The organism is Paraburkholderia phytofirmans, assembly GCF_046028095.1.
In the GTDB taxonomy this organism is placed as follows: domain Bacteria; phylum Pseudomonadota; class Gammaproteobacteria; order Burkholderiales; family Burkholderiaceae; genus Paraburkholderia; species Paraburkholderia phytofirmans_A.
This window is the reverse complement of record NZ_JAQQDJ010000010.1, coordinates 285892-343106: the sequence shown is the minus strand read 5'-3', so window position 1 is coordinate 343106 and position 57215 is coordinate 285892. Positions and strand designations below refer to the sequence as shown.

51 protein-coding genes (2 of these 51 only partly in view) are annotated in these 57215 nt (G+C 62.4%); 29 read left to right on the top strand and 22 right to left on the bottom strand.

The window, feature by feature from the left end; translation table 11 throughout:
* On the bottom strand, positions 1 to 300 hold the 5' portion of the coding sequence (locus PQR54_RS26955) for a hypothetical protein (RefSeq protein ID WP_408250986.1). 1989 nt of this gene lie to the left of the window's left edge; the window shows 300 of its 2289 coding nt (coding positions 1-300); the start codon lies at positions 298 to 300; the stop codon falls past the left edge of the window.
* Positions 301 to 1103: 803 nt separating this feature from the next.
* Between PQR54_RS26955 and PQR54_RS26950 the strand changes: the two genes are divergently transcribed.
* The 9 genes from PQR54_RS26950 to PQR54_RS26910 all read left to right on the top strand — a co-directional run bounded on the left by PQR54_RS26950 (position 1104) and on the right by PQR54_RS26910 (position 13505).
* Entirely contained in the window at positions 1104 to 2087 is a 984-nt protein-coding gene (locus tag PQR54_RS26950; RefSeq protein WP_408251046.1) for a helix-turn-helix domain-containing protein, read from the top strand.
* Positions 2088 to 2174: 87 nt separating this feature from the next.
* Positions 2175 to 3722 carry a mannose-1-phosphate guanylyltransferase/mannose-6-phosphate isomerase gene (locus tag PQR54_RS26945; protein WP_408250984.1) on the top strand — a complete coding sequence of 516 codons (1548 nt, stop codon included), beginning with the start codon at positions 2175 to 2177 and terminating at the stop codon, positions 3720 to 3722.
* 53 nt (positions 3723 to 3775) lie between these two features.
* Positions 3776 to 5161 carry an undecaprenyl-phosphate glucose phosphotransferase gene (locus tag PQR54_RS26940; protein WP_408250982.1) on the top strand — a complete coding sequence of 462 codons (1386 nt, stop codon included), beginning with the start codon at positions 3776 to 3778 and terminating at the stop codon, positions 5159 to 5161.
* A 65-nt stretch (positions 5162 to 5226) separates the two neighbouring features.
* Positions 5227 to 6366, top strand: a complete 1140-nt coding sequence (locus PQR54_RS26935; protein ID WP_408250980.1) for a polysaccharide biosynthesis/export family protein — start codon at positions 5227 to 5229, stop codon at positions 6364 to 6366.
* 49 nt (positions 6367 to 6415) lie between these two features.
* Positions 6416 to 8650, top strand: a complete 2235-nt coding sequence (locus tag PQR54_RS26930) for a polysaccharide biosynthesis tyrosine autokinase (protein ID WP_408250978.1) — start codon at positions 6416 to 6418, stop codon at positions 8648 to 8650.
* Positions 8651 to 8767: 117 nt separating this feature from the next.
* Entirely contained in the window at positions 8768 to 9886 is a 1119-nt protein-coding gene (gene gmd, locus PQR54_RS26925; protein WP_408250976.1) for a GDP-mannose 4,6-dehydratase, read from the top strand.
* Positions 9887 to 9891: 5 nt separating this feature from the next.
* Entirely contained in the window at positions 9892 to 10851 is a 960-nt protein-coding gene (gene fcl, locus PQR54_RS26920) for a GDP-L-fucose synthase (RefSeq protein ID WP_408250974.1), read from the top strand.
* Between the two features lie 112 nt (positions 10852 to 10963).
* Positions 10964 to 12106 (top strand): glycosyltransferase family 4 protein, encoded by a 1143-nt coding sequence (locus tag PQR54_RS26915; RefSeq protein WP_134457034.1) that lies wholly within the window; start codon positions 10964 to 10966, stop codon positions 12104 to 12106.
* A 55-nt stretch (positions 12107 to 12161) separates the two neighbouring features.
* Positions 12162 to 13505, top strand: a complete 1344-nt coding sequence (locus PQR54_RS26910) for a glycosyltransferase WbuB (protein ID WP_408250972.1) — start codon at positions 12162 to 12164, stop codon at positions 13503 to 13505.
* 29 nt (positions 13506 to 13534) lie between these two features.
* Here PQR54_RS26910 and PQR54_RS26905 read toward each other — a convergent pair whose 3' ends face one another.
* Positions 13535 to 14020 (bottom strand): hypothetical protein, encoded by a 486-nt coding sequence (locus PQR54_RS26905; RefSeq protein WP_408250970.1) that lies wholly within the window; start codon positions 14018 to 14020, stop codon positions 13535 to 13537.
* Positions 14021 to 14205: 185 nt separating this feature from the next.
* On the opposite strand from PQR54_RS26905, the gene PQR54_RS26900 reads away from it, so the two are divergent.
* On the top strand, positions 14206 to 14826 hold the full coding sequence (locus PQR54_RS26900) for a DapH/DapD/GlmU-related protein (RefSeq protein ID WP_408250969.1): 621 nt from the start codon (positions 14206 to 14208) through the stop codon (positions 14824 to 14826).
* Positions 14827 to 15047: 221 nt separating this feature from the next.
* The gene (locus PQR54_RS26895; protein ID WP_408250967.1) at positions 15048 to 16787 is read left to right on the top strand and encodes an FAD-dependent oxidoreductase; all 1740 of its coding nucleotides are present in this window, start codon (positions 15048 to 15050) and stop codon (positions 16785 to 16787) included.
* 96 nt (positions 16788 to 16883) lie between these two features.
* Here the strand turns inward: PQR54_RS26895 and PQR54_RS26890 are convergent, their stop codons facing one another.
* Positions 16884 to 18104 carry a glycosyltransferase gene (locus PQR54_RS26890; protein WP_408250965.1) on the bottom strand — a complete coding sequence of 407 codons (1221 nt, stop codon included), beginning with the start codon at positions 18102 to 18104 and terminating at the stop codon, positions 16884 to 16886.
* Between the two features lie 14 nt (positions 18105 to 18118).
* A complete protein-coding gene (locus tag PQR54_RS26885) occupies positions 18119 to 19594 on the bottom strand; it encodes a hypothetical protein (RefSeq protein WP_408250963.1) in 1476 nt (491 codons plus the stop codon).
* A gap of 385 nt (positions 19595 to 19979) precedes the next feature.
* On the opposite strand from PQR54_RS26885, the gene PQR54_RS26880 reads away from it, so the two are divergent.
* Complete coding sequence (locus tag PQR54_RS26880; protein ID WP_408250961.1) at positions 19980 to 21134, top strand: acyltransferase family protein; 1155 nt, start codon at positions 19980 to 19982, stop codon at positions 21132 to 21134.
* Between the two features lie 117 nt (positions 21135 to 21251).
* On the opposite strand, the gene PQR54_RS26875 is transcribed toward PQR54_RS26880, so the two are convergent.
* Positions 21252 to 22457, bottom strand: a complete 1206-nt coding sequence (locus PQR54_RS26875; protein WP_408250959.1) for a glycosyltransferase — start codon at positions 22455 to 22457, stop codon at positions 21252 to 21254.
* A 330-nt stretch (positions 22458 to 22787) separates the two neighbouring features.
* Between PQR54_RS26875 and PQR54_RS26870 the strand changes: the two genes are divergently transcribed.
* Together PQR54_RS26870 and PQR54_RS26865 are read left to right on the top strand one after the other, a co-directional pair.
* Positions 22788 to 24041 (top strand): oligosaccharide flippase family protein, encoded by a 1254-nt coding sequence (locus PQR54_RS26870; RefSeq protein ID WP_408250957.1) that lies wholly within the window; start codon positions 22788 to 22790, stop codon positions 24039 to 24041.
* On the top strand, positions 24041 to 25114 hold the full coding sequence (locus PQR54_RS26865; RefSeq protein ID WP_408250955.1) for a glycosyltransferase: 1074 nt from the start codon (positions 24041 to 24043) through the stop codon (positions 25112 to 25114). The genes PQR54_RS26870 and PQR54_RS26865 overlap by 1 nt, the downstream gene beginning before the upstream one ends.
* 54 nt (positions 25115 to 25168) lie before the next feature.
* On the opposite strand, the gene PQR54_RS26860 is transcribed toward PQR54_RS26865, so the two are convergent.
* The 8 genes from PQR54_RS26860 to poxB form a co-directional block, all read right to left on the bottom strand.
* Positions 25169 to 26257, bottom strand: coding sequence for a hypothetical protein (locus PQR54_RS26860; protein ID WP_408250953.1), 1089 nt, complete (start codon positions 26255 to 26257; stop codon positions 25169 to 25171).
* A gap of 251 nt (positions 26258 to 26508) precedes the next feature.
* Positions 26509 to 27093: a hypothetical protein gene (locus PQR54_RS26855; protein ID WP_408250951.1), complete on the bottom strand. Its 585-nt coding sequence runs from the start codon at positions 27091 to 27093 to the stop codon at positions 26509 to 26511.
* Between the two features lie 607 nt (positions 27094 to 27700).
* On the bottom strand, positions 27701 to 29491 hold the full coding sequence (locus PQR54_RS26850; protein WP_408250949.1) for a chloride channel protein: 1791 nt from the start codon (positions 29489 to 29491) through the stop codon (positions 27701 to 27703).
* A 6-nt stretch (positions 29492 to 29497) separates the two neighbouring features.
* Entirely contained in the window at positions 29498 to 29911 is a 414-nt protein-coding gene (locus PQR54_RS26845) for a MarR family winged helix-turn-helix transcriptional regulator (RefSeq protein WP_012431895.1), read from the bottom strand.
* Positions 29912 to 30000: 89 nt separating this feature from the next.
* Positions 30001 to 31173 carry an HPP family protein gene (locus PQR54_RS26840; protein WP_408251044.1) on the bottom strand — a complete coding sequence of 391 codons (1173 nt, stop codon included), beginning with the start codon at positions 31171 to 31173 and terminating at the stop codon, positions 30001 to 30003.
* 339 nt (positions 31174 to 31512) lie between these two features.
* The gene (locus PQR54_RS26835) at positions 31513 to 31863 is read right to left on the bottom strand and encodes a winged helix-turn-helix domain-containing protein (protein ID WP_408250947.1); all 351 of its coding nucleotides are present in this window, start codon (positions 31861 to 31863) and stop codon (positions 31513 to 31515) included.
* Positions 31864 to 31949: 86 nt separating this feature from the next.
* Entirely contained in the window at positions 31950 to 33224 is a 1275-nt protein-coding gene (locus PQR54_RS26830; protein ID WP_408250945.1) for an MFS transporter, read from the bottom strand.
* Between the two features lie 32 nt (positions 33225 to 33256).
* Positions 33257 to 34978: a ubiquinone-dependent pyruvate dehydrogenase gene (gene poxB / locus PQR54_RS26825; RefSeq protein ID WP_408250943.1), complete on the bottom strand. Its 1722-nt coding sequence runs from the start codon at positions 34976 to 34978 to the stop codon at positions 33257 to 33259.
* Positions 34979 to 35052: 74 nt separating this feature from the next.
* On the opposite strand from poxB, the gene PQR54_RS26820 reads away from it, so the two are divergent.
* Positions 35053 to 35244, top strand: coding sequence for a hypothetical protein (locus PQR54_RS26820; RefSeq protein WP_408250941.1), 192 nt, complete (start codon positions 35053 to 35055; stop codon positions 35242 to 35244).
* 57 nt (positions 35245 to 35301) lie between these two features.
* Here the strand turns inward: PQR54_RS26820 and PQR54_RS26815 are convergent, their stop codons facing one another.
* On the bottom strand, positions 35302 to 35694 hold the full coding sequence (locus tag PQR54_RS26815) for a DUF3331 domain-containing protein (protein ID WP_408250939.1): 393 nt from the start codon (positions 35692 to 35694) through the stop codon (positions 35302 to 35304).
* Positions 35695 to 36172: 478 nt separating this feature from the next.
* Here PQR54_RS26815 and PQR54_RS26810 point away from each other — a divergent pair, with 478 nt between their 5' ends.
* From PQR54_RS26810 to PQR54_RS26795, 4 genes are read left to right on the top strand one after another with little or no spacing between them, the layout of a single operon-like run.
* Positions 36173 to 36466 (top strand): YtcA family lipoprotein, encoded by a 294-nt coding sequence (locus tag PQR54_RS26810; protein ID WP_408250937.1) that lies wholly within the window; start codon positions 36173 to 36175, stop codon positions 36464 to 36466.
* Positions 36467 to 36485: 19 nt separating this feature from the next.
* Positions 36486 to 37544: a multidrug transporter subunit MdtN gene (mdtN, locus tag PQR54_RS26805; protein ID WP_408250935.1), complete on the top strand. Its 1059-nt coding sequence runs from the start codon at positions 36486 to 36488 to the stop codon at positions 37542 to 37544.
* Between the two features lie 7 nt (positions 37545 to 37551).
* Positions 37552 to 39660, top strand: coding sequence for an FUSC family protein (locus PQR54_RS26800; RefSeq protein ID WP_408250934.1), 2109 nt, complete (start codon positions 37552 to 37554; stop codon positions 39658 to 39660).
* Entirely contained in the window at positions 39657 to 41141 is a 1485-nt protein-coding gene (locus tag PQR54_RS26795; RefSeq protein WP_408250932.1) for an MdtP family multidrug efflux transporter outer membrane subunit, read from the top strand. Before PQR54_RS26800 ends, PQR54_RS26795 begins: the two co-directional genes overlap by 4 nt.
* Positions 41142 to 41159: 18 nt before the next feature.
* Here the strand turns inward: PQR54_RS26795 and PQR54_RS26790 are convergent, their stop codons facing one another.
* Together PQR54_RS26790 and PQR54_RS26785 are read right to left on the bottom strand one after the other, a co-directional pair.
* Entirely contained in the window at positions 41160 to 41609 is a 450-nt protein-coding gene (locus tag PQR54_RS26790; protein ID WP_408250930.1) for a hypothetical protein, read from the bottom strand.
* Between the two features lie 155 nt (positions 41610 to 41764).
* On the bottom strand, positions 41765 to 42583 hold the full coding sequence (locus PQR54_RS26785; protein WP_408250928.1) for a class I SAM-dependent methyltransferase: 819 nt from the start codon (positions 42581 to 42583) through the stop codon (positions 41765 to 41767).
* A 267-nt stretch (positions 42584 to 42850) separates the two neighbouring features.
* Between PQR54_RS26785 and PQR54_RS26780 the strand changes: the two genes are divergently transcribed.
* Positions 42851 to 43381 (top strand): helix-turn-helix domain-containing protein, encoded by a 531-nt coding sequence (locus PQR54_RS26780; protein ID WP_408251042.1) that lies wholly within the window; start codon positions 42851 to 42853, stop codon positions 43379 to 43381.
* Positions 43378 to 43794 (top strand): VOC family protein, encoded by a 417-nt coding sequence (locus PQR54_RS26775; RefSeq protein ID WP_408250926.1) that lies wholly within the window; start codon positions 43378 to 43380, stop codon positions 43792 to 43794. The genes PQR54_RS26780 and PQR54_RS26775 overlap by 4 nt, the downstream gene beginning before the upstream one ends.
* Before the next feature lie 410 nt (positions 43795 to 44204).
* On the opposite strand, the gene PQR54_RS26770 is transcribed toward PQR54_RS26775, so the two are convergent.
* From PQR54_RS26770 to PQR54_RS26750, 5 genes are all read right to left on the bottom strand, one after another.
* The gene (locus PQR54_RS26770) at positions 44205 to 44609 is read right to left on the bottom strand and encodes a DUF2471 domain-containing protein (RefSeq protein ID WP_408250924.1); all 405 of its coding nucleotides are present in this window, start codon (positions 44607 to 44609) and stop codon (positions 44205 to 44207) included.
* Between the two features lie 38 nt (positions 44610 to 44647).
* Positions 44648 to 44929 carry a CppA family protein gene (locus PQR54_RS26765; protein WP_408250922.1) on the bottom strand — a complete coding sequence of 94 codons (282 nt, stop codon included), beginning with the start codon at positions 44927 to 44929 and terminating at the stop codon, positions 44648 to 44650.
* A 311-nt stretch (positions 44930 to 45240) separates the two neighbouring features.
* The gene (locus tag PQR54_RS26760) at positions 45241 to 45957 is read right to left on the bottom strand and encodes a transposase (protein WP_408250920.1); all 717 of its coding nucleotides are present in this window, start codon (positions 45955 to 45957) and stop codon (positions 45241 to 45243) included.
* Positions 45958 to 46390: 433 nt separating this feature from the next.
* Positions 46391 to 47638, bottom strand: coding sequence for an ABC transporter substrate-binding protein (locus PQR54_RS26755; protein ID WP_408250918.1), 1248 nt, complete (start codon positions 47636 to 47638; stop codon positions 46391 to 46393).
* A gap of 73 nt (positions 47639 to 47711) precedes the next feature.
* Positions 47712 to 48956, bottom strand: a complete 1245-nt coding sequence (locus PQR54_RS26750; RefSeq protein ID WP_408250916.1) for a DUF1479 domain-containing protein — start codon at positions 48954 to 48956, stop codon at positions 47712 to 47714.
* Positions 48957 to 49051: 95 nt separating this feature from the next.
* On the opposite strand from PQR54_RS26750, the gene PQR54_RS26745 reads away from it, so the two are divergent.
* The 3 genes from PQR54_RS26745 to groL all read left to right on the top strand — a co-directional run bounded on the left by PQR54_RS26745 (position 49052) and on the right by groL (position 52410).
* On the top strand, positions 49052 to 50008 hold the full coding sequence (locus PQR54_RS26745; RefSeq protein WP_408250914.1) for a helix-turn-helix domain-containing protein: 957 nt from the start codon (positions 49052 to 49054) through the stop codon (positions 50006 to 50008).
* 416 nt (positions 50009 to 50424) lie between these two features.
* Positions 50425 to 50715: a co-chaperone GroES gene (gene groES / locus PQR54_RS26740; RefSeq protein WP_007178996.1), complete on the top strand. Its 291-nt coding sequence runs from the start codon at positions 50425 to 50427 to the stop codon at positions 50713 to 50715.
* Positions 50716 to 50769: 54 nt separating this feature from the next.
* On the top strand, positions 50770 to 52410 hold the full coding sequence (gene groL / locus PQR54_RS26735; RefSeq protein ID WP_106286119.1) for a chaperonin GroEL: 1641 nt from the start codon (positions 50770 to 50772) through the stop codon (positions 52408 to 52410).
* Between the two features lie 167 nt (positions 52411 to 52577).
* Here the strand turns inward: groL and PQR54_RS26730 are convergent, their stop codons facing one another.
* Entirely contained in the window at positions 52578 to 53438 is an 861-nt protein-coding gene (locus PQR54_RS26730; RefSeq protein WP_106286118.1) for a hydroxymethylpyrimidine/phosphomethylpyrimidine kinase, read from the bottom strand.
* A 290-nt stretch (positions 53439 to 53728) separates the two neighbouring features.
* On the opposite strand from PQR54_RS26730, the gene PQR54_RS26725 reads away from it, so the two are divergent.
* The 5 genes from PQR54_RS26725 to pyrR all read left to right on the top strand — a co-directional run.
* Positions 53729 to 53899 (top strand): rubredoxin, encoded by a 171-nt coding sequence (locus PQR54_RS26725; protein WP_006047743.1) that lies wholly within the window; start codon positions 53729 to 53731, stop codon positions 53897 to 53899.
* A 268-nt stretch (positions 53900 to 54167) separates the two neighbouring features.
* Positions 54168 to 55580: a FimL-related protein gene (locus tag PQR54_RS26720; RefSeq protein WP_408250911.1), complete on the top strand. Its 1413-nt coding sequence runs from the start codon at positions 54168 to 54170 to the stop codon at positions 55578 to 55580.
* A 253-nt stretch (positions 55581 to 55833) separates the two neighbouring features.
* Positions 55834 to 56412 (top strand): YqgE/AlgH family protein, encoded by a 579-nt coding sequence (locus tag PQR54_RS26715; RefSeq protein WP_007178990.1) that lies wholly within the window; start codon positions 55834 to 55836, stop codon positions 56410 to 56412.
* Positions 56409 to 56849 carry a Holliday junction resolvase RuvX gene (gene ruvX, locus PQR54_RS26710; RefSeq protein WP_408250909.1) on the top strand — a complete coding sequence of 147 codons (441 nt, stop codon included), beginning with the start codon at positions 56409 to 56411 and terminating at the stop codon, positions 56847 to 56849. Before PQR54_RS26715 ends, ruvX begins: the two co-directional genes overlap by 4 nt.
* On the top strand, positions 56836 to 57215 hold the 5' portion of the coding sequence (pyrR, locus tag PQR54_RS26705) for a bifunctional pyr operon transcriptional regulator/uracil phosphoribosyltransferase PyrR (protein WP_408250907.1). The gene runs 160 nt beyond the window's last position; 380 of the gene's 540 nt are visible here — the first part of the coding sequence; it begins with the start codon at positions 56836 to 56838; the stop codon falls past the right edge of the window. Before ruvX ends, pyrR begins: the two co-directional genes overlap by 14 nt.

The following is a 57215-nucleotide window of genomic DNA, read 5'->3' as shown; positions in this document are numbered from 1 at the left end:
GAATGATTTGACGACGTGTTGCTGCGGCGTGCCGTACAGCACGTCGCGCGCACCGTTGAAACGGCAGGTGCCGTATTCCACCGCACACGGCGTCCACTTCCTGCCGTCCGCGTTGAACTCGCCATTGCTCACACCATTCGCTTGCGGCGCAGCATCCGCGGCCGCGCATCGGCCGGCCGCGAAGCCAAGCAGAATGACGGTCAGCGCCGGGATAGCGATGACGATTCTGAGCCTTCCCCCGCCGCCCGAAAAGGCGCGGTCGCGCTTTCGCGGCGCGCGCTGATCGCGTACATTCGACATGTGCTCCCCGTGTGGTTCGCTATCCGTCCGAAGGTTACAGACGCGTCGCCCAACTACTAGTTCACCAGGTCAGAGCCGCCTCGCGTGACCTCTTCAAGCAATGTGTTGCGGAAACCGCATAGTGTATTTCCGCAAACCGGTGGCGGAAATAGCTCGGTGTCCCCTCGACACATTCCGCCACTGGCCCGTCTATTGCCGTGCCGCCTAAAGTTGTCTTATTCCTGTGTTTCACGTTTGAAACATTAATCGTCGCGTTTATATTCGTGAGATCCAATAACAACCAAGTAAATAATTTTGTCGAACTCTCAAGTGTTTATATTGGTTGTTCGTTTTACTTATTGCCAGCGCCGCGCATATATCGTCAGAAGAAACCCAGGTGGGCAAGGGGCGCGGCGGATGCCGGGATTGCAAAGCCGGTTGCACTCATTCTGACGTCCAGTCGGGAAAAAGTCACTTTAAATCGGCACCGCGATGGATGGATCAAATTGTAACTGCGCGGTTTTCGAGTAGTCGTGGTGTGTGCGGTGGCGTACGAAATGGCGTTTTTATTTGCATTAACATTCGCAGAATGCAAATTCATTCCTATGCGGAATCGGCAATTAATTCGTTGAAAAGACGGCGGTAGCGGGGTTGTTCCGAAAATCCCTGGTTGGTCACCCTGTCCATACGCCAACATGTCTGCGCTTTCGGTCATGGCGGCAAAGTGCTTGAGTGGCGGTGACTATGATGCGCTGCACAGAGGATGGCCTCTCTGTGGCCGTCCAAGGTGAAAAGCAGATCCGTTTTCTGGTGAGAGGATGACTATGACCTGCGCGAGTCTCGAGTCCGCAATGCTGCGCTGGGTGCACGCTCCGAGTAAGGGTATGCGTCGCATCGCGATACTGATGTTCAACGACTGCTCGCTGCAGGGAGCAGGTGTTGTTGCCGAGGTGTTCCAGGCAGCGAACGAAATGGCCTCGTCCGGCTCGGGCGGCTGGTTATACGACGTTTCGTTCCTGTCGGCCGACGGCGGCATGGTGACGTCGTCGTCCGCGCTGCGGGTCTGGACAGACGGACTCGACGCGCGGCATTACGGCGGTTTCGACGCGTTGTATGTCGCGGGCGGCAAAGGCGCATCGGCTGCCGCGAACGATGAACGCCTGATTGCGTGGCTGCGCCGTGTGCGCCGCAACACCGGCATGATCCGGCCGATCGCGGAAGGTCGCGCATTGCTCGAGGCAGCCTATGTGCCCGACAGCCAGGAGGTCGGCGATGCGCACGCGCAGTCGGCACCGGCGCGCCAGCCCGAGCAGACAGCCGACGCGGGCGATCGTCTCGAATCGATGCGAAGCGCGCTCGCCATGATCAAGCGCGATCTCGGCGGCGCCACGGCGCGTACCGTTGCCGAGCGCCTGCTGGCGGACTCGTGCTCGAATCTCGCGCCGCTGCTCGGCGAAGACGGCGGCCTGAGTCCCGGCGACAAGGTGCGCGCGGCAGCTCGCTGGCTGCAAGAGAATTGCCAGCAGGCGATTTCGATTGCCGACGCGGCGCAATTCGCCGCGATGAGCGAGCGCAACTTTCTGCGCCGTTTCAAGATGGAAATGGGCATTACGCCTTCGAGTTTTCTGTTGCACGAGCGGCTTGCGGTGACTTGCAGCCTGTTGACCGAATCGGAATTGCCGGTCGACAAGATTGCCCGGCGCACCGGCATGGGCAACGGTGATCGACTCGCGAAAGTGTTTCGCAAGCGGATGAGGATTTCTCCAACCGAATTTCGGATTCAAAGTCGCCGACTAGTCGGCGAATAGCGCGACGGGGCCAGCCGGATGCCGTGTGACAACACGGCATCCGGTCCGTACTTCTGTCGAACTTTGGGAATTATAAGGAATGCGAATATGTTGACTCAGGGAGCTGTAGGCGCCGCATCGGTCGACACGAACGGTGCGGATGCCGCGACGGCGGGCACGCGTTGCACGCGCATCGTCCCGGTCATTCTGGCGGGCGGCTCGGGCACGCGGCTGTGGCCGGTGTCGCGGGAGAACTATCCGAAGCAACTGATCGACGTCGTCGGTTCCGACTCGCTGCTGCAAGCTACCGCGCGGCGCATGGACGGCTTTCCGGCCGGCTGGAGCGTGGACCTCTCGCCGATCATCGTATGCGGCGAAGAACATCGCTTCGTGATCGCAGAACAACTTCATGAAAATGGCGTCGACGCTCGTCTTATCGTCGAGCCGGCGCGTCGCGATACGGCGCCCGCGTTGACGCTGGCGGCGTCGCTCGCGTGCGCGGACGGCGGCGACGCGATTCTCGTCGTCATGCCCGCGGATCACTCGATCGCCGACGTGCCCGCCTTGCAGGCCGCGCTGGAACTTGCCGCGCGCTATGCCGGGCAGGGTTCGATCGCGACGCTGGGCGTGCCGCCCACGCGCCCCGACACGGGCTTTGGTTATATCCGCGTCGGTGCAGAGCTGGCGGGCGGCGGCCACGCGATCGACGGTTTCGTCGAAAAGCCCGCGGAAGAACTCGCGGCGAAGTACGTCGCGGCAGGCATGTATTGGTGGAACAGCGGCATCTTCATCGTGCGCGCCAGCGTGTGGCTCGATACGTTGAAGCGCCTGCAACCGGACATGCACTCGGCCTGCGAACGCGCATTCACCGGCGGCCGCCTGGACGGTGCGTATTTCCGGCCGCTGGTCGATGCGTTCCTCAGTGCGCCCGCGAATTCGATCGACTACGCGGTGATGGAGCGCCTGACCGAGACGGCCGGCCCCGAAACGCCGGATAGCGCGCCGGCAACGCCGGCAGGCGTCGTGGTCGGCCTGAATGCCGGCTGGTCGGACCTGGGTTCCTGGGACGCCGTCTGGGCCGCGATGGACAAAGACGCAAACGGCAACGCAGGGCGCGGCCGGGTGACATTCGAAGGGGCGGTCTCGAGCTACGCCCATTCCGAAGGCCGGCTGGTTGCCTGTGTCGGCACCACCAATGTCGTGGTGGTCGAAACGGCAGACGCGGTGCTGGTGGTCGACCGCTCGCATGTGCAGGACGTAAAGGGGCTGGTGTCGCGCATCAAGGCGCAGCACGCGCCGGAGGCCGACGCGCATCGCAAGGTGCGCCGTCCCTGGGGTTTCTACGATTCGATCGACCATGGCGAGCGTTTCCAGGTCAAGCGCATCGTGGTGACGCCGGGCGCGCAACTGTCGTTGCAATTGCATCACCACCGCGCGGAACACTGGGTCGTCGTGCGCGGCACGGCGCTCGTCACGCGCGGCGAAGAGCAGTTTCTGTTGAGTGAAAACGAATCGACTTACATCCCGCTCGGCATCAAGCACCGGCTCGAAAACCCGGGCAAGGTGCCGCTCGAAATCATTGAAATCCAGTCAGGCGCCTATCTCGGCGAAGACGACATTGTGAGGTTCAACGACAACTACGGCCGCTGCTCCTAAACAGCACGCCGGACTCAACTGCGGACAAGAACGGCAAGAACGAGGTGACCAGAATGCGCAAGTTTCAGGATTTGCTCGCGCGAATTTTTGATGTTGCATTGGTATTGGTGGGTGCGGCGGTGGCGTCGCAAATCCGCTTTGATTACCTCGCTCAGTCCGGATTCTATTGGGCGCTCGTGATGTTCTCCGCAGCCTTCGCACTGGCCATCTTTCCGGCGTTCGGCGTGTACGAATCATGGCGCGGCCGTTCCAAGGCGGTGCTGGCGGGGCAGGTGTCTCTCGCATGGCTGATGGTGCAGGTCAGCGCGCTCGTGCTGATGTATTCGCTGCATCGTATCGACTTCGTATCGCGGCTGTGGTTCTCGTACTGGACGGCGGTGACCGGCGGCCTGCTGATCTCGTACCGCCTGATGACGCACGCCGTATTGGCGAGGGCGCGCAGCGCGGGTTTGAATCTGCATCAGGTCGCGATTGTCGGCAGCGGCTCGCAGTGCGACGCCATCATTCGCCGGATCAACGCCGCGCCGACCACCGGTTTTCGAGCCACCGCCGTATACAACGCGCGGCCGGAAGTGTCGCCGGTCGCAAGCCCTGGAGTGCCGGTGTTCGACACGGTCGACGCGCTCGCCGACTACATGCGGACCAACGACGTGCACGAGCTGTGGCTGATGCTGTCGCTTTCCGAAGAGCCGCTGATCTGCTCGCTGGTCAGCGAATTCCGCGACGATCTGGTGAACATCCGCTTCATGCCGGACGTGCGCAGCCTCGCGCTGTTCGAGGGCAGCGGCGTGATCGATCTGCTCGGCGTGCCGGCGATCAATCTCGTGGCTTCGCCGCTGTCCGCCAACTCGATGCTGAAGAAGGAAATCTTCGACCGCCTGTTCGCCTTGACCGCCTTGATCGCGCTCGCGCCGATCATGCTCGCCATTGCAATCGCGGTGAAGCTGTCCTCGCGCGGTCCGGTTCTGTTCAAGCAGAAACGCAAAGGCGCCGACGGCCGTGTCTTCACAATCTATAAGTTCCGTTCTATGCGGTTGCACACGGAGCAAAAAGGCACCGTCAGGCAAGCTACGCGTAACGATCCGCGAGTCACCAAAGTGGGCGCCTTTCTGCGCCGCACGAGCCTCGACGAATTGCCTCAATTCTTTAACGTGTTGCGTGGCGACATGTCGGTCGTAGGACCGCGTCCCCACGCACTCGAGCACGACGACCTCTATCAGAAAGTGGTCGCGGGCTATATCAATCGCTACCGCATAAAACCGGGGATCACGGGGTGGGCACAGATCAACGGTTTTCGTGGCGAAACCGACCGCATCGAGAAGATGGAACGTCGCGTCGAACATGACCTGTATTACCTGGGCCATTGGTCGTTCGCGCTCGACATGCGGATTATCGGCGCGACGATAGTCGCCGGACTGGTGCATCGAAACGCTTATTAGTTGTTAACAAAACGCTGCGCGCTTCGTCCCTCGAGGAAAAACGCCGTGGCACACGGAGGAACATCATGAGCTCGCTTGGTCTACGCACGGGAAGTCTCCTGGTTTTCGCTGCTGCAACGCTGCTTTCCGGATGCGGCATCGCACCGGGCCAGCGGATGGTCACGCCTGCCGCACTTCAGGACACGGGTGGTGATTACAGTACTGAACCGGCAACGCAACAACAGATTCCGATCACGGATATCAATCTCGCGCTGCTGCGCAAGATGAACCAGACGCAGACGGCTTCGACGCTGCCGCCGGCGACGACCGCGCTGTTCGGCAAGCCGACCGCTTACAAGGTCGGCCCTGGCGACGTGCTGCAGATCGTGGTGTGGGATCACCCGGAACTCGCTGCCGCGCTCGGTCAGCCGCAGCAGAACGCGAAGACGTCGGACGCCGCACCTGGCTTCCTGATCGACGAAAACGGCGACGTGCAGTTCCCGTATGCCGGCACGGTGCACGTGGCCGGCAGGGACGCGACCTCGATCCAGAAGGAGTTGTACAAGCGTCTGAGCAAGGTGTACCAGAAGCCGGAAGTGACGGTGCGGGTGGCCTCGTTCCGCGCGCAGCAGGTCTATATCGACGGCGAAGTGCGCACGCCTGGCGCGCTGTCGGTCACGGACATTCCGATGTCGCTGACGAACGCGATCGGTCAGGCCGGCGGCCTCAGCGCCAATGCGGATCGCAGCCGCGTGGTGTTGCTCCGCAATGGCGTGCCGTATCAGTTGAACGTGGACGACCTGATCAAGCGCGGCCGCAATCCGTCGGACATCTACCTGCAACCGGGCGACGTGCTGCGGGTGGCATCGCGTGAAGACAGCGGTGTCTACGTGATGGGCGAAGTCAACAAGCCGGCGACCATCCTGCCGATGCGCAACGGTTCGTTGACGCTTTCGCAGGCAATCTCCGACAGCGGCAGCTTCGACTCGAACACGGCCGCGGCGCGGCAACTGTTCGTGATCCGCAACTCGACGAGCGAAACGCCTGAGGTGTACCACCTCGACGCGACCTCGCCGGTGTCGATGGTCCTCGCGAACCAGTTCGAACTGCAGCCGAAAGACGTGGTGTACGTCGGTCAAGGCGGCCTCGTCCGCTTCAACCGTGTGTTGAACCTGCTGCTGCCGGCGATCAATGCGGCTGTAACGGGCGCCGTCCTCGCGAAATAGTAGCCGCTCGATGTGAACTTGAACCTCCGGACCTTGTTGGGTGAACAAAATGGCAATCAACTTTGAAAACCGTTACACCGACGTGTCCGGTCCGGACGAGCTTCACTTGTCGGACTATCTGCGCACGATCGTGCGAGGTTGGCGCACGATCGTCGTGGTGACGCTGATCGCGCTCGCGCTGGGGTGCGCGTACGCTTTCCTCGCGCCGCCGACGTACCGCGCGGATGTTCTGTTTCACGTAGAGGACAAGACGGCGAATGCCAATGCGAACGGCAAGGATTCCTTGCCGCCGCTCACCGGCATGTTCGACACCAAGCCTTCGACGGCGGCGGAGATCGAGTTGCTGAAGTCGCGGCTCGTCACGGAAGAGACCGTCAAGAAGCTGCACCTCGATATCACGGCTACGCCGCGCTATTTTCCGGTTATCGGCGGAATGATTGCGGGGTTGGTGAACGGGCAATGGGGCTTCAGGTTGCCGCAGTTCATCAACCTGTCCGGCTATGCATGGGGTGACGAGAGCATTTCGGTGTCGCAGTTCGACACCTCGAAGGAAATGTACGACGCGACCTTCACGCTGGTTTCCGGCAATGACGGGTCGTACGTGCTGCGGGACAAGAACGGTATTGCGATTCTGTCGGGGAAAGTCGGCGAAACCGTGCAAACGGATACCGCCGACGGCCCGATCACGCTGCGCGTCGATAAGCTGGTCGGCCCCGCCGGCTCGCGTTTCGAATTGCAGCGCGCCTCGACACTGAGCACCGTGGACCGTTTGCAAAAGGCCCTGGTGGTGCAGGAAACCACGCTGCAATCCGGCGTGATTCGCGCGAGTCTGGAAGGCGGTGACGCCGGCTTGACGGCGGCGATCGTCAACAGCATGGCGCGCGAGTTCGTACGTCAGGATGTGGAAAGCCGTTCGACCGAAGCGGAGCACATGCTGGCCTTTCTCGACCAGCAACTACCGGGCTTGCGCAAGGAACTCGACGACGCCGAGCAACGCTACAACAAGTTCCGCAATACGCACGGCACGGTCGACCTGGGCGAAGAAAGCCGTCTGCTGCTGCAACAGATCGTCGATAACAAAACCAAGCTGATGGATCTGCAGCAGCAACGCGCGGAGATGTCGCAACGCTTCACCGCGAATCACCCGGCAGTGGCCTCGCTCGACGCGCAGATCGCCGCCTTGCAGGGCGCGGCGGCTAACATGAATCGCAGCGTGGCGGTGATGCCGGATACGGAGCAGACCGCTTTGCGTTTGCTGCGCGACGTGCATGTCGACACGGAGCTGTACACCAATCTGCTGAACAGCGCGCAGCAATTGCGCGTGGCGAAGGCGGGACAGGTGGGCAACGTGCGCGTGGTCGACTTCGCCGAAGCGCCAGATGAACCGGTGCGGCCGAAGCGCGTGATCGCGATCCTGATCGCGCTCGGCGGCGGCCTCGTGCTCGGCATTCTGCTGACCTTCTTCAAGCGTGCGATGTACGGCGGCGTGGAACGCCCGGACGAACTCGAAGGCATGCTCGGCGTGCCGGTGTTCGCCGTTGTGCCGCGCAGCCAGACGCAGTTGAAGCTGCAGGAAAACGTCATGCTGCGCCGTCGCGGGCTGCATGTGCTGGCGCAGCAGGCGCCGGAAGACATCGCGGTGGAAGGCGTGCGCAATCTGCGCACCTCGTTGCAGCTCTCGCTCGATCACGCGGAGAACAACGTGGTGATGATCACCGGCTCGCGTCCCGATTCCGGCAAGTCGTTCCTGTCGGTGAATCTGGCGGCGCTGGTGGCGTCGGCGAACAAGCGCGTGCTGATTATCGACGGCGATATGCGGCGCGGCGACGTGCATTCGCATTTCGGCGTCGCGCATCAGCCGGGTCTGTCCGACGTGCTGAGCGGCGGCGATCTGGGCTCGATGATTCAGCGCGACGTGCTGCCGGGCCTCGACGTGCTTGCCAAGGGCACGCTGCCCTCGCATCCGGCCGAACTGCTGATGAGCAAGCGCTTCGAAACGATGCTCGAAGAACTGAAGGCGCATTACGACCTCGTGATCATCGATACGCCGCCGGTTCTCGCGGTGACCGACTCGACGGTGATCGGCAAGTACGCGGGCACGACCCTGCTGGTGGTGCGGCACGGCCGCCATCCGCTCAACGAAGTCATGGAAACGGCCAAGCGGCTGCGCAATGGCGGCGTGGGGCTCAGAGGCGTTCTGTTGACCGATGTGCCGCAGGAAGGCGCGTTCCTCGGTTCGGGCTATCAGGGCGGCTACTACGGCTACGACAGCATCGCCGGTTGAGACAGCGGCCGACGGCCGGCCGCTCTACAAAGCCGCTCAACAAAGCCGCTTGGCAAAGCCGCGCAGCAAAGCTTTCGGCACTGGTGGGATTGCAAAGGTTAACGAGGAGAAGACTCCATGAAACGTAAGGTCGCGCTGATCACCGGCATCACTGGACAGGACGGGTCGTATCTGGCGGAACTGCTGCTCTCCAAGGATTACGACGTACACGGCATCAAACGCAGGTCATCCCTGTTCAACACAGACCGGATCGATCACCTCTACCGCGATCCTCACGATCCGGACCAGCGTCTCTTTCTGCACCACGCGGATCTGACCGATTCGACCAGCATTCTGCGCGTGATCCAGCGCGTCGAGCCGGACGAGATTTATAACCTCGCCGCGCAAAGCCACGTCGCGGTGTCGTTCGAAGAGCCGGAATACACCGCCAACGCGGACGGCCTCGGCGCTTTGCGGATTCTCGAAGCGATCCGCATTCTCGGCTTGCAGGAGAAAACGCGCTTCTACCAGGCCTCGACCTCAGAACTGTACGGCCTCGTGCAACAGGTGCCGCAGTCGGAGACCACGCCGTTCTATCCGCGCAGCCCGTATGCCGTCGCCAAGCTGTTCGCGTACTGGACCACGGTCAACTATCGCGAGGCTTACGGTCTCTATGCGTGCAACGGAATTCTGTTCAATCACGAATCGCCGGTGCGCGGCGAGACGTTCGTGACGCGCAAGATTACGCGCGCGGTCGCGCGCATCGCGGTGGGCATGCAGAAGACCTTGTATCTCGGCAATCTGTCTGCGCTGCGCGACTGGGGTCACGCGCGTGATTACGTGGAGATGCAATGGCGCATGCTCCAACAGGAGCAGCCGGAGGATTACGTCATCGCCACCGGCGTGCAGTACAGCGTGCGTCAGTTCGTGCAGCACGCCGCCGCTGAACTGGGCGTCACCGTGCGGTTCGAAGGCACCGGCGTGGACGAAATCGGCATCGTCGAAAAGGTGGAAGGGCGCGAGATCAGGATGTCGCCGGGCGATGTGATCGTGCGCGTCGATCCGCGCTACTTCCGGCCCGCCGAGGTCGAGACGCTGCTCGGCGATCCGTCGAAGGCGCATACGAAGCTCGGCTGGCAGCCGACCACCTCGTTTGCCTCGCTCGTCAAGGAAATGGTGCGCTCTGACTATCAGATCGCGCGACGTGACGCGCTCGTCACGCTGGCCGGATTCACGGCGCTGGAACATCACGAGTAACGGCGATGAACAAACAAGCACGCATCTTCGTCGCGGGCCACCGTGGCATGGTCGGCTCCGCGTTGGTCAGGCGTCTTGCCGCCGAGGGATATCCAAACGTGATTACCCGCTCGCGCAAGGAGCTCGATCTTACGGATCAGGCGGCCGTGAATCGCTTCTTCGAAAGCGAAAAGATCGACGTGGTGCTGCTCGCGGCCGCGCGCGTGGGCGGCATTCTCGCGAACGCGACTCAGCCGGGTGAGTTCATCTATGAAAACCTGGTGATCGAAACCAACGTGATCCATGCCGCGTATCGCGCCAAGGTCGAGCGGCTGGTGTTCTTCGGTTCGTCGTGCATCTATCCGAAGCAATGTCCGCAGCCGATCCGCGAGGAGTATCTGCTGACCTCGCCGCTGGAGCCGACCAACGACGCGTACGCGATCGCGAAGATCGCCGGCGTGAAGCTGTGTGAAGCGTACAACCGCGAGTACAACACGCAGTACGTCGCGTTGATGCCGACCAATCTGTACGGCCCGAACGACAACTACGATCTGAAGAGCAGCCACGTGTTGCCGGCGCTGCTGCGCAAGGCGCACGAAGCGAAGCTGAACGGCGACGCCACCTTGACGGTGTGGGGATCGGGCACGCCGCTGCGCGAGTTCCTGCATGTCGACGACCTTGCCGCGGCCACGCTGTTCGTGCTCGAGCACAACGTGACCGAAGGCCTCTTCAATGTAGGCGTGGGGGAGGACCTGTCGATTCGCGAGCTGGCCGAATGCATCTGTAAGGTGGTCGGCTTCGAAGGCGAACTCGTGTTCGACGCCTCGAAACCCGACGGCACGCCGCGCAAGCTGCTCGACGTTTCGCGACTCGCGCAAATGGGCTGGCAGGCCACGATCGGCCTCACCGACGGCATTGCCTCCACATATCGTGACTTCGTCGAATCACACGCTGGTTCGACGCCCGCCGCCGCCATCGAAGCGTAGGCGCGTGGACGGCCGCTTCAGCGCGGCTTTGGATTGACGGACCAAAGGGGACGCTGTGCATGCGCAGTAGGCGCCATGCACGCAGGACGATATTTCTAGGAGTGGCATAAAAATGACAGCGTCAGTCACGATCTTCCACAACGTCGTGTGGTCGCGCCACAAGGGTGTCGTGTTTTCCGCCTTGCATAACATTTCGGCTTCCGGAGCGATTCGCTATTCGATGGTGCAGATCGCCGATACCGAGCACGATCGCGTCGGCTTTTCCGACGTCGATTATTCGTTTCACCGCTATCCGATGCAAAAGCTGTTCGATGGCTGCTACGAAGACGTGCCGACCATGAAGCTGATCGCGCGGCTCACGTGGGAAGTGTTGCGCACCAAGTCGGATCTGATCGTGCTGCCGGGCTACCACCGGCCGGAATACTGGGCGATGCTCGCGGCGTGCATCGTGACCGGTAAACGGCGCGCGGTGTTTTGCGATTCGACCGCGCGCGACCGGCCCAAAAAGTTGCTGACGTCGATTCCGAAGCGCGTGTTTTTCTCGCTGTGCGACGGCTATTTCGGTTTCGGCGAGCGCAGCCGCGAATATCTGCTGTCGCTCGGCGCGAAGCGCGACAAGATTTTCGTGCCGTGTCAGGCCGCGGCGATGCCCGGTTCGTTTTCGCCGGAACGTGCGCTGGTCGAGCGGGTCGCCGCTCGCGCGGGCAATCCGCCGGTGTTTCTGTTCGTGGGACGTTTGTCCGAAGAGAAAGGCATCGGCACGCTGATCGACGCATTCGCCGGCTTGCGGCGGCGGATTCCGGCGGCGAAGCTGCGCATTGTCGGCACCGGCCCGATGTGCGACGCGTTGCATGCGAAGGTGGCCGAGCTCGAACTCGGCGACGCGGTGACGTTCGTCGGTAGTCTGCAAGACGAGCCGCTGACGCGGGAATATTACGGCGCCACCTGCATGGTGCTGCCGAGTTATAGCGAACCCTGGGGACTCGTGGTCAACGAGGCGCTCGCGCATGGTTGCCCGGCCGTGGTCAGCGAAAGCTGCGGCTGTGTGCCGGAACTGGTCATCGACGGGGTGAGCGGCTATGCGTTTACAGCGGGCGATGTCGCCGGCCTGCAGCGCACCATGCTCAAGGCCATGGAGGCGTTCGCCGACGCGGGCGGCACCGCGCGCCGCTGCATGGATGTGATTCGCCGTTTCGATCCGCCTTCCGCGGCGGCCAACATCGCACGCGGCTGTGCACTGATGTTGAGCGACTGAGCCGCTTCGCACATTCAGGTCGCGCACAACGCCCTTACTCGCTCCGGCAGCCACGATGAAGATACTGATCTACGGCATCAACTATGCGCCTGAGCTGACGGGAGTGGGCAAGTACACGGCGGAAATGGCCGTGCTGCTGGCGAGCCGCGGACATGACGTGCGCGTGGTATGCGCGCCGCCGTATTACCCGGAGTGGCGTGTCGGCGAGGGCTACGCGTCGTGGCGCTATCAGCACGAGACGCGCGACGGCGTGGCGATCTGGCGCGCGCCGCTGTGGGTGCCCGCGCATCCGAGCGGCCTGAAGCGCATGCTGCATCTGGCGAGCTTTGCGGCGACCTCGCTGCCGCTGCTTGTGCGACATGTGCTGTGGCGACCGCACGCGGTCATGCTGATCGCACCGACCTTGATGTGCGCGCCGGGGTCGCTGATGCTTGCACGCGTCACGCGAGCGCGAGCGTGGCTGCATATTCAGGACTACGAGGTCGATGCGGCATTCGATCTGGGTTTGCTGAAAAGCCCGTTCGCAGCGCGCGTGGCACGGTGGGTGGAAAGCGCTTTGCTGCGGCGCTTCGATGCGGTGTCCTCGATCACGCGGCAGATGAGCGAGCGCGCGACGGCCAAGGGCGTCGACGCAACAAAGGTCGTCTGCCTGCCCAATTGGGTCGACGTGTCGATGATTTTTCCGCTCACGCGGCCGAGCGAATTTCGTCGCCTGCTGGGGATTCCTGACGACCAGAAAGTGATTCTGTACTCCGGCAACATGGGCGCGAAGCAGGGCATCGAAACGCTCGCGGATGCGGCCGTCGCGCTCGCCGCGCGCACGGACCTCACCTTCGTGTTCTGCGGCAGCGGCGCCGCGAAAGAAGATCTGCGCGAACGCTGCTCGCGATTGACGAATTGCGTGTTCCTGCCGCTGCAACCGTTGGACCGCCTGAACGAACTGCTCAACCTCGCCGATATTCACGTGCTGCCGCAACGCGGCGACGCGGCCGATCTCGTCATGCCGTCCAAGCTCACCGGCATGTTCGCGAGCGGACGCGCGACCGTGGCGATGGCGCGTCGCGGCACCGCGCTCTACGAAGCCGTGGCGCCGCGTGGCGTGGTCGTGCCGCCGGACAACCTCAAAGCGCTGACGGCGGCGATCACGGCGCTGGCGAACGATGCAGAACGACGCGCGGCACTCGGCAAAGCGGCGCGCGCTTATGCCGAGCGCACGCTCTCGCCGGAGTCGACGATTCGCACTTTCGAGGAACGGCTCGCGATGCTGTTGCGTGAAGTGGGGGGCAAACGCGGCAAGGACAGCAAAAGCAATGCGCCGTCTTTGGGCGCGCGGCCTTCTGGTGCCGCAGCGCGGCGCCGGCGAAAACCGGCTACCGCGGAGGAAGCCGCGCCGGATTGATCCGGCACGCGGCTGTCATGAAGTCGATATCACCACGGAGAACGGTAGACGCCCTGCTTGCTGGCGTAGGGATCGGTATAGGTGTTTCTCGCGGCGCCTGCATTCGGACGTCCTGGCTGGGCGGCTACACGCAGCTGGCCGTTGGCTACAGCCGGCGCTTTGCCCTTGCCCTTGCCTTTGCCCACCGCCGGCTGCGCGGCCTGGTCGCCGCCCAGCACCGTCATGCGTTGCGTGTCGAGCAGCGCCGCGCGTTGGGCGTCGTTCGTATCGCCTTGCGCGCCGTCGGTGCTGTAGGGGTTCGGCGAGCCAAGCAACGCCTGCTCGCTACTGCGATGCGCGGCGCGCCGGTTGGCGGGAAGCTGCGCATTGAGACCGTAGCCGTTGGCCGCCGTCGCGGCGGGCGGGCGTGCGGGCGCCGCGTTATTGGGCGCGGCGTTCTGCGCGAACGCCGGCACCGCGCACGATGCGATCGCGAGAAGCGTCCAGCTAGCAGTGTGTCGAAGCGAGGTGATCATGTGATTCCCCAAGGAGATGCTGTCGGGATAAAGCTATCGTGCGCCAACCAGTACGCGTGTAGCCGCCAAAACGCTTGCCCGCACAGCCACCGCGTGAAGCCGGGCCAGGCGCCGCAACATAATGTGAGAGGTTTGCCTGGCATGCCTGCCTATGTTTACCACTGTTCGTGGTTCGGAGAAAGCTGATGGGTAACGTAGCCGACGATCCTCACGTCGGGCGCATGCCGCAAGCCGAGAGCGCGCGCGAGAACGGCCGCGTGATCGATCTGTCGCAGGCCGGAAAAGGAAACTATCAGGCGAGGCGCGGCGCGCTGATCGAACTCATCTGGTTCGTGCTGGAAGCCTGTGTGATCAACAACAAATTGCTGCCGCTCTCAGGTGTGCGCGTTGCGTTGCTGCGTCTGTTCGGCGCGAAGATCGGTACAGGTTGCCGATTCGTGCATCCGCTGCGCGTGAAGGCGCCGTGGAATCTCGAGGTGGGCGACAACTGCTGGTTCGGTGTCGACGTATGGATCTACAACCAGACGCTGATTCGCATCGGCTCGAACGTGTGCATTTCTCAGGGCACGTTCCTCACCGCTGGATCGCACGACATGAGCACGACGATGGATCTGCATGTCGCGCCGATCATCATCGAGGACGGCGTCTGGATCACTTCGAAGTGCGTGGTGCAAATGGGCGTGACGATCGGCCGTTCGGCGGTCGTGACGCCTTTGTCGGTCGTGCACCGTTCGCTGGAAGCGGAGGGCGTGTACGGCGGCAATCCTTGCCGTTTTATCAGGAAACGGTTCGACTCCGTGACCTGAACCACAGACTTAAAACCGCGGCGTTTGTACGCTGGGGTGGCCGAGGTCGTTTTGCCGGAATGCCGGCCGTCGCAATGGGATTGCCGCACTGCATGATGCGCGGCATTCGCGGCGGCATCCATGCAAGTTCCGGCCGCGACGTCTGCATGGTCTGGTTGCCAGCTCCGCCTGGCGAACCGCGCCATGCTCAGGAAATGCGTGAAGCAGATGGGGAGTAGCGGATGTTCATCGATACACGTACTGTTGAACAGAACACCGTCGTCGAGACGACGGTCTGCATCATCGGCGGAGGCGTGGCGGGCATTACGCTCGCGCTCGAAATGTCGAGGGCGGGTATCGACGCCTGCATGCTCGAAAGCGGTGGTTTCGGACCTGACGACGCAACTCGCGACCTCTATCGCGGCGAGAACATCGGCCTTCCCTACACATTCGCGGACGGCTCGCGCAGCCGCTATTTCGGCGGCAGCAGCAACTGCTGGGGCGGCTGGTGCCGCCCGCTCGATCCCTGGGACTTCGAAAAGCGCGACTGGATCGCGCACAGCGGCTGGCCGTTCGGCCTCGATGAACTGGCGCCTTACTATGCGCGCACGCATGAACTGCTGAAGCTCGGCCCGCAGAATTTCGACCCCGCTTACTGGGAGCGCGAGATCGGACGTCAGGACGTGCGCCGTTTGCCGCTCGCCACCGGCGACATGCGCGATACGGTTGCGCAGTTCAGTCCGCCGGTTCGCTTCGGCAAGGCGTATCGCGAAGAACTGTCGCATTCGACGCGGGTCCGCGTGTTCCTTCATGCGAACGTGCTCAGTATCGACGCCGACGCGCAGGGCACGACGATTTCCAGAGTGAAGGTGGGCACCATCAGCGGCCGCGCCCTGACCGTGACCGCGCGAATCTTCGTGCTGGCCACGGGCGGTATCGAAAACGCGCGCCTGCTGCTGGCGTCGAACAACGTGCAGTCCGCCGGACTCGGCAATGCCAACGATCTGGTCGGTCGCTACTTCATGGATCATCCGCGCATGATGTCGGGCAAGGTGCGCTTCCGTCCGGGCATCGCGCGCAACAAGCTGTACGACATCAAGTACCACTATCAGAATGTGGCTGTCTCGGCGCACGGCACGAAGATCTCGTCCCAGTTCGCGCCGAAGCAGGAGTGGATGGAACGCGAGAAGCTGCTCAATTCACGCGTGTGGCTCTACTCGAAATGGTACGGCGAGGGCAGCGCGGGTTCCGAGGCGTTGATCCGCTTCAAGGAAGCGCTGATGGGCAAGGACCAGCCTGGCCGCAGCGTGAAGCGCGACATCGAGACCATGATTGCGCACCCGCTGGACACCGTCGGTTTCGGCTTGACGCGGCTGTTGCAATGGCCCGCGTTGATCACCGACGTGACGCTGCAGGCCATCGTCGAAGCGGAGCCCAATCCGGATAGCCGGGTGACCTTGTCGGCCGACAAGCGCGACCACTTCGGCATGCCGCGCGTGCGGGTGGAATGGCGCCTCGGCGACCAGGTGCAGCGCACGTTCGACAAGACCTTCCAGTTGCTCGCGAAGGAATTGCAGATGGCGAACGTCGCGGACGTCACGCTCGATGAGCCGCTCGAAGGCCGCACGTGGCCGGCGAAGCTCGAAGGCACGTGGCACCACATGGGCACCACACGCATGCACGATTCGCCGCGCGAGGGCGTGGTCGATCGCGACTGCAAGGTGCACGGGATCAGCAATCTGTATATTGGCGGCAGCTCGGTGTTTCCGACCGTCGGCGCTAATTTCCCGACCATCACGATTGCCGCGCTGTCGTTGCGTCTCGCTGGCCATCTGATGCGGCGACTCGATGTGCCGGACGCCGTCGGCAGTACGCGAGGCGAAGCGGCCAACAGTTCCACCATGTCGCTTCAGACGCCGCCGCAGGTCGACACGTTGCCAATTGCCGCTTCGACCTTGACGCCGTTAATGAAAGAGCAGTGAGCGTGTGATCAGGACAAGCGAAATGGCGCGCACAAGGCGCGCCATTTCGCTTTGTTGTCGGCTGAAGAGATACCGTCTGGTGGCAGGCCGAGCGCGTCAGTGAGTCGGCTGGGTCGTTTCGCGCAGCGTGGTGAGCGTATTGTCGTTGTTACGCGCGTCGTCGTGGCCGCCCCTGGTCTCGAGCAGATCGGTCAGCGAGCTGACCATGGTCTCGACACGGAAGCGCGCGTTGAAGGTCTCGGCCGCCTGGGCGCGCATCGCCGCGCGAGCCGCGTCGTCCAGTTCGAGCCAGCGCAGCAGATTCTTTTCCGTACCGTCGACGGTATCCGCGGCCACCATCCCCGCGCCGTCCGCTTCGATTTCGTGCCACACGTTGACCTTATCGGAGATCAGCGCAGGTAATCCGCAGCCGAGCGCCTCGGCCACCGCCACGCCGAAATTCTCCTGATGCGACGGCAGAACGAACACGTCGCTCGCATGAAAAGCGCCCCACTTGAGTTCGCCCTGAAGCATGCCCGGCAGACTCACGCGATGCGCGATGCCGGCCGCCTGCGCCTGGGTGCGCAGCGTCGAGGCCCAGCCGGTTTCATCCGGACCCGCGATCACGAGATGCAGCGTCTGATCGCGGCTGGCAATGCGTGCGAAAGCGTCGATCAGCAGATCGCAGCCTTTCTTCGCGTGGACGCGGCCTAGAAACAGCACAATGCGTTTGCCGCGCAGGCTCGGTATGGCTTGCAGGAACGCTTCGCGCAGCGGCGCCGCTTCGAGTTGCGGCACCGTCGTGCCGAATGGCACGATCCGTTCATGCGCGCGGTACAGCCAGAACGACTTGCGTGCGCGCGTGCGTTCTTCCTCGGTTGTGAAGATGACGGCGCGCGCGTCGCGCAACACGCGATATTCGGCCCACGGCCAATACAGCCATTTCTTCAGATGCTTGAGCGGGTAAGCCTCCTTGAACCACGGGTCGAGCATGCCGTGCACATACACGTAGTACGGCACCTCGCTCTTGTGCAGCGCTTTCCATGCCGCGAAGCCGTGGTATTGCCACAGGCCGTGCACGATCACCGCGTCGAAGCGCTTCGCGTTGGCAGCGAGCCACGGCGCGAGGCGTTCGCTGAAGCTGTAGCGGCCTTTGGTCGGGCCGAAGACGTGGATCGGAAAGGGGAAGGACGCAAGGTAGGCGTCGCGGGGCGCATCGCAGGTCGCCACTTCGATCTCGTGGCCGGCTTCGCGCATCGCCAGGCCGCTGCGGCGAACGCCTTCAACGGGACCGCCGGCGCGTGGGTCGACGCTTGCTAGCAGGTGGAGAATTTTCATCGGGCGGTATTCGGTCAGTTGGAACGATGCCTGGGCGGCGAGTGCGGGACGAGGGCGCCGAACTGGCCGCTTTCGGACGCGGAGCTCGCGGTGTGCGACATGCCGAGCGTCGACGAAAGGTCGGCGCGGCCCATGCCCGGCCGGATCATGCCGGGCAACTCCGGCATCGCTTCCGGGCTGACGGACGGCGGGCTACGGAAGCGCCGTACGCGCGCCGGCAGCGCACGCTGCAAACGCGCGTGCGTGGCGATCATCAAGCCGAGCGCGACGCCGAAGATCAGCCCGGAAAAACGCGGCCCGAGTGGATTGCCGCCGATCGACGTGGCCGGCAACGCGGCAAACAGCATGATGGCGCGCCCCAGTACCGGCAGCATGGGCGCGTCGGGCACGACGGAGCGCCAGTAGCGATACGAGAAGAAGCAGATCGCCAGCGCGGCGAGCGTGGCCAACGGCATGCCGATGCCGAACAGCAGGCCGCCCGCGAAGAACTGATAGACCCAGAAGTTGTGGCCCGCGGCCCATTCGTTGATTGCGTAGAAGTCTTTCTCGCTGATCTGGCCGGCGAGGTCCGGCAGATAGACCGGCGAGTAGCGGTAGTAGTGGCCGTAGCCTTCGCCGAACAACAAGGTCGTCGGTTCCGCGGTCACCTGATCGTACTGGTCGCGCATTTCCGCGAGACGCGTGATCGTGGTCGGATCCTTGCCGGAGCGGGTTTCCTCGGAGAAGAAGATGCGCTGCGTCCAGTGCTCGGCGACGGTCGGGAAAGTCAGGGCCGCGACGCCGGCCGCGCCGGCGAGCACGGCGCCGATGATCACGGTGCGGCTCATCGCGCGCCAGATATGCCGGATCGACGGCGCGCTCAGCCCCATTGCGATCAGGAACAACAGCGCCGTGCCGACCATCACGCTGCGGGTCACGCTCAGCAATTCGATGATCACGCTCAGGGCGAAAATCGATACCGTGAAAAGCGAATAGCGCTTTGCCACGATGAATTCGTGCAGCAACACGCCTTGCAAACCCAGCAACGTCACGGAGAGGATACGGAAGCGCACGTCGTCGAGATCGCCACCCGTCGCCATGCCGTAGACCAGCGTGAACAGAAGGCTGATGACGTTGGCGACAAACAGGGCTTTTTCGAACTGGGCGATGCGAAACTCGCTCCACGGGCGGCATGCCACGAGATAGCCCAGCATGAAGAGAATGAACGGCAGCAGCACGCGCAGATAGTTGCCGGTGTCATTATCCTGAACCAGTTGCGCGACGATGCTGCCGAACACGCACAGGATCATGCTCCACGTCACGATGGAGCGCAGCCGCGAGCGCTCGTGAAAGCGCGGCGCGATGAGAAGGAGGGCAATCCCCGCGGCGATCGCCGGCAGGACGAAGATGAACTGCGCGAAGTGACCCGTATTCGCGTCGGTCGCCTTGTAGTCGAACGCAAGCGGCAGCAGAAAAAACCATATCCAGGGCGTTGCATACTGATGGCGCATTAACGATTCCCTCCCCGTCGCCGTAGATTCGCCGCGGTCTATAGCGGACGGTCTCGCATCGGGTTATTTTGAAGGAATGGCTACGCCTGTTAGTTGGCTGGACCGCATTCGTCGAACAATGCCTGGATTTAGGCGTCGGCGGAAAGCGTAAGCTCTGCAAGAGGCGCGCACACTTGCGCAGGTTGTCGGTCAATGCCTTGAAGTTGGCGCGCACGCACGCTTGCCGACACCGAATATGCAAAAAGGGCCGCGTGCCTTGTGAGAGTCGACGGCAATATTTGCATGGGATCGGAGTGTGCGCTAAAGCGCTAACTCTAATCGACAGCTTTGCATGGGACCCAAGTAAGCGCTAAAGCGCTAACTTGGGTCGACAGAGGGGAACAGCATGAAGTTATTCGGCGGGGCGGGACCCGCAAAAGCCGGACGGGCGATCGAGCTCGACTTCGTCCGCGGCATCGCGATCATCATGGTGATGGGCTTTCACTTTCATGCTGTTCATACCGGCAATTACCTCATCCAGATTATTGAGTACCCGCTGAAGAGTTTCGGCCGCGAAGGCGTGAACCTGTTCTTCACGTTGAGCGGCTTTCTGGTGGGCGGCCTGCTGCTTCGACAGTACGCCGAAACCGGTCATGTCGATGCCCGGCGCTTTATCATCCGGCGGATTTTCCGCATCTGGCCCGCGTATTACGTGCTGATCGCCTTCCATGTGCTGGCCGGACGCCACCCGTGGAATACCTTCCTCGTCCAGAACCTGACGCACTTGCAGAACTACCTGGGCACGTCGATTACGCAGACCTGGAGCCTGGCGGTCGAAGAACACTTTTATCTGGTGCTGCCGGCGCTTCTGCTGATGTTCTCGCGCTGGCGTCTCGGCGCGTGGACGATCGTCAGCGTGCTCACCGGCATCTGCGCGGTGGTGCTCACAGCGCGCTGCTTCGCGGTGGCGGGCGGCAATCTCGACGGCGCGTTTGCTTACACGCAATACCGCATCGACAGCCTGCTGGTGGGCGTGATTCTTTCCGCGATCTACTGGATGAAACCCGGCGTCTATCATCAGCTCGCGAAGCGCAAGTGGCTGCTGATCTTCAGCGTTGTCCTGCTTTGTGCATGGCTCGCATTCGCCACCAGGAACCTGGCACTGGACGAAAGCATCGGCTACACGATCCAGGCGCTCGGCTTCGCCGCGCTGATCGTGCTGGTGCTCGAATATTCGGGATCGTTGCGCACGTCGTGGATCTATCGTGGCATAGCCTGGATCGGCCTTTATTCGTACGGTATTTACTTGTGGCATTCGCTCGCGCTCGCGCCCGGCGACATGCTGATCCGGAAAGCGACCGCGCTGGGTCTCGCGCCGAGCCTGATCTGGGTCGTCGCGCTCGCGGCGCAGTTTGCGATCGCGATCGCAATCGGCTATGTGACCACGCGTGCCATCGAGTATCCGTTCCTCTTGATGCGCAATGCGCTGTTCCCCGAAAAGCGCAGCAGTTCGGTGCGCGAGGAAGTGCCCGCCGCTGCCGCCGGTGGGCAGTTATCCTGAGCATGCAAGAGCATGCGGCCGCTTACTTGCGTATGCGGCCATAAACCGACGTCACATGCGACGAGGCGTCCATCGCACTGATGGACGCCTCGTTTTTTTGAAGAACCTGCTGCGGAATCAGGCCATCTGTTGCAGCAAGGTTTGCTTGAATTGCCCGAGCGTATGCCGTGACAGCAGGTCTTCACGCTCGGACGGCATGGCTTCAGGCGCATGCGGCCACGAGGTCATGGTCTCGGTGATCGCACGGCCGATCGACGCGGAACTCAGGTCGCTCAAAATCGGCCCCAGTTCGCAACGCCGGCTGAACCAGCCGATCAAACCGTCTTCGGTGGCAATCACGGGCTTGCCGAAACGGTACGCCTGCACCAGCACGCCGCTCATGCCGTAGTGCCCTTTATAGCCGAGCCACACCGCGTCGCACGCGGAGAACAGATCGCGCTCCATATCGTTGGAAATGAAGGCGTCGAGCACCAGCGGCGCGGGATTCAGACTGCGCACATGGTTGCGCATGAAATGACGCGTGCCCGCATCCTGCTCGCCGGCGACGATCAGTGTGGGCGCGTGCTCGAGACGCGTCAGCGCATGCACCAGTTCGTAGATGCCCTTGCGTTCCGTGATCGCGCCGTACACCAGCAGATAGCGCTGCTCGGGATCGAGCCCCAGACGCTCGCGGGCCAGCACGGGATTTTCCGCGTGTTCATCGGGAAACGGGTCGGCCACATAGGCAATCGCGGCGCTGCGCTTCGACGCGCTGCGCGCCGACCATTCCGGCAAGGTCGGATCGATCGTCAACAGCGTACGCAGGCCGGTGGTGCGGATCGCGCGCTTGAAGAGCAGCGCCTTGATCGCATTGACGACCGGGCGATCGGGGGCCTTTATGCCGACCTTGTGATGATGGAACGTCGAGCGCATCGTGATGCCGATCCATGGCGTCTTGCCGAAAGGCGAGCCGAGAAACGGCAGCGAATAGAAAAAGTAATCGACGTAGGGCACGACCACGAGGCGGATCGACTGCATGCGGGTGATGATCGAGTGCACACGCTTGAAATAGCGGTGAAAGCGCCAGTATTCGTTGGGGTCGGGCAGGCGGTTGCTGGGCTTCTCCTCCGGATCGACGAAAGCGATCTGCTGGTCCGGACGGTTTGCCGCGGTGATCTGTCTTGCGAGCCGGTGGTCTTCGTTGGCGCACTCGGTCACGAGCATGCACGGATAGCCGGCTTCCGCGCAGGCCTGCATGATCCACTCGGCGTATCGCCAGCGGTGGCCGGTGAGATTCGGTTCCACGATCAGGACGTAGTCTTGTTCCATTGCGTCGGTAACCATTTGCGTTGCGGAAATAAGTACCCGAGCGCCGCTTCCCGCATGGCGCTAGCTGAACAACGTTAGCATCGCCGGAATCCGTGTAACTACTAATTTGTCCGGCTTTGTGGTTCAGCGTACTAGGGGGCGTGGGCTTAGGCTGAACCGGCCTAGCTGATGGCGGTTGTAGGCGATTCTCTCGCGGTATGGTCGTGCATGAAGTTCGTTGAAAAAACTCGCCAGCTTGCTGGCGCGACCTAACAAATTATGCGCTGGCGGCGTTCACAGAGCGATCCACGAAATCGCTCTGCGCGCGGCCGATTCAACGGCGCTCCGATTCGACGGAGAAACAGCTTGCGGGCGATCAGGCTTCCGGCGTTCTCGGTGGCGGGCAGCTTCGGCGCGAGTGCGGCGACGTGGGTCCTGCTACAGCAGTTCGCCGTGCGTGGACTTGTAGCGATCAAATTTCTTGCGATTGGCCGGATGCTCGGGCCGGCGGCAATCGGTAGCGTGAGTGTGGCTCTGCTCGCGGTGGCGATTGCCGAAGCGCTGTCCGATACCGGCCTCGCGCAAGCGGTCATTCAAGGCGAACATCCGCCTTCGCGCTCGCAGCTCGGCGCGGTGTGGACCACATTGACGGCGCGAGGCGTGCTCATCTCGCTGCTGCTGGTCGCGCTCGCCCCGTTGCTGAGCAGCCAGTTCCATCTCGACGGCTCGCTGATCCTGATCCAGCTCGCGGCGCTGCTGCCGTTGCTGCGCGGTCTGGCGTCGCCGGCTTATTACGTGGTGCAGCGCGAGCGGCGCTTCCAGCACATCGCGGGCGTGGAGGTGGCGGCGTCGTTCGTCGATTGCGCGGTCGGACTCGCGCTCGCGTATTTCGGCGCCGGTGCGTCCTCGGTGCTGATCGGCCTCGTGGCCGGCGAAAGCCTGAAAAGCACGCTGACCTGGGCGACCATGAAACCGCGTCCGCCGATCCGCGCCGTGTGGTCGGGCATCGGTCACTATGTCGGATTCAGCCGCTGGATCTGGGCCAGCAGCGTGATCAACCTGTTGCTCAACCAGTTCGACAAGGTCGTGGTCGGCAAGCTGCTCGGGCCGGCGCAACTGGGCAGCTATCAGATGTCGTCGCGGCTCGCGCAGATGCTGCTCGCCGATGCGGCGATCGCCATGTCGCAATACCTCTTTCCTACCTTCGCCGCGCATCATCGGCGCAGTCCGCAGTCGGCGGCGCGCGTCATCAAGATTTACCTGCTGGTGGTCGCGATCGGGCTCGCGGCTTTCGTCGCGTTGCTGAGGCTGATCGCGGAGCCGCTCTTCTCGCTGATTCTCGGCGCCGCATGGCTGCCGGCGGTGCCGCTCTTCAGGATTCTCGTGATCAACATGGCGATCGGCGCGTTGATCGCCGTGCTCGTGGCCTATCTGCGCGCAGTGGGTGATGCGAAGGCGACCGTGCATGCGTCGGCGATTCAGGTCGTGGTGCTGCTGGCGAGTGCGCCGCCTGCCGTGCATTATTGGGGCGTGACAGGTATTGCGTGGTCCATGACGCTCGGCCTCGGCTGTGCCGCCGCATGGATGCTGTTCAGGACATTGACGGCAAGGACGCCGTGATGCGCGTCTTTCACCTGGTTCTTGCGCCGCGTCTGTCAGGAGCTGAAGTTCTGGCCAAGGATCTTGCGCTCGATCAGTGCGCCGAGGGCATGGCGGTGTGCGTGGCTTCGCTGTTGCCGGCGCACGCCGATTTCGCGCCTTTGCAGAACGAGCTGGAAAGCCACGGCGTGCAGTGCTTCTTTCCAGAGCGGCGTCATCGTTCGTTCATCAAGCTGTGCCATTTGTTCGCCGCGGTGCGGCGTTTTCGTCCGGATGTGATCTTTGCGCATGCGACCATTCCGTCGTTTTACGCGCGTGCGTTGCCGTCGCGTGTGCCGGTGGTCTACGTCATGCATTCGGCGACCAACGACTTCGAGCGTCCGCTGTTCAGGCGCATCGAACATGTCCTGTCGGGACGCGCCCGAATGGTGATCGGCGTGTCGGAGCAGGGCGTGACGGACTACGTGCAGGCCATCGGACCGCATCCTTCGATGACCGTGGTGCCGAACGGCGTGGATCTCTCGCGCTTCGCGTTTACCGACGGTGTGGAACGCGACGGCCGCGCGCCGCAGGTGGTGCAGATCGGCCGGTACGCGGCAGTGAAAAATCAGCTGCTGACGGTGCGCGCGTTCAGCGAAGTACTCAAGCACGAGAAAGACGCGCGGCTCGTGTTGTACGGCGTGATCGAAGACCCCGACTACTGGCGCGATGTCATCGCGCTGGCGAAGACGCTGGGCATCGCGGAGCGTGTCGCGGTGGCGGGCCCGCGCACCGATGTCGCCACCGTGCTGTCGGAATCGAACGTGTTCGTCATGCCGTCGCAATCCGAGGCGCACAGCGTGGCGTTTCTCGAGGCGCTGGCTTCCGGCGTGCCGATCGTCGCGAGCAAGATCCCGGCTTTTGCTTTTGCAAGCGGATTTCCGGGCGTCCAATTGGTCGATACCGGCGATGTGCAGTGCTATGCCGAGGCGGTGATCGTTGCGCTAGGGCAGGCGCGGGCGGAACGCTCGCTGGCCGGCTTGACGCTCAGGGATACCGCTGACCGCTATCGCGCGATCGCGCGTCAGGTGAGTCTGGCGGTGTCGGCCCGTTAACGTGCAGCGCGCGTGTTCTTGTTGCCACTCGTTACGGCCCGCTGGACGCCGACATCAATGATGGTTGCTCACGTCACGCATGTCGGGCGCCGGCTCGGGCGCGGGCTCCACGGGCGGCGGAATCTGCAGTTCCGTTTCGCGCTGCGCGAGCGTTACGAGACGCTGCGCCTCCTTGCTGCTCGAATCGATCTGTAGTGCCGTGCCGGCGTTGTGCGAGACGCAGGTCCATCGCGCGATGTATCCGCAGCCTCGTGCGAGGCTCAGCAGCGCGTCGCGCTGCTGTTCGCGCGTGCTAAGTGCGGTGCGCATGTTCAGCGCGTCGCGATTGTTCGGTTGCACGGCGATGATCGCCGCAAGGCGCGCTCTGGTCGCTGACAGATTGTTCTGCTGCAGATTGGCCCTTGCCGCTTTGATATGCCGCGACACATCCGCGCGAGGTTGCTCCGGCGGGTTGCCTGACTGTCCGCCCGGATTGCGCTTCGCCTCGGGTCCAACGGATGCGACACGGCGCGGGAGCGGCGGTGGAGCTTCCGGTGGCGGAATCGGCGGCGAACGCAGAGGCGCGGGCCGCACGGCGGCGATGCTCTTGGCGGTCGTGGCAGTCGTGGCAGTCGTGGCGCGCTGTGCGGTGGCGGTGACCGCAGGTTTCTGCGCGGCGGCAGATGGCGGCGCGATAGCGGGTTTCTGGACGACGACGATAGTGGGTTTCTGGGCGACGACGGTGGCGGGTTTCTGTACGACGGCAGCGGCAGGTTTCTGGGCCGCAACTGTCGCGGGCTTCTGACCGGCGACAATCGCGGGCTTTTGCGCAGCGGCAGGCGCGGGCCGCTGCGCGACTGTGGCCGCCGGCTTCTGCGGAATGACGACGAGCGGCGCGACATGTTGCGTCTGCACCTTGCCCGACACCGCGATTGGCGTGCCGACATCCGAGTCGTTGCTATGGATGAAACCCAGATACACCGCGGAGGTCACCACCAGCACCGACGCGCCCAGAACGAGCGGCTGGCGCAGTCGCTGATAGGCGGACACGGCGACCTCGGGCTCCTCGACGAACTCGTAGGGATTGACTAGTGCGCGCGAGGACGGATTCCAGATCTTGCGTGCCGGCAGACGGCTGTCGACGAGCGGCTGCGAGTCGTCCAATGGACTGTTCAGCGGGACTTTGAGCGAGGCAGGCGGCGCCGGACGCGCGCCGAACGAATCGGCCGGACGCCGATGGCACGAAGGACAGGGCGTGAAGCGACCGGCTAGCGGGACACCGCAGTGCCCGCATCGGAAGGGATCGTGCTGATCGGAAGTGAAGTCGCTAAGCATCGCCGTTTCGCAAAGGGGCGTCGAATGCCGGCGCCACAATCAGAAAAAACAAGGCACCGCAACGAGGCTTGCAAGCAGGGTTACTGTGCGACTACGTAACCCCGCGCTTGCATGCACGCGCCATACGCGGCCCAGTACTGTGTCATTGGCGGTTCGGGCGCCGGCAGCGGCGGCAGCTTCACGCTGGATGCCGCAGCCGTCTGCGCCGCGCTCGCAGCCGCCGTTTCCGAGGCGCTGTTGTCCGCAGTCGTCGCCGATGCCGCCGTGGCGGCCGTAGTGGCGGTGCCCGCCGAAGTCGCGCTCGGCGCCGTGGGCGCCGAAGCACCCTTCGCCGTGGCCGCTACGGGCGCACTTGCGCCCGGCTCAGCGGCGGCCGGCATGCTCGCGCCGAACGGCGCGGACGCGAAGGTGCTGGGCGGCAATGGCGGCCGCGACGGCGCGCCGGTCGACGAAGTCTTGGTGGCAGCCGGCTTGCGCGGTGGAATCTGCGACTCGTGAACGATGTTGACCTTGGTCTGTTTGTTCGCCGCCGCGTAGCACAGCGCGGTATCGACGCTACGCTGATAAGGGCTTTGACTTCGGATTGGATAAGTGAGCGGCTGCCATGCGAAAGCAGCACTGCTAAACACCAATAGCGTCAGTACGGTATATGTTTTGATTTGCATCGCAGTCTCTCCCGCAGCGATGTTTCGCCTTTCGTAGGCAATGGCGCTTCGCGATGTGTTCTATGCCTGCTAATTTTGCCGCTGGACGGCGGCTCACTGCCGCGAAGGCTGCTTTAGTGAGCGTAACACCGTGTATTGTCAACGCAATACACTGGCATAGCGGGCGAAACCGCCATCCTGCAGTCGAAACAAGACAGATCGGCGTGAAATGGCGGAAAACGTAGGGAGTATCCCCAGGCATGGCGGCCATGCCGGGAGCGATTGGACAGCCGCGCCGCCGTGGATGATGAGGAGTCGGACATGAAGCAATGGCAGTACTGCTATCGAATACTGTTGGCGGTGACATCCGTATTGCTGTTATCGGTGGCGTGGCCGCTATCGGGTCTGGCGAATGAGTGAACCGCGAACGACAATGCGCAGACCGCAGGTCAGCGGGCTTATTTCGCCCAGACATACGGCGGAATCTCGCCTGCGCGCATCGGCACGTATAAGGAGCGCTTGCAGGATAGCGGACGGTCTGCCATGCCACATAAGTCCACCATCGGTCGGGGAAAACAGATGTGTCCCTGGGAAGGGGCACGGAAGAATCGCTTGCAGATCGGGCGGCTTACGGAACCGGCGGAAAGTGGCGCTTGCCGGTGTGCATCCGCAAGCGCCGGAAGCGCTCTTTCTTGTGCTCTTCGTCGAAGTGCGCAAGAGACGGTTTGATCAGATCGCTGCGCGACACAATGCCGATCAGTTGCAACGTGGTGGAATCCCCAACCACGGGCAAACGTTCGAGACCGTGCACCGCAAGCCGCGTTGCGACGAGGCGGCAAGTTTCACCGGGTAACGCAAAAGTGGGCGAACGGTGGCGCAATATTTCGGCGAGTCGCGAGTCGAGCGCATTGTGCGTCTCGTCATCGCGGATTCTCTCCAGTACCGCGCGATCGACAACGCCCACCAGCGCGCCTTGATGCACGACCGGATAGGCGCGATGTGTCTGCGTCGTGCCGAAGTACGTTGCCAGCGCTTCTGCCACGGACATGTCGCCATCGATCGTCTTGACCGCGCGCGACATCACCTCGTCGACATGGTGCCGCTCGAGTGGATCGACACCGTATTCCCGATAAATGTGATAGCCGCGCCGGGCAATTTTCTCGGTCATGATGGAGCGTTTCATAACGACCGTTGCGAACCCGTGCGCGACCAGTGTCGCGGCCAGCAGCGGCAGCAGGGCGTTACTGTCGTGCGTCAGGCCGAAGGCGAACACGATGGCGGTCAACGGCGCGCCCAACGTGGCGCCGAGCGTGGCCGCCATGCAAACGAGCGGCCACAGAGCAGGTTCGCCGCCCGGCAGCACTTGCCCGAGCAGGACGCCGAGTCCCGCGCCCAACATGAGCAACGGCGCAAGCACGCCACCCGAGGTACCCGAGCCGAGCGCGACGACCCAGATGACAGCCTTCACGACGAGGATCGCCAGCGCGATCTGGATGGCAATGTGCTGATGCAACAGATCGGCGATTACGTCGTAACCGACGCCCAGCGCACGCGGTTCAAGAAAGCCGCCAATGCCGATGACAAGTCCGCCGAGCGCGGGCCACCACATCCAATGAATAGGCAGCTTGCCGAACAGGTCCTCGACTTTATAAAGTGCGGCCGACAAGCCCGAGGCGAGCGCGCCGGACAGCAAGCCGGCGATGACGCAGGACAGCAGCGACAACGCGCCGGGCGGCGCGGTTTCAAGCGGAAACAGCGGCCCCGTGCCGAAGAAAGCCGCGCGCGCAAAACCCGCAACGGCACACGCGAGCGCAACCGGCAGAAAACTGCGCGGGCGCCATTCGAACAGCAGCAGTTCGACCGCCAGCAGCACGGCCGCCACCGGCGTGCCGAAGACGGCCGTCATGCCCGCCGCTGCGCCGGCCACCAGCAGCGTCTTGCGTTCCGCGGCAGTGACCTTTACGCACTGCGCGATCAGCGACCCCAGTGCGCCGCCTGTCATGATGATCGGGCCTTCCGCGCCGAACGGGCCGCCGCTGCCGATCACGATGCCCGACGACAGCGGTTTGAGAATCGCCACCTTCGGCGACATGCGGCTCTTGCCGAACAGGATGGCTTCAATCGCTTCGGGAATGCCGTGACCGCGAATCTTCTCCGAACCGTAACGCGCCATCAGACCGACGATCAGGCCGCCAATCACAGGGATGACCACCATCCAGACACCCAACGTATTGACAGCGGGCGAGCGATCCGCAAACGAAAACTGCTGGAAGAAAAACAGATTGGTGAACAGATGAATCAGGCTCAGCAGCACGAACGCCGCGAGCGTGCTGAGCGCGCCGATTCCCGCGGCGAGTGCGGAAATGCCGGGAAGCCGCGCGTTGATGGAGAAGTCGCGCTTATGGGTATCGAGACTCATGGGGACTCAAATATCGATCTGGGGGACGTTAAACGCGCCTTTGAGCGACTTCAACTCGGCGCGATGCATCTCGGCGAGACGGGCGAGCACCTGCTCACCGGCCTTCAGCAGATGAACCTCGACCTGGCGGCGATCCGTCTCGCTGACTTTTCTGCGGACCAGATCGAGCGCCTCGCAGCGGGACACCAGCGCAACCACGCCGTGATGCTGCGCCTGCAGCCGTTCCGCAAGCTCGCCGACGGTCGCCCAGTCGCGCTCCGGATAACCCTTGATATGCAGAAGCAGCAGATACTGCAACGGCGTAATGCCCTCGCCCTGAGCGGCCTGCTCGGAAAAGCGCTCGAAGCGCCGCATCTGGTAGCGGAACTCTGACAGTTGCTCGAAGTTCGCCTTGGTCAAGCCGCGCGTGAGTGTTTTCATTGGAGTGCCATGGAGGAAGAGGTAAGGCGCGAATTATATCATGACGTGATATGTATGTCCGTGCTCGATCCCGGTGTGAATGACGATGGCTATGCCGCGGTTCGCTGCCTGGCGTAAGCCTGGCGATACAGTCCCGCGATGAGATCGGCCTGCGTGATCATGCCGGCAAGCCGCTGTTGCGAGTCCAGAACCGGGATATGGTGGTGCCCGTAGTTCGCAAACACCGGCACCAGTTCGACGATCGGGGTCGTTCCTTCGACTGTCTGAACGTCCACGTTCATCAGTGCGCCAACGAGCGGCGCCGGAGTGACGCTACGCCTGAACCAGCGCTGCATGGGAGAAGTCAGGCCGGGCGCTTTGCCGAACGCCCGCTTGTCGACGAGGTCGGCGCGGGTCACGATGCCGATCACGTGCTGCCTCTCGTCGGTGACCGGAAGTGCCTTGATGTGGCGCCGTTTCAGCAGACTCCATGCGGCGGACGCACGCGTGGTTGCCGACACGGCGACGAGGGAGCGCGACATGATGTCCGCGCACGTGAGTTCATTGAACGTGCGGGCGTAGGCCTGCAACTGAACATCACGCAGGAGGGATTCCAGATCGTCCGTGTCGATATCGAGCAATTCGCCGCGCCGGTTCAGCACCGCTTCGAGGTCCGCGCGCGTGAAACCTTCGTTCGACGCCGACGCCGACGCCGATGCTCCCGCGCCTTTCACCGAACTCGCCTGGGCCACGTGCGGGTATCGATGCCCGGTAGCGGCGTGGTAGATGATGGCGGCGCACAGCAGCGTCACCGACTGGATCGCAATTGGCTCGGCCACGAAGCGATAGCCCAGCGCGTGCACCGCCGGACCGCCGAGGACCGCGGTCAGCGCAACCGCGCCCGACGGCGGGTGGACACAACGCAGCGCAAACATCGCACAGATCGCCAGCGCGACGGCCAAAGCGGCGGCGCCCACCGGATCGCCGATCCAGCTTGCACAGGCCACGCCGACCGTAGCGGAGACGATATTGCCGCCGATAATCGACCACGGTTGCGCGAGCGGACTGGCTGGCACCGCGAACAGCAGCACGGCCGAAGCGCCCATTGGTGCGACGAGCAACGGAATATTTGCCGCCGGTCCGAGAAGGACGTGCATGGTCCCGCCGGTGAACGCGATCCCAAGCAATGCGCCGAGGCACGATCTCAGGCGCTCTGGCCACCGGACAGCCATGGGATGGGGGGCGAAGCTGGCGAGCCAGCGAATGAGAGCGTAGCGGGACAAGGTTCGAATAGGAAAATGAAAGGCGGTATCAAATGAGAGGAGGCCACACAATACTGCCGGATCCTCAAGAAACGAAAGAACGCATTCGTCATGATTATATTTCATTGTGATATAAAACCGCGGTGCGGGTTGCCGCGGCGCAGCAGAAGCGGGTGGCGGCCAGGGGTGACAAGGATGCGCTTGCAGAGGATTTCGTGCGATTCGTGCTGGCAGGGCTCGATGCGATCGCGGTCGCGCATCGTTCAGAAGCCAGGCCGCAATGAGCGCCACGCTCTTACGTGGCTCATAGCAAGTCCGCCAAGGCAGCGCCGAGCGAAGTACGCGCTCGAAGAGAAAAGACTACGGCGTAGCCCGCCTCAAGTCAGTCCGTTCGATGAAAATCGAAGCGGCGTGCGCTAGCTGAACCGGTCTTAGCAGACGATAGCCTCGCCCGGGTACCGATATAAGCCACTTACGATCCTCACCCATCACTTTGCGAATCCCGCAGATGTGCACATGAAGGTTGTTTTCCACGACTACAGTGGTCGGCCACACCTGATCTATCAGATGTTCCTTTGTCACCAATGCGCCGTTTGCTTCGATGAGGACGAGCAACACCTCCATCGCTCTGCTGCCGAGTTCGACAGGAGCGCCGGCGACGAATATCTCCCGCCGGTCCGGGAAGACAGTCAGATTTCCAATGCGAATCATTGCCTTAAATATCCCTTCGATCGGGCATTGCCGGATACACCGTGCAGGTGCATCGCGGACCAGAACACTGCCCGCGCTTTACGGCCTCACGCGCTCGCGCGTCCTCGCGGTCCGGTCTCGCGCATGAACATTGCAAGCACCATTGCGAGTACGATGCCGCCGAGCAGCCACGAGCCGGCTGCGCGGAACACTGACACGTCAATTGCGCCACCTTTCGCGAGGTGGGCAAGCAGCTTGCCGTACACAGGCGTGAGCAACGCGCTGAACGTGAACACCAGGAAATTGATCGCGCCGCTGGCGCTGCCTTTCACGTTGTCCGGATTGACTTCCTTGATCACCGTGTAGGGCAGCATTGCCGCACCGGAGCCGATGCCTAGTAGCAACCCGAGCGCGTAAGGCGGCGCCACGCCGGCCGGCAGATAGAAAATGCCTGCACCCGACGCAAGCATCAGCAGCGCGCCGGCGATCAACACCGGCTTGCGGCGGCCAAGACGATCGGACAGATAGCCTAACAGCGGGCAGCCGATCACCCAGCCGAGCGGCACCATGCTCGCGCGATTGACAGCCTCCGCATAGCTGACGTTGAGACCGCTGTGCAGGAACGGAATGCCCCAGATCATGTCACCGACCGTAGTCGGTAAAAACAGCAGGCCGGCACAGAAGCCACAAAGATACGATTGCGGATTGGACAGCACTTCCTTGTAAGGCGCGAACATCTTCATCCACGAGCCCTGGCTGACTGGACTGTCGTCATGAGCTGCCGGCGTCACGATGAGAACGAGTACGGCGATCAAAAGGATGACGAGGCCCGACAGCCACCAGAACTGCTGCCACGTGATGACGCCGTGAATGAGCGGCGCCACGGCGAATTGACCCGCCGAGCCGCCTAGCATGCCGAAGCACTGAGTGAACCCCACCGCCGTCGCGAGAGACCTCGGCGGAAAACCATGCGTGGCCAGATAGACCGCGCCGATGAAGCCACACGCCGAACCCGCGCCTTGCAGCAGACGGCCGATCTGCGCCGCCTCCACGCTGCCCAGGCCGAACAGCGCCGCGCCCACGGCAACGAGAACGATGCCGGCCGGGATGACGGCCTTGCCGCCGAGCCGATCGAGCAACGCACCGCAAACTATCGAGAACAGCGCATAAGTGTAGTAGTACAGGCCGACGAGCGAGCCCACGCCTAGCGCGTCGCGAGCGAATGCCGCACTCAGCTCGGGGATCATCACGCCCGGCGCGGAACGCAACATGTACTGCATGAAGTAGAACGCGGCACAGAAAAGCCAGGCGATGACGAAACCCATGTGTATGGGCTGGCGCTCCGATGGAATATTGACAGTGCTTACGGCCTTGCTCGACATGGTTCGATTTCCAATGAGTTTTGCAGGCTGCGTTACCGGAACAGATTGACCTTTGCGAGGTCGATGAGCTGCTGGCCTCGACCGTCCATGACGGCACGTAACATGAACAGTCCGAAGTGGTAGGCCTGATCCGCGTTGGTCGCGGGCGGCATCACGAGTTCCTGGCGCGCGCTCACCACGTCGACGAGAGCCGGGCCCGGATGGGCGAAGGCTTCGCCGAGAGCGCCTTCCAGCTCCGCAGGATGTTCGACGCGCACGCCTTTGATTCCTATTGCGTTGGCCATTGCGGCGAAGTTCGGATTCTTCAGGTCACATCCTGTATCGATGAACCCACTGGCCTTCATCTCCATTTCCACGAAGCCCAGCGTGCCGTTGTTGAGTACGACGACTTTGACCGGTAAACCTGTCTGAATCAGCGTGAGGAATTCACCCATCATCATGGTGAAGCCGCCGTCGCCCGACATCGAAATCACCTGCCGGTTCCTGAAAGCGGCTTGCGCGCCGATCGAGTGCAACAGCGAGTTCGCCATGGAGCCGTGGTTGAACGAGCCGACCAGTCGTCGCTTGCCGTTCATCTTCAGATATCTGGCGGTCCACGCGATAGGAGTGCCGACGTCGCAGGAGAAGATCGCGTCGTCGTCCGCGAGTTCGCTGACGAGACGCGTCACGTACTGCGGATGGATCGTGCTGCTGCCCGCTTCCGGCCGCGCCAGCGCATCCAGGCTTTCGCGAGCCTTGCGATAGTCGTCGAGTGCGCTATTCAGAAAGCTGCTGTCCGTTTTTTGCTGAATCCTGGGAAGCAGTTCATTGAGCGTGTCCTTCACTGTTCCCAGGACGCCGAGCTCTATCGGGCATCGATTGCCGAGCGCTTCTGGCCTGATGTCGATCTGCGCGATCGTCACTTTCTCCGGGTAGAACTGTCGATAAGGGAAGTCGGTCCCCAGCATCAGGAGCATGTCGCAACTCTTCATTGCGGAATAACCGGAAGCGAAGCCGACAAGACCCGTCATTCCCACATCGAACGGGTTATCGTATTCGATGTACTCCTTTCCTCGCAGCGAATGCACTATTGGCGCTTGCAGTTTGCGGGCGAGTTCCACGACTTCCGCATGAGAATCCTTGCAGCCGGCTCCACACAGCAACGTCACGCGCGAGGACCCGTTCAATAGACTTGCGAGTTCCGTGACTTCGTCGTTCGATGGATGAATCACTGGAGCGGAGGGCGCGCTCCAGCTCGGCGCAGGTTTCGTGAGGGGCCCGAGTGCCACATTTCCGGGTATGACGACAACTGCCACGCCTTTACGCGCAACCGCTGTCCGGATGGCACGACCTAGAATTTGCGGGAGTTGATCGGGACTGTGGACGAGTTCGACGTAATGGCTACATTCCTTGAACAGGATTTCGGGGTGAGTAGCCTGGAAATAGTCGATGCCGATTTCCGTACTGGGAACATGCGCGGCGATAGCGAGAACTGGCACACCGCTGCGTTGGCAGTCGAATAGACCGTTGATGAGGTGCAGATTCCCGGGACCGCAACTTCCGCAACAGACTGCAAGTTGCCCCGTGAGATGGGCCTCGGCACCCGCGGCGAAAGCCGCGCTTTCTTCATGCCGCATGTGAACCCATTCGATTGAGCCATCCCGGCGCAACGAGTCCGTAAATCCATTGAGCGAATCCCCCACGACACCGAAAACGCGCTTCACGCCCGCGTTGACTAGTGCGCCAACCATGTAGTCGGCAGCTATCGTCGCCATTTAACATCTCCATAGATGAATGAGTTACTACGAGTGCGATGCTTTCGCAGAGTGACCGAAGGGACACGTCCCACATGAGCGTGGTGCAATCACCAGACGCGGTGGCTGATTTGAACGGTCCGCAGTGTCAGGATCCAGATGTTAGTGAGCGCGGCGCAGCACGGCTATTACATGAATCTGGGATCAGTGTGGCCAGCCTGTCGGCGCTCGATGCCTTTTTGGTAAAGGCAGAAAACCTGCACATGCTTCGCATGACATCAATATGAAATATCCGCACTGGGCATGAAGTTATCTGTCGTTGACGAAGGGCCGGATGGGAACCGTCAGACAGCTTCCTCCACAGGAGTCGCTTCCATGACGCTAGCCAGAATCATCGCTTCGACATTTCGTGGCGCAGGTCGAGCACGCCTCGGTCGATACACGGCATCGCCTCTTGCAATCTTCTGGCCGCTCAGCGCGCAAACCCCGGATTTCCTCGCGATGCAGCGCCGCCACATCTGTTCGCCGTAGCAGCAGGAGGTCGCGTCGCTCCACGCAATGGTTGCCGAGCTCCGTCCACTGCGCTCCAGAACCCGGATTGCGCATTTGGAAAACTTGCCTTCGCCGCGCATTGGGTTCGTGCGGCCGGACACGACGGGCAGTTGCATTTCACTTTCGTTAGAAATGAGCGCCATCGTGGACCGCCACGTTCTGTCGTCTTCAAAGGGGGCATGCATGATGCGGTTCCTCGCTTCTCACCAGACAAAAAGATGTCGAGCGCAAATCCATGTGACGTGCCGGATTCTCGAGCCAACGCTCGACCCTCGCTGGATGATAGTCAGTGGATTTGCCTGCCGCTACTACATGAATGTGGAGTGCATCCGGGTTTGCCCAGGAAAACGAACGATTGCGGACACTACATATTCATGTAATGCGGGATGCTTTTTTCGGCGTTATTGTGTCGACTTGGTGTGCCCGCTATCTGTCGAGCGACCCACACGTTAAAACCTTGAAAAACGCGCTAGCGGGTTCTTCAGAAGGTCTTCGAATTACGGCAAATTGTTGAAGATGCAAGGCAGGCATCAGCTCTCGAGTACGCCCGAAGCCGTTTTCCTTACTGCCCAAAATGCAAACCCGAATTCGAGGCGAGACACATCGGCGTATCTGCAAGGTGTGACATTGACTTCAACTACAGAGTCGACTCTGCAACGACACATGCCAGCAGCCAGAGGCAGATATTCAAAGCGTGCAATCGGCGCGGCCGCGATTGCCTCGCTTGCCGCGATTCCGATCGCAGGCTGTACAAATTCACCGTCCATCGGCGTGCTCGGCGCGTACTTTCCCGACTGGCTGTTCTGCATTGTCGCGGGCGTCGTGCTCACGGTCGTCATCTATCTGATCCTCAAGCGCTTACAGGCCGACCATCTGATGGGACCTTCAGCCGTCGTGTATCCCGCGCTTGTCGCTTTGCTGGCGCTCGCTGTCTGGTTGATCTTCTTTCAACATTGAATCTGTTTCGGGCGGATGAATGGCGACCCCAGCCAGCAAGACATCGAAGAGAAAATGGCCGGCCATCGTGATCGTCGTGGTCACGCTGTTGCTGCTCGTCTACGTGATCCGGCAGTGGGACCGCACGCCTCGCACCGACGACGCCTACGTCTACGCGGACACGATCGACGTCGTGCCCGAGGTCAACGGCCGCATCGTCGAACTGGCCGTGCGCGACAATCAGGCGGTGAAGCAGGGCGATCTGCTGTTCCGTATCGATCCGCGCCCGTATGAGGACGCGCTCGCGCGCGGCAAGGCGTCCCTCGTCGCGCTCGACCGCCAGATCGAGTTGACTCAGCGCACGGTCAATGCGCAGCAGTACAACGCGCAGTCGGTGCGCGCGGCCGTCGAGCGCGCGCGAGCCGCAGCCGGGCAGGCGTCCGATACGCTGCACCGCATGGAGCCGCTGTTGTCACACGGTTATGTATCGGCAGAAGATGTCGACCGCGCGCGCACCGCGCAACGCTCCACGCAGGCCGAACTCAGCGCCGCGCAACTGCAGGCGCAGCAGGCGGCAGCGGCTGTAAGCGGTGTCGATGCGCTGGTCGCGCAACGTGCCGTCGTCATGGCGGAGATCGCGACTGCGGAACTGAACCTGGAGTATGCGACGGTGCGCGCACCGTTCGACGGACGCATCGTGTCATTGAAGACATCGACCGGGCAGTTTGCCACGGCGCTCAAACCTGTCTTCACGTTGATCGACACGCGCCAGTGGTACGTGGTCGCGAACTTTCGCGAAACCGAACTCAAGGGCGTCAGGGCGGGCACGCCTGCCACTGTCTATCTGATGAGCGATACGGGCCAGCGTTTCAAGGGCAGCGTCGATTCGATCAGCTATGGCATCGCGTCCGATGAAGCCGGCCTTGCCTTGCCAGGCGGATTGCCACGTATTCAACGCACGCTCAACTGGGTGCACGTATCGCAGCGCTTCCCGGTGAAGATCCTCATCGACAAACCGAACCCGGAACTGTTTCGCGTCGGTACGTCGGCGGTGGCCGTGCTGGAACCCGGACGCGGCAACGACGGCGAGCGCCATTGAGGAGCCCATGACCGCCGCCGACTATCTGCCCGTCACGCTGCGCGATGCAGGCGCTTTCCTGAGGCGCGAGCTTGCGCCTTTCCCCGGGCGTTTGAACGTGATGCTGCGTTGCATGCTGACGAGCGCCATCGTGATCGTCGTGTCGAATACGCTCGAGGTGCCGGAGCTCGCGCTGTCGCTGCTGGTGGTGTTTTACGTCACGCAGTCGAATGTGGTGGTCACGCGGCTGGTCGGCGTAATGTTCATGGTCGGATCGACGCTCGCCATCGGCCTGTCGATCCTGCTGCTGAAATTTACATTCGACTATCCGTTGCTGCGCATCGTCATCGCCAGTCTGCTGTTCCTGGGCAGCGTGTATTTGCTGCGGGTGCTCAAGATTGGCATCGTGTTCTTCATCGTCGCGATCGTCGTGATCTACGTGCAGAGTTTCGTGGACCAGACCGATCAGGCCGACCTGCTGATCCGCGCGGTGTTGTGGGTGTGGGTCGCCGTCAACTATCCGATCGCGCTGACGCTCGTGGTCAACACGTTGCTGCTGCCTGCCGAACCGCAATTGCAACTCAAGGCGGAAATTCATCGGCAGCTCGCGGCGCTGGACACGCGCCTGACGCAGTTGATCGACGGCAGCACGAGCGAAGCGCCCATCACGCTGGCGGCCGTTCATCAAGGCGCGCTCACGCTGCAGAAATTGCTGCGCTTCACGACAATGCGTGATGCGCAGTATCGCGAACATCAGGCGTCGCAACTTGCATGCATTGCGACCGTGTCGCGGCTGTATCGCGCAGCGAGTGAACTGCCGAGCAGTTGGCCGCGCGCGTCAGCAGCGCAACTGGCGATGTTGCGTGAGTTGCGTGCGAACGGCCGCGCGCTCGACCAGGCGGTCATGGCCGGCGATCCCTATCGCTACGTGAGCACGGCGACGCCTGAAGAGCGCAACGCCGCCGACACGATTCCTGCCGCTGCCGAATCGCAGCGGGCGCTGCGCGCATTCGCCGACCTGGCCGCGAGCGACCCGGCATCCGGCAAGCCGCCCGCGAGCGAGCCGATGATTGCGCCGGACGCGTGGACCAATCCCGCGTACATGCGCTTTTCGCTGAAAACCTTGCTCGCCGTTCTGGTCTGCTACGTGTTCTACAACGCCGCGGACTGGCAGGGCGTCCACACGATCATGCTGACCTGTCTGATCGTCGCGCTGCCGAGCCTCGGCGCATCGACGCAGCGTGCGTTATTGCGGCTCTGCGGTGCTGCCGTCGGTAGCGCGCTGGCGCTGTTCATGGTCGTGTTCGTCGTTCCGCATCTCGACGGCATTGTCGGCCTGCTGTTGATGGCGTTGCCTGTCGTCGCATTAGGGGCGTGGATATCGGCGGGCTCGGAGCGAATCGGCTATGCCGGCATTCAGGTGGCGTTCACCTTCTCGCTGGCGCTGCTCGATCAGTTCGGCCCAGGCACCAATCTGACTGAGATCCGCGACCGGATGGTCGGCATTTTTCTCGGTGTCTGCGTGGCGACCTTCGTGCAGATGTCGTTCTGGCGCGAGGGCGAGGGCGACGTGCTGCGGCGGAAGCTCGCTACCCTGCTGCGCGCGATTGCCGCACAGGTGCGTCCGTCGCAGGTCGGCGAAGAGAAAGGGGATGCGTTGCCCTATGCACAGCGGCAGTTGCAGGCGTGGGCCGTGCTGGCCGATTGCGAGACGACGCTCTCGCGTGTCGCGCTCGAACCGGGCTGGCAGGAAAGCGAGCAGTCGCAACTGACAATGCGCGCGCAAACGGTCCTCGCGCAGGGGCGCGAGATCATGCTGGCGGGCGACGCGTTGCGCAACACGTTGGTGGCGCAAGCGGACTTGTCGAGCTCACACACGATCGACGTAGTGCGCGCAGCCCAGCAACAGGCCAGCGCCGAACTCAACCGGTACGCGGATGAGCTCGCAGTCAACCCACCCGATGCGCGCGCGCCGCGACGCATCGAGGCCGCTGCGCAAGCGGGCGAACCGGTTCGGCCAACCGATCAGTCGCTTGTCAGCGCAGCGGACGAACTGTCGCGGCAGATTGCGGGCTTGCCGGACTGGCGCGTCGAGGCAGCGGTCGCGGCGCCCGCATCGCCGGCGGTACGAGCATGAGCGCGCCGGTCTTGAGCGATTGGCGCTGGCGTCGAGGCTTGTTATGCCTCGCGTGGATATCGTCCGTGCTGTCGGGTTGCGCGTTGATTCATCACAACGGCACGCCGCGTCCCGAGATCGCCCCCGAACAGATCAATCTCGCGGACGACATCCATCTTGCACGCGACGGCTGGCCCGCCGCGCGCTGGTGGACGCGCTATCACGACGCGCAGCTCGACGCGCTGATCGATCAGGCGCTCGCCGATGCGCCGACCATGGTGATCGCGCGCACACGCGTCGCGCAGGCGAAGTCGGATGTGGAACTGACCAAAGCGGGATCCAACCTTCAGGTGGCCGCGCTGGCGTCGCTGGATCGCGAGCATATTTCCGCGAACGGTTTCCTCGGCCCGTTCGCGAAGAACGAGCCGGCTGCGGGGCTGACCGGGCCGTGGTACACAGAAGGCGTCGTCGGGCTTGGTGCAAGCCTGGACATCGACATCTGGGGCAAGCAACGCGCGGAGGTCGCCGCGTCGCTCGGGGTGAGCAATGCGCGGCTCGCCGAGACCTCCGCTGTCGAACTCGAAATCTCGGCGGATGTCGCGCAGCTTTACTACGGTATCCAAACCACTTATCAGCTGATCGATCTGCTGAACGAGTTGCATGAGGTGGCGGCGTTCGCGGTGCAGGCGCACGAAGCGCGTGCGGGGCGTGGCCTCGAAGCTCGCACCCAGCTCGAAGAAGCACGCGCGCAGCAGTTGGCCATCGAACAGCAGATCGTGTCGGCGCAAGGGCAGATCAGGCAGCTTCGCGAATCGATGCGGGCACTGGTCGGCGCCGGACCCGCCGGCCTGCCCGCGATCGAACCGGTCGCGCTGCCACGTTCGCAGGCGGCCTTGCCCGCGACGCTGTCGTACGAACTACTGGCTAGGCGCCCCGATCTGCAGGCACTGCGATGGTATGTCGAGGCGTCGTTCGACAAGATCGATGCGGCGAAGGCGGCGTTCTATCCGAGCTTCGACATCAAGGCATTTTTCGGCTTCAACGCTTTGCACCTCGCCGATCTCTTCACACATGCGAGCCAGCAGATCAACCTGATTCCAGGCCTCTATCTGCCGATCTTCGACGGCGGCAGGCTCAATGCGAACCTGAGCGGCGCGCGCGAGGGGAGCAACCTGTTGATCGAACAGTACAACCAGGCCGTTCTCAACGCCGTACGCGATGTCGCGCAGACGGGCAGCCGTCTGCAGTCTCTCGATGCGCAGACTGCGCTGCAGAAGCAACGGATCGAATCGGTTGCGTTCACGAGGGACAGTGTGGAAGCCTCTTATCAACGCGGACTGACGAGCCGGCTCGCGGCGCTCGAAGCGCGCCAGCCGGTGATTGCGGAACAGGTCGCCCTGCTCACGCTCAACGGTCAAGTGCTCAGTCAGGAGATTGCGTTGGCGAAGGCGCTCGGCGGCGGATATCTCGCCGATCCGCCTGTCGAACTGAAGCCGCGTTGAACGGCGCAGGTAGTCTGGTTAGAACTGCTGTGAGCGCAGCGATGCGAATTCCGCGCGGCACACGTCGCCGAACTTGCCGAGAATGTCGATCGAGCCATCCGCGAGCATCTCGCGAATCTCGACGAAGGACTTGTCCGGCGCGAGATAGGTGTCCACGATCTTGCGTCCGATCACGTCGGCTTCGTCCGCGACTTCGCGCGACGACTGGACGCGCATGCGGCCGATCTTCGCGTAGAGGTTGCCCAGGCCGGTGAGATCGGGTTCGTTGTGTTGCAGCGCGTGGACATAGCAGTTCGTCGCTTCCTCGATGAACGCTTTGTACAGTTCCTGCCGCCAGGTGAGGTCATGCGCCAGCCACTCCGCGCGGACCTGGGTGCGTTGGGTCAGCCACGAGGCAAGAACCGAAGTCATGCCGCCGATGGCGGCGCCGACGAGTGCAGCCAGAGCAGAAATAACCGATGCGTTCATGGACTATTCTCATGTTGTCATTCAGCTATCCATAATAACGCCGTGGTGTGTAATTTTGGAGTCGGCCGCGCTGACAAGGAGCACGATGACGACCATAGTGGGCGCGATGCGTGAAGCCGCGCCGGCGAGCGTTCGTATCCGTTCGTGTCAATGGGTCAGCTTTGGACCATGACCACATGCGCCTGGATCTTGCCGTCGACCGGCCCGGCGCCGAAGCGCTCGGCGATCGCGGTGGCGCACACTGACGTTGCGTCATCCACAGCGCCGCCGGAGCGCGCCTCGATCTCACTGCGCAAAGGCGTTCCCTGACAAAAGCCGACGGCCGGCACCAGCGCCGATGTCGCGCGGCTACGCGCTGCAATGGTCTCGAAGCGTGGAGCCGAGCTGAAGCCCGCATTGGCGAGGTCGCGTGAAATCACTGCCGGGTCGAAGTAACCGTGCGGCGTGCGCACCATGAAAAGTGGAGGATCCGCCGGGAAGAGACCGGCGAGGGTCGCCGTGACGGTATTGGCAAACTCGTTTTCTTCGATGCGATCCCAGACGTTGAACAACAGCGCGCCGTCGCGGCGAAGTACGCGCCGAGCTTCGGAAAACGCATGCGCCTTGTCCGGAAAGAACATCACCCCGAACTGGCAGACGACGACGTCGAAACTCGCGTCGTCGAACGGCAGGCGGGTCGCGTCTGCCTGTTGCCACCTTACCGGCCTCGAAGTGCCGATTGCCGCGGCGCGATCGAGCATCGGCTGATTCAGGTCGGTTGCAACCAGCTCGACATGGATCGGTAATGCATGCGCCATCGCGCGGGTCACTACGCCCGTGCCGGCCGCGGTCTCGAGCACGCGTGACGGATGACGCCCGGCGACCCTGTTCGCCAGATCCGCGGCGTAAGGTTCAAAGAGCATCGGAACAAGGTGGCTCTCATAGAGCTCGGCGATCGAGCCGGTGAAGCGAGTATCGGTACCGAAGCTGTTCATACGCCTCCCTGCTGCTTTTCAGGCAATGTTAGGCGCAGCGAGACAACTTGAACAGTCGTCTTGCCTGGCGGCCGCTTCGACGAACCCTTCGCGCCATCATTGGGTCGCGCCAAGGGGCGGTCACTGGTATCCGGCGCGTTAGAATTAATCGGGACCCAGGCACTGCACGGCCCACCAACGTCGATACCCACCAACGATGCCGACGTTTCCGGAATCATTTTTCGACGCACTGCGCTCGCAGCCAAGGATGGCGACAGATTGACGATCATGGCCAAATCTAACCAGTTACCCACCTCGTCGCCGACGCCGGCCGGCGCCGACCCGTTGCAGGATCCGGCGCTGCTGCGTCGCCTGCTACGCGCCAAAGACCGAATGGACGCCGCTTCACACGAGGCTTGGCCCGTCGAACGTTTGGCCGCGGTCAGTGGCGTTTCCGAGGCCCATTTCGCTCGCTCCTTCAAGCGGGCCTTCGGCATTCCGCCGCATCGCTACCTGCTGACGCGGCGCATCGAGCAAGCCAATACGCTGCTGCGCGACACTGCGCTCAGCATCACGGAAATTGCTTTCGCCACCGGATGGGAGAGCCTGGGGACCTTTGGCCGCATCTTCCGCGACATCAACGGTCGGAGCCCCAGCGCCATGCGCCGGGAGGCGCAGGCCACCATGCAGCAGCTCGACCGCGTACCCGCCTGCGTTCTGAAGGCCGCTCAGCGTCCCGATCTCACCATCGCAGTTTTGGAGAAGCGCCGCCGCGCGGCCAAAGGTACATTGCGGCCATCAACCAAGGAGGTCTTATGAACCAGGGTATCAGTGTGGTGGGCTTGTACGTCGATGATCAGGACGAAGCGCTCGAGTTTTACGTCGGCAAACTCGGATTCCGCGTCCATACGGACGTGGTCAACGGCGCCTACCGGTGGCTAACGGTCCAGCATCCGGACCAGCCCTCGTTCCAGCTCGGGCTATTCAGACCTGGTCCGCCCATCCACGACGACGCCACCGCGCAGACCCTGCGAGCAATGGTCGCGAAGGGCGCCATGCCGCCTCTCGTCCTGCTGGTGTCCGATTGCCGCGCGAGCTATGCCCGGTTAAAGGCGAGTGGCGTGGAATTCACCCAGGAGCCGGTGGACCGCTTCGGTAGCGTCGACGCCGGCTTTCGCGACCCCGCCGGCAACGGTTGGAAGATGATTCAGGAGCCGAAAAGCACGACATGAGCCCTTATTCAAACGTCGTTGCGGCTCGGATCGCGGTGTCTGACTTCATTGGTCGATTGCACTCGCTTCCCATCGACCCGTTGGCGTGATAGCGCGTTTCGCCTCGATATTTTCGCGGGCGTTTGCGGAGTGAGTGCGGCGTTGTGGACGGCGAGGCAGCGTGTGTATAGCTGATCGTCCACGGACGTGTCGAGCCGACTGACAATCCCCTCCACAGTTGGCTGTGGAGAGGATCGATACTGGTAAAGACCGGATCACGTTTTCTATCTGCCTGAACGGAACTGGTCGTGCCGCTTGATTCAAGCTTTTGAGACGTGCCGCTCAGCCAACTCCGAACCCGCGGTTCGTTTTAGCGTTGAGCCTTCTGGAGCGTATCCAAAACTATTCTGGCTACCGCCAATATTCACGCATCAGTCCTGAGTGGCCACATCAGCAGTGTCGGCCTGTACCAGGGCGCGCACGAGCAGGTACACGGCCGGCAAGTTGTCGTCGTCACGTCGCCAGTCGACGGGCTCGTCGAGGTCCATGCCGGACAAACGACTGACCTCGAACCGGACAAACGTCGAACGTACTGTCTCGTTGTGCCTGGCCAGGAAGCCCCGATTCTCAAAGACCTGTTCGTCGATTGTCAGCAGCGTGCGCCAGGTCGGCAATTGCGCGCTATTCGAGTGACGGCGACGACCAGTGTCGAGGTGACGACCCGCGACCGTGGCAATGATCTGCTGCAGGTCCAGCGACGCGCTGCGGAGCGCGCGCTCAAGAGCGGCAGGGTTGATCTCGTGGACATCCATATCAAGAGCAGCGTCGTTAACCATATTGTTATTTTCCTGAGGATTCGCAGTAGCTCGCAACGTTAAAGTTGATGCTTCAACAATGCCCGGTTTCGCTGTGCCAACAATTCGCGAATCTGGGCTAGATGGTTATCGCCGACCGTGCAGTCTTCAACAGGCCGGCTATGTTGATGAGGCATTGGCGGACGTACGCCGAGATAGCGGCACACGGCGGATAGGTACGGCTTGCCGTTGCCTCCCAGATGTCGCGCCGCAGCAGCCACGCGCACGTCTCCGACATGCTTGCGCAGCCACGCAAGCGTTTCGCGATCACCGTCGTTCAAGATGCGGATGAGTTGGTTCATGGCCGATCCTGTATATAAAAACAGTGCTGTAAATTTATACAGTATTTGACCGGGATGCAAGTCAATTCGCAGGATGTCGGATTCGGCGGGGGAGAGAAGAGGGCGATCAAGCTGCGGTGCACAGTCGGTCATCGGCCACGCGGAGGCGGCTGGCGACGTACCTGTGCTCGATCTTCCGGCGTTTGGGATGAGGGTCTGGAAGGTACGGCCGGCGGGACGTAAGCGGCGCAATTGCGGTATCGCATTAGCGACCGTGGGCATGCAGGAACGCCCACACTGCCATGAACTTTCCGCCCCCGGCGATCTACTGATCAGCCCACGTGTTCGAGCGCGCGTGTCGCCTGAACTTTGCGCGGCCGGTCGCGCAGCAGCAGGGGCATCAAACGTCGGTTGGCTGTCTGCGCCGCCCACTCGCAATATGCGGCGCTGCCGAGCACCCAGCCCTCGAGCGTCGACTGCATCAGGTTATCGACATCGCGTTCGTCGAGGGCCTGTGCGCCCAGATCGCGATAAGCCTGGTGGCGCTCGGACGGCGTATTGCCGAGCGCCCGGTAGAGTGGATGATCCTTGATGAAGCTATCGACGCGCAGCCCGATGTGGTGCGTGTAGCTCGACCACGGGTAGTGTCCCGGCTCGACCACAAGGCGGTTGCGCACCGGCGCATGATCGATGGCCTGGCTCGCGAGCAGGAAATAACGGTCGGGCTCGATCACTGTCGCCCGGTACTCGCCACGCCACATTGTTCCGCGGCGTCCATGGCGGCGGTTGAAGGTTTCGACATAGCGACGGCAGATCGCCTGCATCGCCATGCCCACGCTCGACTCGTATGAAGGCGTGACAAGGAACTGTACCGCGTCAGGCATGAGTACCCACGCGTGGACTGCCAGATCGGCGACACGCGCTGCGTCGGCGAGGCACGCGAGGAAGTACCGGTAGTCTCCTTCGTCCAGGAATGCGGGCCCTGTGAGCCCCTGCAGAATAACGTGCTGCGGTTGGTCTGGGACGTAGTGCCGTGCAAGCCGTGTCATGCTGAATTAACCGGGAAATCCGATGTGAGAAAACGATCCGACAGGTATCGGGCGCGTGACGTTGCGTAACGTGCGTATCGGAAGAAATTCTATCGGTCATGTGGGTGCGCTTGCGTCACGAACAGGGCTTTTTTCTGGCCTCTTTTCGATGATTTGCCGGTCGCAACCAGCATCTTTTTTACGCCACCGCTGAATAGCAGTACCGCGCAATACATCTTCAGACGCTCTGCCTGTGTCATCCGGCACCAATATGTATCAGGCTGCACGACAATACAGCGGTTGAGAGGATCTCCGACAAAAGAAAGCCCGCGCGAACGGCGGGCTAAATCCACATCACGGAGACATGGAGGAGACGTTCATAAAGGTCACCTCATTTCTTCGAATGACCTTGCATGACCGCTTGATTTTCGCGAGGCGGCTACGAAACTCGTAGCTATTTGATCTTCGCTGCAGCGGCGACCTTGCGCATCGCCTCTTGCGGGTCTTCATTCGAGTTCATGAAGCCGGTCACGACATCGGTAATTGCGCCTTCAGTGGCTGACGACTGAACGTCGCCGAACGCGAACGACGGAAAGAACGTGTTGGATTTGATCGTGGTTTGCTCATCTGCGTATGACTTCCTGGCGCAGGCGTCGAACTTGTCCATTGAAACATCCTGCCTGACCGGGATCGAACCCTTGTAAAGACTGAATTGCTCCTGGAAAGCGGGTGACATAATTGTCTTTGCCAACGCAAGCTGTCCGGGGGTGGCTTCTTTTTTGCCGTTCTGCTGGAAAAACACGAACGAGTCGACTGTGTAGGTGAAGGCGTTCGACGTACCAGGCGCAGCCGCGCAGATATAGTCGACGTCGGCTTTCTTGTTCGCATTCGCGAACTCGCCTTTCGCCCAGTCACCCATGAACTGCATCCCACCCGATCCGTTGATGACCATCGCAGTCGCGAGATTCCAGTCGCGACCAGTCGAGCCCTTGTCGAAGTAACCCTGGATCTTCCGGACAGTCTGGAACACCTGCAACATCTGGGGCGAAGTGAGTGTTTTCTGGTCGAGATCGATCATGGCTTTGCGATAGAAATCCGCGCCCTGAGAAAGCACCACCGTCTCCCAGATGGTCATGTCTTGCCAAGGCTGGCCACCACGCGCGACGGGCGTAATGCCCGCAGCCTTGAACTTGTCGGCTAGTGCGAAGAACTCGGGCCAAGTTGTCGGCGGCTTACCGCCCACTTTATCGAGGGCGGATTTGTTGATCCACAACCAGTTGATCCGGTGCACCGAAAATGGCGCAGCCACGTAGTGGCCTTTTGACATCATGGTCTTGTTGATCTGCGCCGGAAGTTGGGCTTTCCAGTCGGTGGCGGACTTGTCTATATCGACCAGCACGCCTTGATCGGCCCAGTCCTGTATCAACGGCCCCTTGATCTGCGCAGCCGACGGTGCGTTGCCGGACATGACCTGTGTCTTCAACGCCGTCATGGCAGCCGCACCCGCTCCTCCGGCTACGGCGAAGTCTTTCCACTCGTAACCCTGCTTATTCATGTCGTCCTTAAGCACTCTGATCGCCTTCGATTCACCGCCCGAGGTCCACCAGTGCAATACAGAAAGTGACTCGGCAGCACTTGCGACCTGTGCGCCCGTGGCGAGCGCCGCTGCGACAATCGCAACTGACATGAGTGTTCTTTTCATTGCTGTCTCCGTTAATTTTCTTTATGAATCACCAGGCAGGCGCACGCCACGATGGCGTGCGTTCACGTAGCCCTTACAGATCGAAACCGAGCTGGGCTTTACCGAGGGGCGTCAGATCTTCGGCGGTTGCCCGTCCCACGAAGTCGACTTCGAAATGGTCGGCCGGGAAATCAGGCGGGCTCTTGCCTTCAAGGAAGCTAGGCAACTGGCGCTTGAGGTATTCATCGTTCTTGGCACACGCGGGCGCCGACGCGATATACATCACGTTGCTGTAGCCTGCGCCGCGATGCGCGTCTTCGACCGCGTGGATCACGTCGCTGTGCCAGAACACGGTATCGCCCGCCTGCATGTGGGGAATCGATGAGAGCGCGTCGAAAAGCGGCGCATGAAATTCCGGCTTGATGGATAGCGCGCGGCCTGGCATCGCGCCGCACAGGTCGTCGTCGGCGACATCGTCCTGAAGGGCGCGCAACAGGATATAAGCCATCGAATTCGCAATGGGCACGAGTTGCAACGTGCCGTCCCCGGGACCTTGCGGTGTCAGTGCGGTCCAGCCCTGAAACGTGCGGAACATCGAACATACGGCGGGCGACGCAATCTCCTCGACGTCGGGCCGGAACGCGGCATCGAACGGATCATATCGACGCCAGTTGCCGTCGAACACATGCCGGTACACCTTGCGGAAATTCGCCTCGATCCACCGCTCTACCGAGCCGCCGTCGCAATGCGCGGACAAGCCCAATGACTCGGAACCAGGCGGCCGCCGACGCATCCGGTCAGCGTAAACCGGCACTCGCTCTGGATCGAAATGGACCCGGCCTTCGCTCTCATTGCGCCACAGCCGGTTCAGAAAGACACGGGCCGCAGTCAGCGACGGCGCCTGGCGCGCGAGGACCTGCGGCTTTGACCAGTACACGCCGTAAATCTGTGGCTTGCTCGACGCGAGCTGGCCGAAGTATTTGTCCTCGGCGCGGTTCTGCAGACGCGTATGCAGGTCGTTGCGTTCGACGTAGTCCGCGATGTCGCTGTCCCACCCTTCCACCAGCGCGCGGTCGAACACGTTGCGGATCACACATGCACCACGCGTTTTGACGAGTTCGATCTGCTCGCCGCTCACGCGCTGCTCCGCGATGTCGGAGAACTGGATTTCGGGGATCACGTTTTCGCCGCGATTGCGTTGCGCGGCGATTCTGCTGGCTTCGGCGCGAATCGCTTCATCCACCTCGGCGAAAACATCACGATAGTTCGGAAGTCGTGCGCGAAGCTCCTGCTTGGCCTGCCGGATGGCTGCCGGCAAATCGTCGATGATGAGTGCCATGGTCGTCTCCTTGTGGGTTCTGCTGTAACCGCAGGATAGGCCGACCGCACCCACAGAAGTGATACCATCCAGACAATTTCTTTGCACCTTCTGCCATGAAACCAGCATACGAACATGTCGAATTTGGCGACGACTGCTCGGTCCGGGTTTACCATCGGCGTCTGCCGCGCATACCGTTCGAATGGCACCATCATCCCGAATACGAACTGACTCTGACGCTGAACAGTCAGGGCAAGCGTTACATCGGGGATTCGATTGCGGACTATGTAGAGGAAGACCTGGTTCTCGTGCCGCCGAATCTTCCTCATACGTGGGCGTCGAACCGCTCGATCGACGCGGCGTCCCCTCAGGTTGCCATCGTGATCTGGTTCGGCGGAGACTGGGCGCGTCGACTGGCGGATGTCTGCCCGGAATATGCGCCGTTGCGTAACCTGCTGCGACGAGCGGCCTGCGGGTTGGCATTCGGTCCGGAGGTCGCCGCCGCAATGCACGGCCAACTCGACAATCTGCTGTCCAACGCGCCGCGAGAACGCCTTGCGGTCGTGCTGAATGTTTTGTGCGCGTTGGCGGAAGCACCCGGTGAGCCGCTCGCTTCGCCCGCGGCGTTTAGCGACCGGACGGAGGGTCCTTCAGGCCACGAACCGGAGCGTATCAACCGCGTGCTTTCGATGATCGATTTGCGCTTCGCCGAACCTTTGCGTTTATCTGAGCTTTGCGAGGCTGCGAACGTGTCGGAGCGTTCTCTCGCGCGCTACTTCGAGCAGCATATTGGAGAGAGCGTTGGGCGATATATCGCGCGGGTCAGGATTGGACATGCCTGCCGGATGCTTGCGCACACCTCCACGCCTGTCTCCGTTGTTGCAGCCAGGTCTGGATTTCCGAACGTCGCTAACTTCAATCGGCAGTTCAAGGCGTTGAAGGAACTCACGCCCGCCGCTTACCGCAAACAGTTCGCGGCCGGCGATATTGCCGAGACAGACACCGGTCCGCAGATCAACGAACGCTCATTTTCGTTGCAACGGAATCCGCGACTACCGAAATCGATTGCGTAGCGCGGGCAAGCGGCTGGGCGCCGAAATATGCGCCAGACAGCTACGCTACGGGATTCCCCTGGGTCGCCGCGGTGAGCTCTTACGCAAGGCTGAGGAGCCATGAGTTCGCGATGTGGCTGCTACGGGCGAAAGGTCAGTCGCAGGTGAGAACTCACTCTAACGTATTGTTTTTGATAACCAATCGACTGATGTCGAGTGATCTCGGCAGCGCGAGCGAGTCCGAACCGCACCGGCCCAAGTCCAAAGTTAAGCGAATCTCGACAAATCTCAACAACAGCAGCATCCCTTCTTGAATTTGTCACCACCCGTCCATATAATTAGCACTCGCTGCACGAGAGTGCTAACAACATCGCCGGTTGGCTCAGCCAGCCGGGTTTTCTCAGCGTTCTTCAGTCTCAATCAAGAGAGGAGTATGTATGAACCTTCGTCCTTTGCATGATCGCGTGATCGTCAAACGTCTGGATCAAGAAACCAAGACCGCGTCGGGCATCGTGATCCCCGAAGCCGCAGCAGAAAAGCCGGATCAAGGCGAAATTCTGGCAGTCGGCCCGGGCAAGCGTGACGACAAGGGTGCTCAAATCGCGCTCGACGTGAAGGTTGGTGACCGCGTTCTGTTCGGCAAGTATGCAGGCCAGACCGTCAAGGTCGACGGCAACGAACTGCTCGTGATGCGCGAAGAAGACATCATGGCCGTGGTGCAGAAGTAAGCGCTGGTCGCTACTTTTCCCGGTCATATCTTAAAGAATTCAAGGAGTTAGAAGATGGCAGCTAAAGACGTCGTATTCGGTGATTCCGCCCGTGCCAAGATGGTTGAAGGCGTGAACATCCTCGCGAACGCTGTGAAGGTCACGCTGGGCCCGAAGGGTCGCAACGTTGTCCTGGAACGCAGCTTCGGCGGCCCGACGGTCACGAAAGATGGCGTGTCGGTCGCGAAAGAGATCGAACTGAAAGACAAGCTCCAGAACATGGGCGCGCAAATGGTCAAGGAAGTTGCTTCCAAGACCAGCGACAACGCAGGTGACGGCACCACGACCGCAACGGTCCTGGCTCAGTCGATCGTCCGCGAAGGCATGAAGTACGTTGCATCGGGCATGAACCCGATGGACCTGAAGCGCGGTATCGACAAGGCTGTGACGGCCGCGATCGAAGAACTGCGCAAGATCAGCAAGCCGTGCACGACCAACAAGGAAATCGCACAAGTCGGCGCGATTTCGGCAAACAGCGACTCGTCGATCGGCGATCGTATTGCTGAAGCCATGGACAAGGTCGGCAAGGAAGGCGTCATCACGGTTGAAGACGGCAAGTCGCTGCAAGACGAGCTGGACGTGGTTGAAGGTATGCAATTCGACCGCGGCTACCTGTCGCCGTACTTCATCAACAACCCGGACAAGCAAGTCGCCGTGCTCGAAAACCCGTTCGTGCTGCTGCACGACAAGAAGGTGTCGAACATCCGTGATCTGCTGCCGGTACTGGAACAAGTCGCCAAGGCTGGCCGTCCGCTGCTGATCATCGCAGAAGACGTCGAAGGCGAAGCACTGGCAACGCTGGTGGTGAACAACATCCGCGGCATCCTGAAGACCGTTGCTGTCAAGGCTCCGGGCTTCGGCGATCGCCGTAAGGCCATGCTGGAAGACATCGCGATCCTGACCGGCGGTCAAGTCATCGCTGAAGAAACCGGCCTGACGCTCGAAAAGGCAACGCTGGCTGAACTGGGTCAAGCGAAGCGTATCGAAGTGGGCAAGGAAAACACGACGATCATCGACGGCGCTGGCGAAGCAGCCACCATCGAAGCACGTGTGAAGCAGGTTCGCACGCAAATCGAAGAAGCTACGTCGGACTACGACCGTGAAAAGCTGCAAGAGCGCGTTGCCAAGCTGGCAGGCGGTGTTGCGGTGATCAAGGTCGGCGCTGCGACCGAAGTCGAAATGAAGGAAAAGAAAGCACGTGTCGAAGACGCACTGCACGCAACGCGCGCAGCTGTGGAAGAAGGCATCGTGGCTGGCGGCGGCGTCGCGCTGATCCGTGCACGTACGGCGATCGCCGGCCTGAAGGGCGCTAACGCCGATCAGGACGCAGGTATCAAGATCGTGCTGCGCGCAATGGAAGAGCCGCTGCGCCAGATCGTCACGAACGGTGGCGAAGAAGCCAGCGTCGTGGTGGCAGCTGTTGCTGCTGGCCAAGGCAACTACGGCTACAACGCAGCAACCGGCGAGTACGTCGACCTGGTCGACGCTGGTGTTGTCGACCCGACGAAGGTGACGCGCACGGCGCTGCAAAACGCAGCTTCGGTCGCTGGCCTGCTGTTGACGACCGACGCAGCTGTTTGCGAACTGCCGAAGGAAGATGCTCCGATGGGCGGCGGTATGCCCGGCGGCATGGGTGGCATGGGCATGGACATGTAATTTCGATTGGGCCTCGTCTAGAGGCTCAGTTGGAAGCACATGGGGGAGTGCGCCGCGAGGCGTGCTTCCCAAACGAAAAAACCCGCAGAAATGCGGGTTTTTTTATGGGCGCTCGCCGCAGGCAGAAGCGCCCGGACCAGCGGGCAGCCGGCACTTAACAACGGCTTTCAGTGCCGCGCTTCGCCCGGCGCCGCGTCCTTGCCGGCTGCCGGCGGCGTTTCGTCGTCGGCGCTGCGCGCCCAGAAGAACCGGTCCGGCATATACGCGCCCATGCCCGGCCGGAACGCATTGCGCACGGCCTGGTACAAATACTCCTGCGCCTCGCGCACCGCCTCGGCGGGATCCTGGCCGTTCGCCAGCAAAGCGGCGATCGCCGCGCCCAACGTATCCGTCAAGCCCATGATCCGATGGCTGCCGCGGTCCCACATGTCCTGACGCAACTGGCCGTCTTCGCTGAAAAGCGTATTGACGTGCCGGTGCGTGCCGGTTTCCGTCGACAGAATGTATTCGCAGCCTTGCGACAGCAGATGTGAGATGGCGGCGTCGAGGCTGGGCGCTTCGGCGTCGCCGTCCGGTTGGGCGAGCGCGAGCAGCGTGGCCGAATCGGCAACCAGCAACGTGGTTTGCGGCGCGAGCAGGTCGGCGATCGCTTCGCGCAGTTCGTCGGCGGACAGCACGTGCTCGTCGTCGAGCGTGAAATCGGGGGCGAGAATCAGTGGAATGTCGTCGTAATCGGCGACGACTTCGGCAATCGCGCTCACCACTTCCGCGCGGGTGCAGGCGCCGACCTTGAACGCGGCGATCGGCATATCTTCGAGCAGCATCCGCGCCTGGGTCGCGACCACTTCGGGGTCGAGCCCGGTGACTTCGTCGCAACTGGCCGAGTCGCGCACGGTGTAGCCCGTGAGCACGGAGACGCCGTGGCAGCCCATGCTGGCAAGGGTCATGAGGTCGGCTTGCAGGCCGGACCCGCCGGTGGGATCGGAAAGGCCGAAGGTGAGGACGATCGGAGGCGTGTCGCTGGGCATGAAGATTTGCAGAAAGGAGCTAAATTTAGGCGCAGAGAGTGCGCAATCGACTCAATTATGCGGCCTAAACCGTCCCGAGGGCGTTTTTTCGCATCTCGCGATGCGTCGCAGCAAGCAGGCGTGGGTCGGCGCGCGGCACGACGCCGCAACCACTGTGCCGGCCGACGCAAACTGCATAGCCAAAGGCCGTCGCACGCTACGATTGCGCGTTTCTGATTGCTAGGCATTGGGGCGGCAACACGGTACCATCATGGCTCCCGTTTCCCCGGACTCTACGACGCGACACAAGAATGGAATATCAAAGCTGGATGTGCCTGATTTGCGGCTGGATTTACGACGAAGAAGCCGGTTTGCCGGACGAAGGCATTGCGCCGGGCACTCGCTGGGAAGACGTCCCGATTAACTGGACCTGCCCGGAGTGCGGCGCGCGTAAGGAAGACTTCGAGATGGTCCAGATCTGAAGTCCGGGAGCAGCCGGCAGGCCGGCTGCGGGCCGTGCCGCATGTCCGCGGCGCGGCATGGGCAAGGCGTTTCGCAGCCGGCGTGACGCGCCGGATCGAACGCACCCGGTGCGCTCTGAAGTTTGCCCCAACGCGTCGACGCGGAACGTCCTCGGTCGGGCCGTGTCGCAACGTTAGTCTGTCATTGTCCTGTCGCCGGTTCGCGCGTTAGCCGATCAGTCTGCGTGCGGCGCGAGGCGACGGCCCGTCAGCTTCGTGTCGCCTGCCCATGACTCCTCAATCCGCTGCACCCGTTTCCTTCGATGCCTTGCCGAATCCGCGCGGCGGCGCTGTGCGTCCCGCCGAACTCGCGCTGGCTGAGGCGCTGCTGGCATTCGAACAGCACAGCGAGAGCACGTCGGCGTTGCTGCGGGCGTCACACGCATTGCGCGGAGCCGGCTGGCTGAGCGCACAGCGCTTCGCCGACGCGCTGGTGCGGCTGTCGCCGCTCGCGGAGGGCGACCCGGCCGACGCGGTCAACGCGCGGCCCGTGTTCGGCGCGGCCTTGCGCGACTTCCGCGCCGCGCTCGAGCGTCACAATCTGCGCGAACTGTCCTGTTCGCCCGTGCTGTTCAATCATTACCGGGCGCTCTGCGCGCATCTGTCGGAGCACACGCCCGGTTCCACCGTTGCCTTCGAAGATCTCGCGCTGACCGCGCGGCCGGTGCCGCCGGTCTCGCTGCACGCGCAGTCCGCCGATCAACTGGCGCATCTGCGGGCGCGCTATGAGCGCGCGCTGCTGCCGGTGCTGCGCTCGCAGGCCGATACCGGCAGTGCGGTGGCGCTGGCCGTTACCAACGCGGCCCTCGACGAACTGGACGCGGTTTTCAGTGAACTCGCCGGCCCGGACCCGTATGATTTCTGGCGCCTCGCCAAGGCTTGCGCCAAGGCGTTGCGAGTCAGCGGCCGCGCCACGGGCGAAACCGACGCACGGCGTTTTTACGCCCGTTGCAACCTCGCGCTCGCCGATCATGCGCGCGGCATCGAGCTTGCGCCGCGCTCACTCGTGCGCGCAACGCTCGCGCTGCTGTGGCGCGACTACGCGTTGTTCGGCGCCGCCGCGGAAGACGCCGACCAGGTGGAAGTTCTGCACGACTACGGCCTGACCGTCGACTGGCACGTCGCGGGCACCCAGGCATCTGAGATGCTTTGGGAAGCGGGCGCCGTGCAGGCCCAGGCGATCAGCGCCAGTCGTAGCGCGTTGACGCGTGAGTTGGGCGTGCTGGCCGTCAATGTGAACGCCTACGAAGATTTTCTGCAAACGGCGGACGCATCGATCTCCGCGTTGACCGAGCATGCCCGTGCAGCCGACCAGCCGGAGAAAGCCGATCCGAGCGAAGCGCTGCAAGCGGGCGATGCCGCTTATCGGCTCGGCTCCGCCGCGTGCGCGCTGGGCCTCGGCCACGTGGCGCTGCTGGCCGACGCGCTGGGGCTTGCGTGGCGCCGTCGCGCGCATGCCGGCGTCTCGACGCCTGCGGTGCGTGCGCACGTGATTGTCGGCGCCCCGGCGGCGAGCACGCTCGAGCAGGCCGCTGAAGCCTTGCGCGCCACGCTGCACAAAGTCGCCGCGGGCGTCGCGCCACCCGGCGGCGGCACCGCGCTGGCCGCCTTGACGCGCTCGATCGAGCAGGGCGGCGCGTGAGCGAGGTGCGTGACAGAGCCGATAAGCCTGGCCCTTCGCCGGCCGGCAGCAACGGGCCTCAATGACACAACCCGGCGGCACGCAACACGCGTGCCGCGAAGGCTCGCGAACCTGCCCCGTGGCGAGCGCCCGCGTGCGTGATAGAGTGCAACTTGATTGGCCGTCGATGGCTTGCGGCACGCTTCATGGCACACATCGCGGTTCCACGCTCAAAGCCCCGCCATCCTGCATCGTCTTTGCTAAAATCCGAACTATGTCCAAGAGTACCGATCGCATCAATCTGACCAACCAGTTCCTGATCGCCATGCCGAACATGGCGGATCCGACGTTTTCAGGAACGGTGGTCTACCTTTGCGATCACAGCGAGCGCGGTGCGCTCGGCCTCGTGATCAACCGGCCGACCGACATCGACCTGCAAGCGCTCTTCAGTCGCATCGATCTCAAGCTCGAGATCGAACCCCTTCTCCATGTGCCCGTGTATTTCGGCGGCCCGGTGCAAACCGAGCGCGGCTTCGTGCTGCACGATCCGAAAGACGGCAACGCGTATACGTCGTCCATGTCGGTGCCGGGCGGCCTCGAGATGACCACGTCGAAAGACGTGCTCGAAGCCGTGGCGAGCGGCACGGGTCCGGAGCGTTTTCTTCTCACGCTCGGCCATGCCGGCTGGGGCGCGGGCCAGCTCGAAGAAGAGATTTCGAAGAACGGTTGGCTGACGGTCGAAGCCGACCCGAAAATCGTCTTCGACGTGCCTGCCGAAGAACGTCTCGAAGCCGCGCTGGCCCTGCTCGGCATCAACCTGTCCATGCTGTCGGGCGAGGCGGGCCACGCATGAGTCTGCCGGCCGGACGTGAGGCGACGCTGCTTGCGTTCGACTACGGTGAAAAACGCATTGGCGTGGCAGTCGGCAATTCGCTGACACGTCGCGCGCGGCCGCTCGTGATCGTGCAGAACCGCAGCCGCGAATACCGCTTCGAGGCAGTCGGCAAACTGATTGCCGAGTGGAAGCCGAACGTGCTCGTGGTTGGTCTGCCATTGCATCCGGACGGCACGCCGCACGAAATGACGCAACTCGCGAAGCGCTTCGGCAATCAGCTGAATGGCCGCTTCAATCTGCCGGTCACGTGGATCGACGAACGCTATTCGTCGGTCGAGGCGAAGGCGGAAATCCGCGCCGGCAACGGCCGCGCCGACATGCTCGACGCCGAAGCCGCCAGCATCATCCTCCAGCAATATCTAGACGGACTTTCCGACGATCATGAGTTCCATTGACGCCGAAGCGCTTTATCGCGCGTTGCTCGACCAGATTCGTGCGGTGTATGGCGATCAGCTCGGCGCCGGGCAAGACGGCGCGGAAGGCGCAGTGCTGGCCGGCATTTACAGCGGCGGCGCGTGGCTCGCCGAACGGCTGGCGCGCGACCTGAACTTGCCGAGCTACGGCGTGGTGAACGTCGCGCTGCATCGCGACGATTACGCGAAAAAAGGCCTGCACTCACAGGCGAGCCCGACCTCGCTGCCGTTTTCGGTCGACGGCCGCCGCATCGTGCTAGTCGATGATGTGCTGTACACCGGCCGCACGATTCGCGCGGCGCTCAACGAGCTGTACGACTACGGCCGCCCGGCATCGGTCGAACTGGC

What these genes read in the sequence shown, in the direction of transcription:
- PQR54_RS26950 (WP_408251046.1), top strand. Translation starts at nt 1,104, where the DNA reads ATGACCTGCGCGAGTCTCGAGTCCGCAATGCTGCGCTGGGTGCACGCT.
- PQR54_RS26945 (WP_408250984.1), top strand. Translation starts at nt 2,175, where the DNA reads ATGTTGACTCAGGGAGCTGTAGGCGCCGCATCGGTCGACACGAACGGT.
- PQR54_RS26940 (WP_408250982.1), top strand. Translation starts at nt 3,776, where the DNA reads ATGCGCAAGTTTCAGGATTTGCTCGCGCGAATTTTTGATGTTGCATTG.
- PQR54_RS26935 (WP_408250980.1), top strand. Translation starts at nt 5,227, where the DNA reads ATGAGCTCGCTTGGTCTACGCACGGGAAGTCTCCTGGTTTTCGCTGCT.
- PQR54_RS26930 (WP_408250978.1), top strand. Translation starts at nt 6,416, where the DNA reads ATGGCAATCAACTTTGAAAACCGTTACACCGACGTGTCCGGTCCGGAC.
- gmd (WP_408250976.1), top strand. Translation starts at nt 8,768, where the DNA reads ATGAAACGTAAGGTCGCGCTGATCACCGGCATCACTGGACAGGACGGG.
- fcl (WP_408250974.1), top strand. Translation starts at nt 9,892, where the DNA reads ATGAACAAACAAGCACGCATCTTCGTCGCGGGCCACCGTGGCATGGTC.
- PQR54_RS26915 (WP_134457034.1), top strand. Translation starts at nt 10,964, where the DNA reads ATGACAGCGTCAGTCACGATCTTCCACAACGTCGTGTGGTCGCGCCAC.
- PQR54_RS26910 (WP_408250972.1), top strand. Translation starts at nt 12,162, where the DNA reads ATGAAGATACTGATCTACGGCATCAACTATGCGCCTGAGCTGACGGGA.
- PQR54_RS26905 (WP_408250970.1), bottom strand. Translation starts at nt 14,020, where the DNA reads ATGATCACCTCGCTTCGACACACTGCTAGCTGGACGCTTCTCGCGATC.
- PQR54_RS26900 (WP_408250969.1), top strand. Translation starts at nt 14,206, where the DNA reads ATGGGTAACGTAGCCGACGATCCTCACGTCGGGCGCATGCCGCAAGCC.
- PQR54_RS26895 (WP_408250967.1), top strand. Translation starts at nt 15,048, where the DNA reads ATGTTCATCGATACACGTACTGTTGAACAGAACACCGTCGTCGAGACG.
- PQR54_RS26890 (WP_408250965.1), bottom strand. Translation starts at nt 18,104, where the DNA reads ATGAAAATTCTCCACCTGCTAGCAAGCGTCGACCCACGCGCCGGCGGT.
- PQR54_RS26885 (WP_408250963.1), bottom strand. Translation starts at nt 19,594, where the DNA reads ATGCGCCATCAGTATGCAACGCCCTGGATATGGTTTTTTCTGCTGCCG.
- PQR54_RS26880 (WP_408250961.1), top strand. Translation starts at nt 19,980, where the DNA reads ATGAAGTTATTCGGCGGGGCGGGACCCGCAAAAGCCGGACGGGCGATC.
- PQR54_RS26875 (WP_408250959.1), bottom strand. Translation starts at nt 22,457, where the DNA reads ATGGTTACCGACGCAATGGAACAAGACTACGTCCTGATCGTGGAACCG.
- PQR54_RS26865 (WP_408250955.1), top strand. Translation starts at nt 24,041, where the DNA reads ATGCGCGTCTTTCACCTGGTTCTTGCGCCGCGTCTGTCAGGAGCTGAA.
- PQR54_RS26855 (WP_408250951.1), bottom strand. Translation starts at nt 27,093, where the DNA reads ATGCAAATCAAAACATATACCGTACTGACGCTATTGGTGTTTAGCAGT.
- PQR54_RS26850 (WP_408250949.1), bottom strand. Translation starts at nt 29,491, where the DNA reads ATGAGTCTCGATACCCATAAGCGCGACTTCTCCATCAACGCGCGGCTT.
- PQR54_RS26845 (WP_012431895.1), bottom strand. Translation starts at nt 29,911, where the DNA reads ATGAAAACACTCACGCGCGGCTTGACCAAGGCGAACTTCGAGCAACTG.
- PQR54_RS26835 (WP_408250947.1), bottom strand. Translation starts at nt 31,863, where the DNA reads ATGATTCGCATTGGAAATCTGACTGTCTTCCCGGACCGGCGGGAGATA.
- PQR54_RS26830 (WP_408250945.1), bottom strand. Translation starts at nt 33,224, where the DNA reads ATGTCGAGCAAGGCCGTAAGCACTGTCAATATTCCATCGGAGCGCCAG.
- poxB (WP_408250943.1), bottom strand. Translation starts at nt 34,978, where the DNA reads ATGGCGACGATAGCTGCCGACTACATGGTTGGCGCACTAGTCAACGCG.
- PQR54_RS26820 (WP_408250941.1), top strand. Translation starts at nt 35,053, where the DNA reads ATGAGCGTGGTGCAATCACCAGACGCGGTGGCTGATTTGAACGGTCCG.
- PQR54_RS26815 (WP_408250939.1), bottom strand. Translation starts at nt 35,694, where the DNA reads ATGCATGCCCCCTTTGAAGACGACAGAACGTGGCGGTCCACGATGGCG.
- PQR54_RS26810 (WP_408250937.1), top strand. Translation starts at nt 36,173, where the DNA reads ATGCCAGCAGCCAGAGGCAGATATTCAAAGCGTGCAATCGGCGCGGCC.
- mdtN (WP_408250935.1), top strand. Translation starts at nt 36,486, where the DNA reads ATGGCGACCCCAGCCAGCAAGACATCGAAGAGAAAATGGCCGGCCATC.
- PQR54_RS26800 (WP_408250934.1), top strand. Translation starts at nt 37,552, where the DNA reads ATGACCGCCGCCGACTATCTGCCCGTCACGCTGCGCGATGCAGGCGCT.
- PQR54_RS26795 (WP_408250932.1), top strand. Translation starts at nt 39,657, where the DNA reads ATGAGCGCGCCGGTCTTGAGCGATTGGCGCTGGCGTCGAGGCTTGTTA.
- PQR54_RS26790 (WP_408250930.1), bottom strand. Translation starts at nt 41,609, where the DNA reads ATGAACGCATCGGTTATTTCTGCTCTGGCTGCACTCGTCGGCGCCGCC.
- PQR54_RS26785 (WP_408250928.1), bottom strand. Translation starts at nt 42,583, where the DNA reads ATGAACAGCTTCGGTACCGATACTCGCTTCACCGGCTCGATCGCCGAG.
- PQR54_RS26780 (WP_408251042.1), top strand. Translation starts at nt 42,851, where the DNA reads ATGGCCAAATCTAACCAGTTACCCACCTCGTCGCCGACGCCGGCCGGC.
- PQR54_RS26775 (WP_408250926.1), top strand. Translation starts at nt 43,378, where the DNA reads ATGAACCAGGGTATCAGTGTGGTGGGCTTGTACGTCGATGATCAGGAC.
- PQR54_RS26770 (WP_408250924.1), bottom strand. Translation starts at nt 44,609, where the DNA reads ATGGTTAACGACGCTGCTCTTGATATGGATGTCCACGAGATCAACCCT.
- PQR54_RS26765 (WP_408250922.1), bottom strand. Translation starts at nt 44,929, where the DNA reads ATGAACCAACTCATCCGCATCTTGAACGACGGTGATCGCGAAACGCTT.
- PQR54_RS26760 (WP_408250920.1), bottom strand. Translation starts at nt 45,957, where the DNA reads ATGACACGGCTTGCACGGCACTACGTCCCAGACCAACCGCAGCACGTT.
- PQR54_RS26755 (WP_408250918.1), bottom strand. Translation starts at nt 47,638, where the DNA reads ATGAAAAGAACACTCATGTCAGTTGCGATTGTCGCAGCGGCGCTCGCC.
- PQR54_RS26750 (WP_408250916.1), bottom strand. Translation starts at nt 48,956, where the DNA reads ATGGCACTCATCATCGACGATTTGCCGGCAGCCATCCGGCAGGCCAAG.
- PQR54_RS26745 (WP_408250914.1), top strand. Translation starts at nt 49,052, where the DNA reads ATGAAACCAGCATACGAACATGTCGAATTTGGCGACGACTGCTCGGTC.
- groES (WP_007178996.1), top strand. Translation starts at nt 50,425, where the DNA reads ATGAACCTTCGTCCTTTGCATGATCGCGTGATCGTCAAACGTCTGGAT.
- groL (WP_106286119.1), top strand. Translation starts at nt 50,770, where the DNA reads ATGGCAGCTAAAGACGTCGTATTCGGTGATTCCGCCCGTGCCAAGATG.
- PQR54_RS26730 (WP_106286118.1), bottom strand. Translation starts at nt 53,438, where the DNA reads ATGCCCAGCGACACGCCTCCGATCGTCCTCACCTTCGGCCTTTCCGAT.
- PQR54_RS26725 (WP_006047743.1), top strand. Translation starts at nt 53,729, where the DNA reads ATGGAATATCAAAGCTGGATGTGCCTGATTTGCGGCTGGATTTACGAC.
- PQR54_RS26720 (WP_408250911.1), top strand. Translation starts at nt 54,168, where the DNA reads ATGACTCCTCAATCCGCTGCACCCGTTTCCTTCGATGCCTTGCCGAAT.
- PQR54_RS26715 (WP_007178990.1), top strand. Translation starts at nt 55,834, where the DNA reads ATGTCCAAGAGTACCGATCGCATCAATCTGACCAACCAGTTCCTGATC.
- ruvX (WP_408250909.1), top strand. Translation starts at nt 56,409, where the DNA reads ATGAGTCTGCCGGCCGGACGTGAGGCGACGCTGCTTGCGTTCGACTAC.